General features: G+C 63.7%; 40 protein-coding genes. 24 read left to right on the top strand and 16 right to left on the bottom strand.

The annotated features are described in order from the left end of the window. Window positions 1-216, top strand: a 216-nt coding sequence (locus ACZYOF_RS22435) for a transposase (RefSeq protein ID WP_463717133.1), incomplete at its 5' end; no start/stop codon positions are given. A gap of 72 nt (window positions 217-288) precedes the next feature. On the opposite strand, the gene ACZYOF_RS22430 is transcribed toward ACZYOF_RS22435, so the two are convergent. From ACZYOF_RS22430 to ccmA, 5 genes are all read right to left on the bottom strand, one after another. Next, window positions 289-882, bottom strand: coding sequence for a DsbE family thiol:disulfide interchange protein (locus ACZYOF_RS22430; protein WP_130579833.1), 594 nt, complete (start codon window positions 880-882; stop codon window positions 289-291). Window positions 883-980: 98 nt separating this feature from the next. Continuing rightward, window positions 981-1,163, bottom strand: a complete 183-nt coding sequence (gene ccmD / locus ACZYOF_RS22425; protein ID WP_463717132.1) for a heme exporter protein CcmD — start codon at window positions 1,161-1,163, stop codon at window positions 981-983. Next, the gene (locus ACZYOF_RS22420) at window positions 1,163-1,894 is read right to left on the bottom strand and encodes a heme ABC transporter permease (protein WP_282528774.1); all 732 of its coding nucleotides are present in this window, start codon (window positions 1,892-1,894) and stop codon (window positions 1,163-1,165) included. The genes ccmD and ACZYOF_RS22420 overlap by 1 nt, the downstream gene beginning before the upstream one ends. 72 nt (window positions 1,895-1,966) lie before the next feature. Then, on the bottom strand, window positions 1,967-2,635 hold the full coding sequence (ccmB, locus tag ACZYOF_RS22415) for a heme exporter protein CcmB (RefSeq protein ID WP_394566450.1): 669 nt from the start codon (window positions 2,633-2,635) through the stop codon (window positions 1,967-1,969). Further along, window positions 2,632-3,234, bottom strand: a complete 603-nt coding sequence (gene ccmA / locus ACZYOF_RS22410) for a heme ABC exporter ATP-binding protein CcmA (RefSeq protein WP_282528776.1) — start codon at window positions 3,232-3,234, stop codon at window positions 2,632-2,634. The genes ccmB and ccmA overlap by 4 nt, the downstream gene beginning before the upstream one ends. A gap of 311 nt (window positions 3,235-3,545) precedes the next feature. Here ccmA and acnA point away from each other — a divergent pair, with 311 nt between their 5' ends. From acnA to ACZYOF_RS22395, 3 genes are all read left to right on the top strand, one after another. Next, entirely contained in the window at window positions 3,546-6,266 is a 2,721-nt protein-coding gene (gene acnA / locus ACZYOF_RS22405; protein WP_463717131.1) for an aconitate hydratase AcnA, read from the top strand. A 164-nt stretch (window positions 6,267-6,430) separates the two neighbouring features. Then, window positions 6,431-7,189, top strand: coding sequence for a DUF1223 domain-containing protein (locus ACZYOF_RS22400; protein ID WP_463717130.1), 759 nt, complete (start codon window positions 6,431-6,433; stop codon window positions 7,187-7,189). A gap of 447 nt (window positions 7,190-7,636) precedes the next feature. Beyond that, the gene (locus tag ACZYOF_RS22395; protein WP_463717129.1) at window positions 7,637-8,008 is read left to right on the top strand and encodes a DUF2794 domain-containing protein; all 372 of its coding nucleotides are present in this window, start codon (window positions 7,637-7,639) and stop codon (window positions 8,006-8,008) included. 121 nt (window positions 8,009-8,129) lie between these two features. Here the strand turns inward: ACZYOF_RS22395 and ACZYOF_RS22390 are convergent, their stop codons facing one another. From ACZYOF_RS22390 to ACZYOF_RS22375, 4 genes are all read right to left on the bottom strand, one after another. After that, on the bottom strand, window positions 8,130-8,675 hold the full coding sequence (locus ACZYOF_RS22390) for a GNAT family N-acetyltransferase (RefSeq protein WP_130579839.1): 546 nt from the start codon (window positions 8,673-8,675) through the stop codon (window positions 8,130-8,132). Between the two features lie 207 nt (window positions 8,676-8,882). Further along, complete coding sequence (locus ACZYOF_RS22385; protein ID WP_130579827.1) at window positions 8,883-9,674, bottom strand: Bax inhibitor-1/YccA family protein; 792 nt, start codon at window positions 9,672-9,674, stop codon at window positions 8,883-8,885. 239 nt (window positions 9,675-9,913) lie between these two features. Next, a complete protein-coding gene (locus ACZYOF_RS22380) occupies window positions 9,914-12,484 on the bottom strand; it encodes an ABC transporter permease (protein ID WP_463717128.1) in 2,571 nt (856 codons plus the stop codon). Beyond that, entirely contained in the window at window positions 12,481-13,200 is a 720-nt protein-coding gene (locus ACZYOF_RS22375) for an ABC transporter ATP-binding protein (protein ID WP_463717127.1), read from the bottom strand. The genes ACZYOF_RS22380 and ACZYOF_RS22375 overlap by 4 nt, the downstream gene beginning before the upstream one ends. 55 nt (window positions 13,201-13,255) lie before the next feature. Between ACZYOF_RS22375 and ACZYOF_RS22370 the strand changes: the two genes are divergently transcribed. From ACZYOF_RS22370 to ACZYOF_RS22315, 12 genes are all read left to right on the top strand, one after another. Beyond that, window positions 13,256-13,903 (top strand): arylesterase, encoded by a 648-nt coding sequence (locus ACZYOF_RS22370; protein ID WP_130579838.1) that lies wholly within the window; start codon window positions 13,256-13,258, stop codon window positions 13,901-13,903. 174 nt (window positions 13,904-14,077) lie between these two features. Further along, window positions 14,078-14,614 (top strand): RNA 2',3'-cyclic phosphodiesterase, encoded by a 537-nt coding sequence (gene thpR, locus ACZYOF_RS22365; RefSeq protein ID WP_130579824.1) that lies wholly within the window; start codon window positions 14,078-14,080, stop codon window positions 14,612-14,614. 148 nt (window positions 14,615-14,762) lie between these two features. After that, a complete protein-coding gene (gene zapE, locus ACZYOF_RS22360) occupies window positions 14,763-15,950 on the top strand; it encodes a cell division protein ZapE (protein ID WP_130579823.1) in 1,188 nt (395 codons plus the stop codon). 250 nt (window positions 15,951-16,200) lie between these two features. Further along, entirely contained in the window at window positions 16,201-17,169 is a 969-nt protein-coding gene (mdh, locus tag ACZYOF_RS22355; RefSeq protein WP_282528781.1) for a malate dehydrogenase, read from the top strand. 128 nt (window positions 17,170-17,297) lie between these two features. Then, window positions 17,298-18,494, top strand: coding sequence for an ADP-forming succinate--CoA ligase subunit beta (gene sucC / locus ACZYOF_RS22350; RefSeq protein WP_463717126.1), 1,197 nt, complete (start codon window positions 17,298-17,300; stop codon window positions 18,492-18,494). A gap of 2 nt (window positions 18,495-18,496) precedes the next feature. Further along, window positions 18,497-18,982, top strand: a complete 486-nt coding sequence (locus ACZYOF_RS22345) for a DUF1579 family protein (RefSeq protein WP_463717125.1) — start codon at window positions 18,497-18,499, stop codon at window positions 18,980-18,982. A 54-nt stretch (window positions 18,983-19,036) separates the two neighbouring features. Continuing rightward, complete coding sequence (sucD, locus tag ACZYOF_RS22340; protein WP_282528782.1) at window positions 19,037-19,921, top strand: succinate--CoA ligase subunit alpha; 885 nt, start codon at window positions 19,037-19,039, stop codon at window positions 19,919-19,921. Window positions 19,922-20,057: 136 nt separating this feature from the next. Beyond that, entirely contained in the window at window positions 20,058-23,015 is a 2,958-nt protein-coding gene (locus ACZYOF_RS22335) for a 2-oxoglutarate dehydrogenase E1 component (RefSeq protein WP_130579818.1), read from the top strand. Between the two features lie 174 nt (window positions 23,016-23,189). Further along, window positions 23,190-24,452: a 2-oxoglutarate dehydrogenase complex dihydrolipoyllysine-residue succinyltransferase gene (gene odhB / locus ACZYOF_RS22330; protein WP_282528784.1), complete on the top strand. Its 1,263-nt coding sequence runs from the start codon at window positions 23,190-23,192 to the stop codon at window positions 24,450-24,452. 71 nt (window positions 24,453-24,523) lie between these two features. Next, the gene (locus tag ACZYOF_RS22325) at window positions 24,524-25,270 is read left to right on the top strand and encodes an SDR family oxidoreductase (protein WP_463717134.1); all 747 of its coding nucleotides are present in this window, start codon (window positions 24,524-24,526) and stop codon (window positions 25,268-25,270) included. 35 nt (window positions 25,271-25,305) lie between these two features. Then, window positions 25,306-26,706: a dihydrolipoyl dehydrogenase gene (gene lpdA / locus ACZYOF_RS22320; RefSeq protein ID WP_394566455.1), complete on the top strand. Its 1,401-nt coding sequence runs from the start codon at window positions 25,306-25,308 to the stop codon at window positions 26,704-26,706. 74 nt (window positions 26,707-26,780) lie between these two features. After that, window positions 26,781-27,311 (top strand): hypothetical protein, encoded by a 531-nt coding sequence (locus tag ACZYOF_RS22315; RefSeq protein ID WP_130579671.1) that lies wholly within the window; start codon window positions 26,781-26,783, stop codon window positions 27,309-27,311. A 93-nt stretch (window positions 27,312-27,404) separates the two neighbouring features. On the opposite strand, the gene ACZYOF_RS22310 is transcribed toward ACZYOF_RS22315, so the two are convergent. Together ACZYOF_RS22310 and ACZYOF_RS22305 are read right to left on the bottom strand one after the other, a co-directional pair. Further along, complete coding sequence (locus ACZYOF_RS22310) at window positions 27,405-27,995, bottom strand: DUF4337 domain-containing protein (protein ID WP_130579672.1); 591 nt, start codon at window positions 27,993-27,995, stop codon at window positions 27,405-27,407. A 145-nt stretch (window positions 27,996-28,140) separates the two neighbouring features. Further along, on the bottom strand, window positions 28,141-29,112 hold the full coding sequence (locus ACZYOF_RS22305) for a tyrosine recombinase XerC (RefSeq protein WP_282528785.1): 972 nt from the start codon (window positions 29,110-29,112) through the stop codon (window positions 28,141-28,143). A 146-nt stretch (window positions 29,113-29,258) separates the two neighbouring features. Here ACZYOF_RS22305 and ACZYOF_RS22300 point away from each other — a divergent pair, with 146 nt between their 5' ends. Beyond that, entirely contained in the window at window positions 29,259-31,466 is a 2,208-nt protein-coding gene (locus ACZYOF_RS22300; RefSeq protein WP_463717124.1) for a primosomal protein N', read from the top strand. 235 nt (window positions 31,467-31,701) lie between these two features. Here the strand turns inward: ACZYOF_RS22300 and ACZYOF_RS22295 are convergent, their stop codons facing one another. Further along, window positions 31,702-32,211 (bottom strand): septal ring lytic transglycosylase RlpA family protein, encoded by a 510-nt coding sequence (locus tag ACZYOF_RS22295; protein ID WP_463717123.1) that lies wholly within the window; start codon window positions 32,209-32,211, stop codon window positions 31,702-31,704. Between the two features lie 620 nt (window positions 32,212-32,831). Between ACZYOF_RS22295 and ACZYOF_RS22290 the strand changes: the two genes are divergently transcribed. The 6 genes from ACZYOF_RS22290 (at window position 32,832) to ACZYOF_RS22265 (ending at window position 38,335) form a co-directional block, all read left to right on the top strand. Further along, the gene (locus tag ACZYOF_RS22290) at window positions 32,832-33,392 is read left to right on the top strand and encodes a F0F1 ATP synthase subunit delta (RefSeq protein ID WP_282528788.1); all 561 of its coding nucleotides are present in this window, start codon (window positions 32,832-32,834) and stop codon (window positions 33,390-33,392) included. Beyond that, a complete protein-coding gene (atpA, locus tag ACZYOF_RS22285; RefSeq protein ID WP_130579676.1) occupies window positions 33,392-34,921 on the top strand; it encodes a F0F1 ATP synthase subunit alpha in 1,530 nt (509 codons plus the stop codon). Before ACZYOF_RS22290 ends, atpA begins: the two co-directional genes overlap by 1 nt. Window positions 34,922-35,072: 151 nt before the next feature. Next, the gene (locus tag ACZYOF_RS22280; protein WP_282528789.1) at window positions 35,073-35,951 is read left to right on the top strand and encodes a F0F1 ATP synthase subunit gamma; all 879 of its coding nucleotides are present in this window, start codon (window positions 35,073-35,075) and stop codon (window positions 35,949-35,951) included. Between the two features lie 15 nt (window positions 35,952-35,966). Further along, a complete protein-coding gene (locus tag ACZYOF_RS22275; RefSeq protein ID WP_130579677.1) occupies window positions 35,967-36,368 on the top strand; it encodes an organic hydroperoxide resistance protein in 402 nt (133 codons plus the stop codon). Between the two features lie 26 nt (window positions 36,369-36,394). Further along, on the top strand, window positions 36,395-37,837 hold the full coding sequence (atpD, locus tag ACZYOF_RS22270; RefSeq protein WP_282528790.1) for a F0F1 ATP synthase subunit beta: 1,443 nt from the start codon (window positions 36,395-36,397) through the stop codon (window positions 37,835-37,837). A gap of 90 nt (window positions 37,838-37,927) precedes the next feature. Next, complete coding sequence (locus ACZYOF_RS22265) at window positions 37,928-38,335, top strand: F0F1 ATP synthase subunit epsilon (RefSeq protein ID WP_130579679.1); 408 nt, start codon at window positions 37,928-37,930, stop codon at window positions 38,333-38,335. A 194-nt stretch (window positions 38,336-38,529) separates the two neighbouring features. On the opposite strand, the gene groL is transcribed toward ACZYOF_RS22265, so the two are convergent. Beyond that, window positions 38,530-40,152 carry a chaperonin GroEL gene (gene groL, locus ACZYOF_RS22260; protein ID WP_463717122.1) on the bottom strand — a complete coding sequence of 541 codons (1,623 nt, stop codon included), beginning with the start codon at window positions 40,150-40,152 and terminating at the stop codon, window positions 38,530-38,532. A gap of 304 nt (window positions 40,153-40,456) precedes the next feature. Here groL and glgX point away from each other — a divergent pair, with 304 nt between their 5' ends. After that, a complete protein-coding gene (gene glgX, locus ACZYOF_RS22255; protein ID WP_463717121.1) occupies window positions 40,457-42,691 on the top strand; it encodes a glycogen debranching protein GlgX in 2,235 nt (744 codons plus the stop codon). Between the two features lie 39 nt (window positions 42,692-42,730). On the opposite strand, the gene ACZYOF_RS22250 is transcribed toward glgX, so the two are convergent. From ACZYOF_RS22250 to ACZYOF_RS22240, 3 genes are all read right to left on the bottom strand, one after another. After that, window positions 42,731-43,234 carry an RNA pyrophosphohydrolase gene (locus tag ACZYOF_RS22250; RefSeq protein ID WP_130579682.1) on the bottom strand — a complete coding sequence of 168 codons (504 nt, stop codon included), beginning with the start codon at window positions 43,232-43,234 and terminating at the stop codon, window positions 42,731-42,733. Between the two features lie 2 nt (window positions 43,235-43,236). Continuing rightward, complete coding sequence (locus ACZYOF_RS22245) at window positions 43,237-43,743, bottom strand: RNA pyrophosphohydrolase (protein WP_282528795.1); 507 nt, start codon at window positions 43,741-43,743, stop codon at window positions 43,237-43,239. 161 nt (window positions 43,744-43,904) lie between these two features. Beyond that, a complete protein-coding gene (locus ACZYOF_RS22240; protein WP_463717120.1) occupies window positions 43,905-45,101 on the bottom strand; it encodes a divergent polysaccharide deacetylase family protein in 1,197 nt (398 codons plus the stop codon). Window positions 45,102-45,361: the final 260 nt, after the last annotated feature.

Genomic DNA, 45,361 nt, shown 5'->3' with positions numbered 1-45,361 from the left:
ATCGCCGCAAAAGGCGCTCAAGCCGTCATTCCGAACAACCCCTCACGGGCAATCAAATATCCGCTCAACAAACCCCTCTATGCCGAGCGTCATCTAATCGAATGCTGCTTCTCGAAACTGAAGCGTTTCAGGCGCGTTGCTACGCGCTACGAAAAAACCGCACGAAATTACTTCGCTGTCGTCGCTATCGCCGCAACTCTGCTCTGGCTAAGATAACTGTCCACGCGACCTAGCGGGCCAATGGATTCCGGGCTCGTGCTCCGCACGCCCCGGAATGACGGAGGGAAACTACGTCCCGGCCTTGAGCGCCTTCTCGATCTCGACCTTGAGCACGCTGTCGAAATTCTGCGGCGTCACCGGTCCGACCATCTTATAGACGATGGTGCCTTCGCGGCCGACGATGAAGGTCTCGGGCACGCCGTAGACGCCCCATTCGATCGAGGCGCGGCCGTTGGCGTCGACGCCGACGATGCTGAAGGGATTGCCGTAGCGGCCGAGGAAGCGGCGGGCGTTGTCGGGTGCATCTTTGTAGTTGATGCCGACGAGCTGCAGTCGGTTGTCCTTGGCGAGCTCGGTCAGGAGCGGCGCTTCGTCATGACATGGCACGCACCAGGACGCCCAGACGTTGACGAGGCTGACCTTGCCCTTGAAGGCGGCGGGATCGAGCCCGGGCACCTGCGTGCCATCCCTGACCAATCCCTCGAGCGCGGGCAGCGCGGTCTGCGGCGCCGGCCGGCCGATCAGCGCCGATGGAATCCTCGAGGGATCGCCGCCATAGAGCCGGAGCAAGAACAGCGCCGCAAGGGCGGCAAAGACCACCAGCGGCAGCGCCACCAGCCAGCGCCGGCTCCGCGGCGCGGTTTCGGCAAGGGGCTCGCTCATGAGATCATGATCCGATTGGATGGAATCGGATTCATGATCCCATCTCTTTGCTTGAGCATCTGTTCGGAAAACCGGTTTCCACTTTTCCGGATCATGCTCTAGATCTCCGCTGCGCCGCGCCCGGAGCGCCTGACGATGCCGCTGGCCTCGAGTTCGCGCAGCCGCGCCGTCTGCTGGCGATAGTCGAGCGTGATCCAGACGATCAGCAGCACCATCACGGCCGCCACCAGCCCGTAGGATGTCGCGATGAAGGAGGCGTAGGGGCCGAGCGCTGCCATCATCACGCTGCCTTTTGATTGGCCTGCATCATCTGCAGGCTGCGCACCCTGCGGCGCAGGATTTCGTTCCGCATCGCCGCTAAGTGCAGCGTGATGAACAGCAGCGAGAATGCGATCGCCATCACCAGCAGCGGAATCAGGAAGGCATTGTCCAGCGTCGGCCCTCCCATCCGGATCACGGATGCCGGCTGGTGCAGCGTGTTCCACCAGTCGACGGAGAATTTGATGATCGGGATGTTGATCGCGCCGACCAGCGTGAGCACGGCGGCGGCGCGCGCCGCGCGCGAGGGATCCTCCACCGCGCGCCACAGCGCGATCAGGCCGAGATACATCAGGAACAGGATCAGCACGGAGGTAAGCCGCGCGTCCCATTCCCAATAGGTGCCCCACATCGGCCGGCCCCATAGCGAGCCGGTGACGAGGGCGAGGAAGGTGAAGGCGGCGCCGATCGGGGCCGCGGCCTTGGCCGCGACGTCGGCGAGCGGATGTCGCCATACCAGCGTGCCGAGCGAGGCGATGCTCATGATGCCCCAGACGAACATCGACAGCCACGCGTTCGGCACGTGGATGAACATGATCTTGACTGTCGCGCCCTGCTGGTAGTCGTCCGGCGCCATCGCGGACTGGTAGAGCCCGATCAGGAGCAGGATCACGGTTGCGCCGGCAAGCCACGGCAGCACCCGCGCGGTCAGCGCGAGGAATTTCGTGGGGTTGGCGAGGTCGATCAGGCTCATGGCTCTCTCTGATAGTCGCGGCCGGCGTCGCAGGCAATTGGCCCAAAACCTCTCGTGAAGAGTTGATTGACCTCAATCCAGCCCATGCCGCAGGCTGGCGGCTGCGGCAAAAGGCCCGACCACGAAACTCACCAGCGACAGCGCGCAGAGGATCGAGAACGGGGTTCCGAACGACATCGGGCCCGTTATCGCGGCTTGCGAGGCTGCGACACCGAAAATCAGCACGGGAATCGATAATGGCAGCACCAGCACGGCCAAGAGCAGCCCGCCGCGGTGCAACGTGACGGCGAGCGCCGCCCCGATCATGCCGGTAAAGGTGAGCGCGGGGGTTCCCGCCAGCAGCGTCAGCGCCACCGCCAACGTCGCGGTGCCATCGAGATTGAGCAACAGCCCGAGCACGGGCGTCGCTACGATCAGCGGCAGTCCGGCGGCAAGCCAATGCGCCAGCGCCTTTGCCGCGCAGGCTAGTTCGAGCGGCGTCCGGCTCATGACAATGAGATCGAGCGAGCCGTCCTCGTGGTCGGCCGTGAACAGCCGATCGAGGGTCAAAAGGCTCGCGAGCAGCGCGCCGAGCCAGAGGATCGCGGGCCCCAGCCGCGAAAGCAGCGCCAGGTCCGGCCCGACCGCGAACGGCATCAGCACGGTGACGGTGAGGAAGAACAACACGCCGATCAGCGCGCCACCACCGACGCGGAGCGCAATCCGGATGTCGCGCCGAATCAGTGCCCGGAGCGCGGTCATGACTTGGCCCCCATGCGCAATTCCCTGACGTCGATGCCGAGCGGGGTATGGGTCGCGGCGATCAAGATGCCGCCGCCTGCCAGATGATCGCGCATCAAATTGACGAAGAGGTCCTGGCCTTTGGTGTCGAGCGCGGAGGTCGGTTCGTCCAGCAGCCAGACCGGCCGACGTGCGACCAGTAGCCGCGCGATCGACAGCCGGCGGCGCTGGCCGGCGGAGAGATAGGCGGCGGGCAGATGCGTGGCATGATCGAGGCCGACGGAGGCGAGGCATCGGCCGGCGTCATCAGATTCGCCGCCGAGAAAATCCCGCCAGAAGGAAAGATTTTCGAGCACGCTCAGCGCCGGCTTCAGCGCGTCGCGATGGCCGAGATAGTGGGCCTGCTCGGCCACCGTCAGTTCAGCCTCGCCGCCGTCGAACGTGATCGCGCCGTCCGACGGCATCAAGAGGCCGGCGATCACGCGCAACAGCGAGGTCTTGCCCGAGCCGTTAGGGCCGGTGATGGCGAGTGCTTCGCCCGATGACGCCGCAAAGCCTAATCCCGAAAACACTTCGCGGCCGCCCCGCACGCATCGCAAATTGTGTCCCGAGAGCCGCATCATCCCCTCGCAGCCCTCTAGATCTGGCCGAGCATAATCTGCGCGCAAACGCTTCGCGTTTGTCGCGGGGAAAACCGGTCCCCACTTTTTCGGATCATGCTCAAAGAAATCTTTCGCTAGCCGTTGAGAATTTTTGGGTGGCACAAGGCTGTGGCGCGCTCGTCGGTGTGGCGGCGCTTCTAGAAAGATTCTATAAGCCCCGGAACTTGATGCAGCACACCATCGGCCTCCGCAAGCGGGAAGCCGACCTCGCCGCTGCCGGTATAAAAATACCCTTGCCGGGTATAACGGAATAAGTGGGATTTCCTCGCATGACATCGCTCGACAGCTTCAAATGCCGCAAGACCCTGAAGGTCGGTGGCAAGACCTACGTCTATTACAGCCTGCCTACGGCAGAGAAGAACGGTCTGAAGGGCATTTCGAAGCTGCCATACTCGATGAAGGTGCTGCTTGAAAACCTTCTGCGCAACGAGGACGGCCGCACCGTCAAGAAGGAAGACATTGTCGCGGTCAGCAAATGGCTGAGGAAGCGCAAGCTCGAGCATGAAATTGCGTTCCGCCCCGCGCGCGTGCTGATGCAGGATTTCACGGGCGTTCCCGCCGTGGTCGATCTCGCGGCGATGCGCAATGCGATGCAGAATCTCGGCGGCGATGCGGAGAAGATCAACCCGCTGGTGCCGGTCGACCTCGTCATCGACCACTCCGTGATCGTCAACTTCTTCGGCGACAACAAGGCTTTCGCCAAGAACGTGGTCGAGGAATACAAGCAGAATCAGGAGCGCTACGAGTTCCTGAAATGGGGCCAGAAGGCGTTCTCGAACTTCTCGGTGGTGCCGCCCGGCACCGGCATCTGCCACCAGGTCAATCTCGAATATCTGGCCCAGACGGTCTGGACCAAGAAGGAGAAGATGACGGTCGGCAAGAAGACCGGCACCTTCGAAGTCGCCTATCCTGATTCGCTGGTCGGAACTGATTCGCACACCACCATGGTCAACGGCCTTGCCGTGCTCGGCTGGGGCGTCGGCGGCATCGAGGCGGAAGCCTGCATGCTCGGCCAGCCCTTGTCGATGCTGCTGCCCGAAGTGGTCGGCTTCAAGCTCAAGGGCCAGCTCAAGGAGGGTGTCACCGCGACCGACCTGGTGCTGACCGTGACGCAGATGCTGCGCAAGCAGGGCGTGGTCGGCAAGTTCGTCGAGTTCTTCGGCCCCGGCCTCGACTACCTCTCGGTCGCGGACAAGGCGACGATCGGCAACATGGCGCCGGAATATGGCGCGACCTGCGGCTTCTTCCCGGTGGACGCCGCGACCATCGATTATCTGAAGACCTCCGGCCGCAAGGCGGACCGCGTCGCGCTGGTCTCAACCTACGCCAAGGCGCAGGGACTGTTCCGCACGGCGAAATCGACTGATCCGAAGTTCACGGAAACCTTGACGCTCGATCTCAAGGACGTCGTGCCGTCGATGGCCGGCCCGAAGCGTCCCGAGGGCCGCATCGCCCTGCCGACGGTTGCCTCCGGTTTCGCGACCGCACTCGCCAGCGAATACAAGAAGGCCGATGATGCGGCGAAGCGCTACCCGGTCGAAGATCGCAAATTCGATCTCGGCCATGGCGACGTCGTGATCGCCGCGATCACCTCCTGCACCAACACCTCCAATCCCAGCGTCCTGATCGGCGCCGGCCTGCTGGCGCGCAATGCGGTCGCCAAGGGCCTGAAGGCGAAGCCCTGGGTGAAAACCTCGCTCGCCCCGGGCAGCCAGGTTGTGGCGGAATATCTCGCCAATTCCGGCCTGCAGGCCGATCTCGACAAGGTCGGCTTCAACCTGGTCGGCTTCGGCTGCACCACCTGCATCGGCAATTCCGGCCCGCTGCCGGAAGAGATTTCGAAGTCGATCAACGACAATGGCATCGTTGCTGCTGCCGTGTTGTCGGGCAACCGCAACTTCGAGGGCCGCGTCAGCCCCGACGTGCAGGCGAATTATCTCGCCTCGCCGCCGCTGGTCGTGGCGCACGCGCTGGCTGGCACCGTGACCAAGGATCTCGCGGTCGAGCCGATCGGCGAGGGCAAGGACGGCAAGCCGGTCTACCTGAAGGACATTTGGCCGACCGCGAAGGAAATCAACGCCTTCATGAAGAAGTTCGTCACCGCGTCGATCTTCAAGAAGAAATACGCCGACGTGTTCAAGGGCGACACCAACTGGCGCAAGATCAAGACGGTCGAGAGCGAGACCTATCGCTGGAACATGAGCTCGACCTATGTGCAAAACCCGCCTTATTTCGAGGGCATGAAGAAGGAGCCCGAGCCGATCACCGACATCGTCGAGGCGCGGATCCTCGCCATGTTCGGCGACAAGATCACGACCGACCACATCTCGCCGGCCGGTTCGATCAAGCTGACTTCGCCCGCCGGTAAATTCTTGAGCGAGCATCAGGTGCGGCCCGCCGACTTCAACCAGTACGGCACGCGGCGCGGCAACCATGAGGTCATGATGCGCGGCACCTTTGCCAATATCCGCATCAAGAACTTCATGCTCAAGGGCGCCGACGGCAACATTCCGGAAGGCGGAAATACCAAGCACTGGCCCGACGGCGAGCAGATGTCGATCTACGATGCCGCGATGAAGTACCAGGCGGAAGGCGTGCCGCTCGTTGTGTTCGCCGGCGCCGAGTACGGCAACGGCTCCTCGCGCGACTGGGCTGCCAAGGGCACCCGCCTGCTCGGTGTTCGCGCAGTGATCTGCCAGAGCTTTGAGCGCATCCATCGCTCCAACCTGGTCGGCATGGGTGTGCTGCCACTCACCTTCGAGCCGGGCACGTCGTGGCAGTCGCTGGGCATCAAGGGCGACGAGAAGGTCACGATTCGTGGCTTGCAGGGCGATTTGAAGCCGCGTCAGATGCTGACGGCGGACGTCACCTCCAGCGATGGCTCGGTGCAGCATGTCCCGCTGCTTTGTCGCATCGATACGCTCGATGAGCTCGATTACTATCGCAACGGCGGCATCCTGCACTATGTGCTGCGCAAGCTCGCGGCCTAACGCGGATTTGTGATCGGTGCCTCACTGCTACGTGAATGGCTAGGAAAATGCGGGCGGCCTATGAAAAAGGCCGCTTTCGCACGTCAGGGGCATACACACTCTTCAGGGTCGTCTCTCATGCCCCGTACAAGTACGGATGGAAATCATCACGATCGGTTCTCACTATGACAGCGATGATGGCCTATAATCGTCTTTCGCTTTGGTCCGGTGCGCTCAGTGTTTGCGCCATTATCGCGATCATCCGACCTGCTCACGCCGATCCGCGTGCGGTCGTCGAGCTCTTCACCTCGCAAGGTTGTTCGTCCTGTCCGCCCGCCGACAAGATCATCGGCGAACTCGCCAAGGACCCTGATGTCATCGCGCTCAGCATGCCGATCGACTACTGGGATTATCTAGGGTGGAAGGACACGCTGGCCGATTCGCGCTTCAGTGCGCGCCAGAAAGCCTATTCGCATGTGCGCGGCGACCGCGACGTCTACACGCCGCAAGTTATCGTTAACGGCTCAGCGAAGGTGATTGGCAGCGATCGCGTCGGCATCGAGACTGCGATCAAGGATACCGCGACTGAGGGCGTGATGTCGGTGCCGGTGACGATGTCGCTGTCCGGCAAGCAGATCAATGTCTCGGTGGCTGCGAGCAACGGGCCGCGCGTCAAGCATGGCGAAGTCTGGATCTGCTCGATCTCCAAGGCGGTGCCGATCTCGATCGGGCGCGGCGAGAATCGCGGCCAAGAGATCACCTACCACAACGTGGTGCGTAATCTCCTGAAGGTCGGCGACTGGAACGGCAGCGCGGGAAGCTGGACCGTGCCGATCGAGAACATCACGCGTGAAGGTGTGGATGCCGCCGTTGTCTATGTCCAGGACGGCAATCGCGACAAGCCCGGCCCGATGCTCGGCGCGGCCATGACGCTGCTGCGGTAAGGCCTAGGATCAAACCCACCACACTTTGTCATTCCGGCGCGCGCATCGCGCGAACCCGGAATCTCGCGCATCACTTCCAGATTCCAGGTTCACGCTGGCGCGCGCCCCGGAATGACGTATCGCGAGGGAACCCCAAAAAAGAAAAGGACCAACTCTCGTTGGCCCAGTCAAAAGGGAGTTAACTCCCCTGCGAACAGGCCCGGCTCCGACGGCCCCGGGGGGCTGGGGGCTGAGGAATCCGGAACCGAAAGAACCGGGCCAACGCAGGATTTCCTTGTCGCAGGGTAGCGGGGCGGGCGATGGGCGGAAGTGGGGCAGCAATATGATTCTTTCTAACGATACTGTGACCCCTGGAAAATTTTCCCATATGTCGCGCGGCCGGCTGCGAACCCTTGCGGCGCTGGCCGGTTAGCGCAATCATGTCAGCCGGATGACAGGAGGCGCTTGATGATATTGATATCGGAGGACACCGATCCAAGCGGGCTTCGCGCGGCGGCGCGGCCCGCCGCCACCAGCCCGCTACAGAACCGCGTCACGTTCAATCGTCTCGAACTCAATCGGATCCTCAATCTCTATGGCCGCATGGTCGCCGATGGCGAGTGGCGCGATTACGCCATCGACTTCCTCAAGGAGCGCGCCGTATTCTCGGTGTTCCGCCGCTCCTCCGAAGTCCCGATCTATCGAATCGAGAAGGACCCGCGGCTCGCCCGCAAGCAGGGCATGTACAGCGTGATCTCGGCGACCGGCCTGATCCTGCGCCGCGGCCATGAGCTGGAGCGCGTGCTGCTCGTGATCGACCGCAGGCTGGCGGTCGTTTAAGGCCGGCGCGTCCGTCATTCCGGGGCGCGAAGCGAACCCGGAATCTCGTGCGGCAAATTGAGCTCTCACCAACCTCTGGATTCCGGGTTCGCGCTTACGCGCGCCCCGGAATGACGGAGAGCTAACGCCGTCCCGGATCCTCTGAGGGCACCGTGGTCGCGCCGGCGCCGAGCGCGCGCTGCATCATCACCGTGTCGAGCCAGCGGCCGAACTTCAAGCCGACGCTCGGGTGGGTTCCGATCAGCGTGAAGCCGGTCTTGAGGTGAACGCCGATCGAGCCGGCGTTGGCGGAGTCCCCGATCACCGCGATCATCTGCCGGTAGCCGCGCGCCTCGCATTCGCTGATCAGCCGCTGCAGCAGTTGCAGGCCGACGCCGCGGCGGTGGATCGAGGGATCCAGATAAATCGAATTCTCCACCGTGAAGCGATAGGCCGGACGCGGGCGGTAGGCGGCGGCATAGGCATAGCCGACCACGCGTCCGTCAAGGACGGCGATGAAATAGGGAAAGCCGCCATCTGTCAGCGCCCTGAAGCGGCGCGTCATCTCCGAAAGGTCCGGCGGGACCAGCTCGAACGTCGCGGTGCCGAAGCGCACGGCGTGCTCGTAAATCGCAGTGACGGAGGGAAGGTCGGCCTCAGTGGCGGGCCTGATCTCGGCGGCGGACATGGCGGCAAGATAGCAGCAGGTTTCCGGGGAGCAACGCTCTCGTTATCCGTCATGGCCGGGCTTGACCGGGCCATCCACGCCTTTCTCGCCCATGGTCACAAAGGACGTGGATGCCCGGGAACGAGCCCCGGCATGGCGGACTGAGCGCGCAAACGAAAAGCCCCGGCGGTGAGGCCGGGGCTTCGATCGTTGGCTATCCGGAGGCGCTTAGTCGCGCTGTCCGAGGAGCTGCAGAAGCAGCGTGAACAGGTTGATGAAGTTCAGGTAGAGCGAGAGTGCGCCGGTGATCGCCGCACGCTCGGCAATCGCGCCACCCTGCGAGGCGTAGCCGTAGATGTAGTCGTTCTTCAGCCGCTGCGTATCCCAGGCGGTGAGGCCCGCGAACACCAGCACGCCGACCACCGAAACGATGAACTGCAGCGCCGAGCTCGCCAGGAACAGGTTGACCAGGCTGGCGATGATGATGCCGATCAGGCCCATGAACAGGAACGAGCCCATACCGCTCATGTCACGCTTGGTGGTGTAGCCGTAGAGGCTGAGCGCACCGAAGGTCGCCGCGGTGATGAAGAACACCCGTACGATCGAGGTGTGCGTATACACCAGGAAGATCGACGACAGCGAGAGGCCCATCAGCGCCGAGAACACCCAGAACAGGAGCTGGGCAGTCGCGGGCTGCAGCCTGTTGATGCCGGCCGAGATCACGAACACCATCACCAGCGGCGCGAGGATGAACAGCCACTTCAGCGGGCTGACGAACATCGCGTAGCCGAACTGCGTCAGGTAGGCGCTGCCGAACTTCGCCACGGCTGCGGACGGATCCGCCGTCACCGCCGCCATATAGACGCCGAGCGCGGCGAGGCCCGTGATCGCGAGGCCGATGGACATGTAGTTGTAGATGCGCAGCATGTAGGCGCGCAGACCGGCGTCGACCGTCGCAGTGTCAATGCGACCGGCGGCCCGGCCGAAGGGAGAAGCATAGTTACGGTCTAGGTCCGACATGGTCGAATTCCCGTGGTTGTTCCGGTCGCAAGGGATTTGCGGCGCCGGCGGTAAATTTATCTCAGATAGCGCGGCCTGCGGACATTAAAATCCGTGTCATCAAACCGTCCATCCGACCCGAGCTGTATGTGGGAAACTAACACAACCGCCGCAAGCTTCCACGCGCGGCTGAATGTCGCTCTGGCCCTTATTTCAAGGCAAAACCGGTATTAACCGAGCTCGTTCCCCGCTTCAAATTGTCACAAATTCCGCAACACAGCGGCTGGCTTCTGGTTCAAGGCCAACAGCGTGCCGGCCAGCCCGAGCCCGACCGTGACGATCAGGGCCGCGACCACCACCGCCGCGGCGCTGCCGGCCTCCCAGACGAAACTCAGCGTCATCAGCCGGGTGACGATCAGCCAGGCGGCGATCGAGCCGGCGAACACGCCGAACAGCGCGGTGGCGAAGCCGATCATCAGATACTCGAGCGCATAGGCGCCCAGCAGGCGGGCGCGGGTGGCGCCGAGCGTCTTCAGGATCACCGCGTCATAGACGCGGTGGCGGTGGCCGGCGGCGAGCGCGCCGCCCAGCACCAGGATGGCCGAGATCAGCGTCACCGCGCTGGCGCCGCGGATCGCCAGCACCAGATTGGTGACGACGCTGCCGATGGTCTCCAGCGCCTCGCGGACCCGGACGCTCGTCACCATCGGGAAAGCGTCGGCGACCCGCTTGATGATACGGGCGTCGTCGGAGGGGGACGGATGCGCCTCCGTCAAGGTCGCGACATGGCTGTGCGGGGCGCCCTTGAAGGCGTTCGGCGAAAACACCAGCACGAAATTGATGCCGAGCCCCTGCCAGTCGATGTTGCGGAGATTGGCGATCTTCGCCGAAATGTCGCGGCCGAGCACGTTGACGACGATCTCGTCGCCGATCTTGAGCCTCAGCCCGTCGGCGATCTTCTTCTCCATCGAGACCAGCGGCGGGCCGTGATAGTCGGCGCCCCACCATTCGCCCTCGACGATCTTCGAGCCTTTGGGAACCTCCCCGGTGTAGGTCAGGCCGCGGTCGCTCTGCAGCACCCATTCGGCGTCGACCGATGGCTTCAGCTCGTCCGCCTTGACGCCGCGGGCGGCAACGATGCGCCCGCGCAGCATCGGCACATCCTCCACCGTGCCGTCCGGCGTGGTCTGCTTCAGAAAAGCGCTGAACCGGTCGGCCTCGGTGGAAGGAATATCAATGAAAAAGAACGAAGGGGCGCGGTCGGGCAGGGCGGCGAGGAACTGGCGCCGCAGATTACCGTCGATCTGGGTGATGGTGACGAGCACCGCGAGCCCCAGGCCGAGCGAAAGCACCACCGATGGCGTCAGCGCGCCGGGCCGGTGGATGTTGGCGACCGCCAGCCGCACCATGGTGATGCGGCTACGCGGCAGCCGCCGCGCCAGCGCCATCAGGCCGGCAGCGATCAAACGGAGCAGCACGAAGACTGCGATGGAGGAGGCGACGAACACCGCGGCGATGCGCTTGTCGTAGGAAAGTCCGATCGCAACCGCGATCAGCAGCGCGATCACTGCGCCCATCAGTGCGAGATAGCTCCAGCGCGGCCGGTGCCATTCGCTCGCGACCGTATCGCGGAACAGCGCCGCCACCGGCACGTCGTGCACCCGGCCGAGCGGCCACAGCCCGAACGCCAGCGCGGTCAGGAGGCCGTAGACGAACGACAATGCGAGTTCATCGGGATGCAGCGCCGGGATCACCGGCAGCGGCAGCAGCTTCCCGAACACGCCGACGATGACGAAGGGCAGGGCTGCGCCAAGCGCAAGCCCGATCACCGAGCCGATGGTGGCGAGCACGATCACCTGCGTCAGATAGATCGTGAAGACGTCGCGGCCCGTGGCGCCGAGCGCCTTGAAGGACGCGATGACGTCGCGCCGGCGATCGATATGACTTTTGACGGCGTTGGCGACGCCGACGCCGCCGACCAGCAGCGCGGCGAGGCCAACCAGGGTCAGGAACTGGGTGAAGCGATGGATGTTGCGTTCGAGCTGCGGCGAGGCGTTGTCGCGGCTGCGGATCTCCCAACCGGCTTCGGGCAGCGCATTGCGCGCGCTATCGATGAATGTGCCGGTCGCGCGCTCGTCATTGGCATTGGCCGGCAGCTTCACGCGGTAGACCCAACGCACCAGGCTGCCGGGCTGCAGCAACCCGGTTGCACGCAGTCCCGTCTCGCTGACGAGGAAGCGGGGCCCAAGGCCCACGCCGCCGACGAGCTTGTCCGGCTCGGCCTCGATCACGCTGCGGATCTGGAACGTCGCGCCACCGATGGTGACGTCGTCACCGAGCTTCAGGTCAAGCCGCGCCAGCAAGGTCGAATCGACGCCGGCGCCGAACACGCCATTGCGTTCGGCGAAGAGGTCGGGGACCAGCATCTTCGGATTGAGCGTCAGGTCGCCGAGCAGCGGATAAGACCCGTCGACGGCCTTGAGCTCGACCAGCGCCAGCGTGCCCGCCGGATTGCGCGCCATCGCGCGCAGCGTTGCCCCGACTGAGACGTCGCCATGTGTGCGCAGGAACGCGATTTCGGCCGGCTTGGCCTCGCGCTGCATCAGGGAAAAGCTGACGTCGCCGCCAAGCAGCGTCCGGCCCTCGCGCGTAAGCCCTTCGCTCAGGCTTGCCGCCACCGAGCCGACGCCGGCGATGGCCATCACGCCGAGCGCGATGCAGGCGATGAAGACATAGAAGCCGCGCAGGCCGCCGCGCAACTCGCGCAGCGCATAGCGGAGCGCTAGCGACGGGGCGCGGCTCGTCGTGGCAGCCTCGACAGCAATGCTCATGTTGCCGACTGTCCGTCGATTCGTCCCGAGCGCAGCCGCACCACGCGGTCGCAGCGCTGTGCCAGCGAAGAGTCATGGGTGACGAGCACCAGCGTCATGCCGCGCTCGGCATGTTTGGTGAACAGGAGGTCGACAATCTGCTTGCCCGTTGCCTCATCGAGATTGCCGGTCGGCTCGTCCGCGACCAGGATCGCAGGATCGGGCGCCAGCGCACGCGCGAGAGCGACGCGCTGCTGCTCGCCGCCGGAGAGCTGCGTCGGATAGTGGTGCAGCCGGTGGCCGAGGCCGACCGATGTCAGTTCCGCGGCGGCGCGTTCGGCGGCGTCGGGATTGCCGGCAAGTTCGAGCGGCACCGCGACATTTTCCAGCGCCGTCATGGTGGGGATCAGGTGGAACGATTGAAAGACGATGCCGACCTGGCGCCCGCGGAAACGCGCCAGCGCGTCCTCGTCCAGCGTATTGAACGGCGTGCCGCTGACCACTACCTGGCCGCTGTCAGGACGTTCCAATCCCGCCATCACCATCAACAGCGTCGACTTGCCCGAGCCTGACGGCCCGATCAGTCCGATCGCTTCACCCGATGCCACACGAAGGCTGATATCTTTCAGGATATGAACCCGGGCCGCACCGGTGCCGAGCGAGAGGTTGACGTTGGAAATGGAAATGGTGTCCGGCGCGACGCCGGAGAGCGAAGAGGATTCTATGAGACTGTCCATGGCTCGGTCATATGGCACTTCCGCTGCGCGGGTCGAGGGCCGGATTGCGACCCTCGTGCACATACTTGTGTTGATTGTGACCTTGATGACGGTGGCTACGGCAACTGCACAGGGACAATCGGCCGGGGCGGCCAAAGCGGTCAAGATGGTCGTGCTGGGCGATTCCTTGAGCGCCGGCCTCGGTCTTCCCGCCAATGCCGCGTTCCCCGCGAAGCTGCAAAAAGCCTTGGAAGCCAAGGGGATAAAGGTTGATATGACCAACGCCGGGGTGTCCGGCGACACCGCCTCCGGCGGCCGCGAGCGGCTCGATTGGTCGGTGCCCGAGGGAACCGACGCCGTTATCCTCGAACTCGGCGCCAACGACGGGCTGCGCGGCACCGATCCCGCGGTGACCCGTGCCGCTCTCTCCGACATTCTGTCGCGGCTGAAGGCGCGCGGAGTAGCGGTGCTTATCTGCGGCATGGTTGCGCCGCCCAACTACGGAAGCGACTATGCGGCGCGCTTCAATGCGATCTATCCGGAGCTTTCGAAATCCTTCGGCGTGCCGCTTTACCCGTTCTTTCTTGAGGGTGTCGCGGCCGACGCCAAGCTCAACCAGGCCGACGGCATGCATCCCACCGCCGATGGCATCGACATCATCGTAAAAAATATGCTGCCCACGGTGGAGGCATTTGTTGGCACGATCTCTGGGCAGCGGAGTTGAAAAGCAGGCAGTGGACAAGCCCGGCTTGCGGTTTTTCCGTAGGTTTACGAGCTGTTAATGTCGCATGCTTCGCAGAGTCATATAAGTCGGCTAGAAATAATCACCGGTGATTCGCTGCCGGGCTATTCTCAGCGAGGGCTCTTCGAGCTCACGCTCTGCATCGAGGATCTTGCGATGCCGCGTCTGTTCACTGGACTGGAAATCCCGGCCGAGATTGGCCAGACCCTTTCCGGCTTGCGTGGCGGCCTTCCCGGCGCACGCTGGATCGATCCCGAAAATTACCACGTCACCTTGCGCTTCATCGGCGATATCGACGGCGTCTCCGCCAACGAGATCGCCTCGATGCTGCTGCGGATCAACCGCAAGCCGTTCGAGGTCAAGCTCAAGGGGCTATCGAGCTTCGGCGGACGCAAGCCGCGTGCGGTGGTTGCCTCCGTCGAGCCGAGCAAGCCGTTGATCGACCTGCAGGCCGAGCTTGAGCGGTTGATGCAGCGGATCGGGCTCGATCCGGAAGGGCGCAAATTTACGCCGCATGTCACGCTGGCGCGGCTGCATGACGCTTCGAGCCAGGACGTCGCCGACTATCTCTCGGTGCGCGGCTATTTCCCGAGCCGCACCTTCCTGGCTTCGCGCTTCGTGCTGTTCTCCTCGCGCGCCTCCACCGGCGGCGGACCCTATGTGGTCGAGGATTCCTACGCGCTGAGCGCGTGAACGCCTCCCGCTTGAGGTCGGGGCGGCAATGGCGACGTGGGAATGCCCCGGGGGCCAATCACCGGGGCATGACCGCCGTTAGAATTTGTCATAGCCCCGGCCCCATTCGCGGCTTGCAATTTTTCGTCCCATAGGGCCGAAAGGAGGCATGCTCTCCACCTCGCCGAGTTCCTTCCGCGCGCATTATCAGGCTCTCATTGACTCCGGGGCGATTGAAGCCGATCCGGAGCAGGCTCGCGTCGCCGACGCCTTCGGTGCGCTCGAGGACCGCTTGGCAAGCTACAAGCCCTCGCGCAAGCAGGGCCTGTTCGGCCGGCTGTTCGGCGGCGACAAGAACGAGCCGCCGCGCGGGCTGTACGTCCATGGCGAGGTCGGCCGCGGCAAGACCATGCTGATGGACCTGTTCTTCCAGCAGTGTCCGATCGAGCACAAGCGCCGCGCCCATTTTCACGAGTTCATGGCCGAAGCGCATGAGCGGATCTACGGTTATCGGCAGCAGATCGCGCGCGGCGAGATCGCCGATGCCGACGTGATCGCGCTCACCGCGCAGTCGATCTTCGATGAAGCCTGGCTGCTCTGCTTCGACGAATTCCACGTCACCGACATCGCTGATGCGATGATCCTCGGGCGGCTGTTCGCGAAACTGTTCGAGCTCGGCACCGTCGTGGTCGCGACCTCCAACGTTGCGCCGGAAGATCTCTACAAAGGCGGCCTCAATCGCGCGCTGTTCCTGCCCTTCATCGCGCAGATCTCCGAGCACATGGACGTGCTGCGGCTCGATGCGCGCACCGATTTCCGTCTGGAAAAACTTGCCGGCGGGAAGATGTGGCTGGTGCCGGCCGACGAGGAGGCGGAGGCCGCGCTGAATACGGCCTGGGTCCGGATGACCGGCAATGCGCCCTGCAAGCCGCGCGATATTCCGATCAAGGGGCGCATCCTGCAGGTGCCCTGCTCGTCGCATGGCGTGGCGCGTTTCAGTTTTGCCGAGATTTGCCAAAAGCCGCTGGCGGCCTCCGACTATCTGAGGCTCGCGCACGATTATCACACCATTCTGATCGACCGGATCCCGGTGATGGATCTGACCGATCGGAATGCCGCCAAGCGCTTCATCTCACTGATTGATACGCTCTATGACAATGCCGTGAAACTGATGGCCTCTGCCCAGGCGAACCCGGTGTCGCTTTACCTCGCGACCGAAGGTGTTGAGGCCAACGAATTCAAGCGCACGTCCTCGCGCCTGATCGAAATGAGCTCGGCCTCCTATCTGGCGCTTCCGCACGGGAAGCGAAAGGATTCCACGGCCAGCGGCTCGAGCACGGGGCTGGTGGAGACTTAAGTGCCACACGCAGTCATTCCGGGGCGCGCGCCAGCGCGAACCCGGAATCTGGAGATCGTGGTGCGAGATTCCGGGTTCATCGCTGCGCGATGCCCCGGAATGACGGACGTGCTGGTATGCCTCTGATCAGGATGTGCAGCCGGCCCGACAATTGGGCATGGCCGCGACTTGAATGGATCATTCGAAAGGGATAACCAGCGATCCAGTCTGCTATCCATCCTCCTCTTTGTGCTCAAAGGACAGATTTCCCATGGCGCGCGACAAGATTGCTTTGATTGGCTCCGGCCAGATCGGCGGAACGCTGGCTCACATGATCGGCCTGAAAGAGCTTGGCGACGTCGTGCTGTTCGACATCGCCGAGGGCGTGCCGCAGGGCAAGGCGCTTGATATCGCGCAGTCCTCGCCGGTCGACGGCTTCGATTCCAATCTGGTCGGCGCCAATTCCTACGAGGCGCTCGATGGCGCCAAGGTCTGCATCGTCACCGCCGGCGTGCCGCGCAAGCCTGGCATGAGCCGCGATGATCTCCTGAGCATCAACCTGAAAGTGATGGAGCAGGTCGGCGCGGGCATCAAGAAGTATGCCCCCGATGCCTTCGTCATTTGCATCACCAACCCGCTCGACGCCATGGTCTGGGCGCTGCAGAAGGCCTCGGGCATGCCGAGCAAGAAGGTTGTCGGCATGGCGGGCGTGCTCGACTCCGCACGCTTCCGCTATTTCCTCGCGGACGAATTCAACGTCTCGGTCGAGGACGTCACCGCCTTCGTGCTTGGCGGCCATGGCGACACCATGGTGCCGCTGGTGCGCTATTCCACCGTCGCGGGCATCCCGCTGCCCGATCTGGTCAAGATGGGCTGGACCTCGCAGGCGCGCATCGACGAGATCGTCGACCGCACCCGCAATGGCGGCGCCGAGATCGTCAACCTCCTGAAGACCGGCTCGGCCTTCTACGCGCCGGCGGCGTCCGCGATCGCGATGGCCGAGAGCTATCTGAAGGACAAGAAGCGCGTGATGCCCTGCGCCGCCTATCTCAACGGGGAATACGGCGTGAAGGACATGTATGTCGGCGTGCCCGTGGTGATCGGCTCCAAGGGCGTCGAGCGCGTGGTCGAGATCGAGCTGGCCGGCAAGGACCGCGAGGCGTTCGACAAATCGGTCGGCGCGGTGCAGGGTCTCGTCGACGCCTGCAAGAAGATCGCGCCCGATCTGCTCGGTCATTGATTTCGTTTAGTTTTCGGTCCCGATCGGGGCCGAAAGCGTTTCTGGGTTGCAGTTCTTTTGGTATGTGGTATGCCAACTACCAAGGTGAACTGTAGAACTCGCCGTAGAGGGTTTTGGGGAGCGTCCCGATGAATATCCATGAGTATCAGGCCAAGGCAATGCTGCACGAATTCGGCGTGCCGATCTCACGCGGCGTGCCCGTGCTGAAGCCTGAAGATGCCGAGGTAGCGGCCAAGACGCTTCCCGGCCCGATCTGGGTGGTGAAGAGCCAGATCCACGCCGGCGGTCGCGGCAAGGGCAAGTTCAAGGAGGCCTCCGCCGGCGACAAGGGTGGCGTTCGCATCGCCAAGTCGGTGGCCGAGGTTGCCGCGTTCGCCAAGCAGATGCTCGGCGCGACGCTTGTGACGGTGCAGACCGGGGCGCATGGCAAGCAGGTCAATCGCCTCTACATCGAGGAAGGCTCCGAGATCGACAAGGAGTTCTATCTCTCGATCCTGGTCAACCGCGAGACCAGCGAAGTCTCGTTCGTGGTCTCGACCGAAGGCGGCGTCAACATCGAGGACGTCGCGCACTCGACCGCGGAGAAGATCATCACCTTCTCGGTCGATCCGGCCACCGGCATCATGCCGCACCACGGCCGCACCGTCGCGAAGGCGCTGAACCTTTCCGGCGATCTCGCCAAGCAGGCGGAAAAGCTCGTGAGCCAGCTTTACGCCGCGTTCACCGCCAAGGACATGGCGATGCTGGAGATCAATCCGCTCGTCGTCACCAAGCAGGGACAACTGCGCGTGCTCGATGCCAAGGTGGCGTTCGACGACAACGCCATGTTCCGCCATCCCGAGGTCGCGGCCCTGCGCGACGAGACCGAGGAGGACGCCAAGGAGATCGAGGCCTCGAAATACGACCTCAATTATGTGGCGCTCGACGGCACCATCGGCTGCATGGTCAACGGCGCCGGGCTTGCCATGGCGACCATGGACATCATCAAGCTCTACGGCATGGAGCCCGCGAACTTCCTCGACGTCGGCGGCGGTGCTAGTGTCGACAAGGTGGCCGCGGCGTTCAAGATCATCACCGCGGATCCGAACGTGAAGGGCATCCTGGTCAACATCTTCGGCGGCATCATGAAGTGCGACGTGATCGCCGAGGGTGTCGTCGCTGCGGTCAAGCAGGTTGGCCTGAAGGTGCCGCTGGTGGTGCGGCTCGAAGGCACCAATGTCGAGCAGGGCAAGAAGATCATCAACAATAGCGGTCTCAATGTCCTGCCCGCTGATAATCTCGATGACGCCGCGCAGAAAATCGTGAATGCCGTCAAGGGAGGCTAGCAATGGCTCAGGACCATCTCGCCGCACCGTTACCGCTTCCGGAGCACAAGAAGCTCGGGGTATTTGCGGGTGAATGGGCCGGCGAGGAGGTGGTCTATCCGTCGCGCTGGAACGCGGGCGGTCCCGCCACCTCGCATGTGGTGGCACGCATCGATCTCAACGGCTTTTATCTGATCCAGGACACGCGCCAGACGCGCGACGGCCTGGAGATATTCGCCACCCACGCCCTGTTCACCTATGACCGCGACGACCGGCTCTACAAATTGTTCTGGCACGATTCGCTCGGCTACTACCCGCCGTCGCCGGCGTCCGGGAGCTGGGTCGGCAAGACGCTGACCCTCGTGCGCGGCTCGCTGCGCGGCAACGCGCGTCACCTCTACGAGGTCGTCGACGACAACAGCTACACCATGAAGATCCAGTTCTCGCCCGACGCGGAAGGATGGGCAGACGTGCTCACCGGCGTGTATCGGCGTGTCCACCAAGCCTGATCCGGCTCAAACAAGTAAACCTGTCACCGGCGTTTCGCGAAAGCATCTGAAGACATGTCCATCCTGATCGACAACAACACCAAGGTCATCTGCCAGGGTTTCACCGGCAAGAACGGCACCTTCCATTCGGAAGCGGCGATCGCTTACGGGACCAAGATGGTCGGCGGCACTTCGCCCGGCAAAGGCGGCTCGACCCATCTCGGCCTGCCGGTGTTCGACACGGTGCGCGAGGCGCGCGAGAAGACCGGCGCCGATGCGTCGGTGATCTATGTGCCACCGCCGGGCGCGGCGGACGCGATCTGCGAGGCGATCGATGCGGAGATCCCGCTGATCGTCTGCATCACCGAAGGCATCCCGGTGCTCGACATGGTGCGCGTCAAGCGCTCGCTGTCAGGCTCGAAGTCGCGATTGATCGGGCCGAACTGCCCGGGCGTCATGACCGCCGGCGAATGCAAGATCGGTATCATGCCGGCCAACATCTTCCGGCCCGGCAGCGTCGGGATCGTTTCCCGCTCGGGCACGTTGACCTACGAGGCCGTGTTCCAGACCTCGCAGGAGGGGCTCGGCCAGACCACGGCCGTCGGCATCGGCGGCGACCCGGTCAAGGGCACCGAGTTCATCGATGTACTGGAAATGTTCCTGAAGGACGAGGCTACCAAGTCGATCATCATGATCGGCGAGATCGGCGGCTCGGCCGAGGAGGACGCCGCCCAGTTCATCAAGGACGAAGCCAAGCGCGGCCGCAAGAAGCCGATGGTCGGCTTCATCGCCGGCGTCACCGCCCCTCCCGGCCGCCGCATGGGTCATGCGGGCGCGATCATCTCCGGTGGCAAGGGCGACGCCGGTTCCAAGACCGCGGCCATGGAAGCGGCCGGAATCACCGTTTCTCCGTCGCCCGCACGGCTCGGACATACCCTTGCCGAGAAATTGAAGTCCTGATTCAGTCCTTGGTTCTTTTCGGCGCGAAGTTTAGGATTAAATAGGGTAAACCATCCTATCTCAGCCAGCCGGCCCTTCCAGGCCGGCTGCTTGCGCCGTCACTTGCGCGCGAACCGAAAATCACCAGGACGCTATCATGTCTCGCCAGGACGCGAACGCCGCTTTTGCCCTTTCCTCCTTTTTGCAGGGTACCAACGCCACCTACATCGACGATCTCTACGCCCGCTACGAGCAGGACCCGGCATCGGTCGACACGGACTGGCAGGATTTCTTCAAGAGCCTGAAGGACACCCCCGCGGACGTCCAGAAGAACGCGGAAGGCCCGTCCTGGAGCCGTCCCAACTGGCCGGCGACGCCGCGCGACGACCTGACCTCGGCGCTGGACGGCAACTGGGCACAGGTCGAGAAGGCCGTCGGCAATAAGATCGCCGCCAAGGCGCAGGCCAAGGGCGCCGAGCTCTCGGCCGCCGACGTCAACCAGGCGACGCGCGATTCGGTGCGGGCATTGATGCTGATCCGCGCCTACCGCATGCGCGGCCATTTCCACGCCAAGCTCGATCCGCTCGGCATCGAGGCGCCGCGCGACCGCGAAGAGCTCGATCCGCGCACCTACGGGTTCACGGAAGCCGATTTCGACCGCAAGATCTTCCTCGATCACGTGCTCGGGCTCGAATACGGCAACTTGCGCGAGATCGTCGCGATCTGCGAGCGCACCTACTGCCAGACGCTCGGCGTCGAGTTCATGCATATCTCCAATGCTGCGCAGAAGGCATGGATTCAGGAGCGCATCGAGGGTCCGGACAAGGAGATCAGCTTCACCCCTGAGGGGCGCCGTGCGATCCTGAACAAGCTGATCGAGACCGAAGGCTTCGAGAAGTTCTGCGATGTCAAATTCACCGGCACCAAGCGCTTCGGCCTCGATGGCGGCGAGTCGCTGATCCCGGCGCTGGAGCAGATCATCAAGCGCGGCGGCAATCTCGGCGTGAAGGAGATCGTGGTCGGCATGCCGCATCGCGGCCGCCTCAACGTGCTGACCCAGGTGATGGGCAAGCCGCACCGCGCGCTGTTCCACGAATTCAAGGGCGGTTCGGCCAATCCGGACGCGGTCGAAGGCTCCGGTGACGTCAAGTATCATCTGGGCGCATCGTCCGACCGCGAGTTCGACGGCAACAGCATCCATCTGTCGCTGACCGCAAACCCCTCGCATCTCGAGATCGTCGACCCCGTGGTGCTCGGCAAGGTGCGCGCCAAGCAGGACCAGCATGGCGATCCGCCGGACATGCGCATTTCGGTGCTGCCGCTCTTGATGCATGGCGACGCGGCGTTCGCCGGACAGGGCGTGGTGGCGGAATGCTTCAGCCTGTCCGACCTGAAGGGGTATCGCACCGGCGGCTCGCTGCACTTCATCGTCAACAACCAGATCGGCTTCACCACCTATCCGCGCTACTCGCGCTCCTCGCCCTATCCGTCCGACGTGGCGAAGATGATCGACGCGCCGATCTTCCATGTGAACGGCGACGATCCGGAAGCGGTGGTGTTCGCGGCCAAGGTCGCGATCGAGTTCCGCCAGAAGTTCCACAAGCCCGTGGTCATCGACATGTTCTGCTACCGCAGGCATGGCCACAACGAGGGCGACGAGCCGGCTTTCACCCAGCCGGTGATGTACAAGAAGATCGCTTCGCATCCGTCTACGCTGGAAATCTATGCCAAGCGGCTGATCGCCGAAGGCGTCGTCACCGAGGGCGAGGTCGAGAAGGCCAAGGCCGACTGGCGCGCCCGGCTCGATGCCGAGTTCGAGGCCGGCGCCAGCTATAAGCCGAACAAGGCCGACTGGCTCGACGGCAAATGGGCCGGCTTCAAGATCGCGGACCAGGAAGAGGATGCGCGCCGCGGCGTCACCGGCGTCGACGTCGCCGTGCTCAAGGACATCGGCCGCAAGATCACCAAGGTGCCGGATGGTTTCCGCGTCCACCGGACCATCCAGCGCTTCCTCGATAACCGTGCGAAAGCAATCGACAGCGGTGTCGGCATCGACTGGGCGACCGGCGAGGCGCTGGCGTTCTGCTCGCTGCTGGAGGAAGGCCATCACGTTCGCCTGTCCGGCCAGGATTCGGAGCGCGGCACCTTCTCGCAGCGCCACTCGGTCTTGATCGACCAGGAGGATGAGAGCCGCTACACGCCGTTCAACCATCTCGGCGTCGACCAGGGCCACTACGAGGTCATCAACTCGCTGTTGTCGGAAGAAGCGGTGCTCGGCTTCGAATACGGCTATTCGCTCGCCGAGCCGAATGCGCTGGCGGTCTGGGAAGCGCAGTTCGGCGATTTCGCCAACGGCGCCCAGGTGGTGTTCGACCAGTTCATCTCGTCGGGTGAGCGCAAATGGCTGCGCATGTCCGGCCTCGTCTGTATGCTGCCGCATGGTTATGAAGGCCAGGGACCGGAACATTCCTCGGCCCGTCTCGAGCGCTATCTGCAGATGTGCGCCGAGGACAACATGCAGGTGGTCTACCCGACCACGCCGGCCAACCATTTCCATGTGCTGCGGCGGCAGCTGCATCGCGAGATCCGCAAGCCGCTGATCATGATGACGCCTAAGTCGCTGCTGCGGCACAAGCGCGCCGTCTCGCGGCTCGAGGAGCTGGCCAAGGGTACGACCTTCCACCGCATCCTCTACGACGACGCCCAGATGCAGGCTGACGAGAAGATCAAGCTGCAGCCGGATGCCAAGATCCGCCGCGTCATCCTGTGCTCGGGCAAGGTCTATTACGACCTCTACGAAGAGCGCGAGAAGCGTGGCATCGACGACATCTATCTGCTGCGGATCGAGCAGCTCTATCCGGTGCCGCTGAAGGCGCTGGTGCAGGAGCTCAGCCGCTTCAAGGGCGCCGAGGTGGTGTGGTGCCAGGAAGAGCCGCGCAACATGGGTGCCTGGCACTTCATCGAGCCTTATCTCGAGTGGGTGCTGAACCAGATCCACGCGCCGAACAGGCGTCCGCGCTACGCCGGCCGCGCGGCCGCTGCGGCGACCGCCACGGGCTTGATGTCGAAGCATCTTGCGCAGCTCAAGGCGTTCCTGGACGAGGCGCTGAACTAACATTCAATCCGTCGTGCCCCGCGAAAGCGGGGCATCCAGTAACCCGCGCCGCCGCTGCTTGATTGCAGCCGCCGCGGGCTACCGGCTCCTCCGCCCCGGTGCGCCATGGCGCACAAGGCGGAGGATGACAGCTAGAGTTTATGACCGCACAGGTTGTTTTAAGGAAACGAGACCATGACTGAAATCCGCGTTCCGACGCTAGGCGAATCCGTGACCGAGGCCACCATCGGCCGCTGGTTCAAGAAGGCCGGCGATGCCGTTGCCGTCGATGAACCCTTGGTCGAGCTCGAGACCGACAAGGTCACGATCGAGGTGCCGGCGCCTTCCGCCGGCACGCTCGGCGAGATCATCGCCAAGGACGGCGAGACCGTCGCGGTCGGCGCGCTGCTCGGCCAGATCAATGATGGCGCCGCAGGTGCTGTCGCCAAGCCGGCCGCTGCACCGGCGCCGGCCAAGCCAGCGGCTGCACCGCCGCCTCCCCCGGCTGCCGCCGCACCTGCTCCTGCGCCATCAGCACCGAAGGCACTGCCTGCCGATACGCCGCTGGCGCCGTCGGTGCGCAAGCTCTCGGTTGAAAGCGGGATCGATGCCTCCACCGTGCCGGGCTCCGGCAAGGATGGCCGCGTGACCAAGGGCGACATGCTGGCGGCGATCGAGCGGGCGGCTTCCGCGCCGACGCCGGTCTTTCAGCCGGCGGCTTCCGTGCAGGTGCGTGCGCCGTCACCGGCGGATGATGCCGCGCGCGAAGAGCGCGTGAAGATGACGCGGCTGCGCCAGACCATCGCGCGGCGGCTGAAGGATGTGCAGAACACGGCGGCGATGCTGACGACCTTCAACGAGGTCGACATGAGCCACGTCATGGCAATGCGCGCTCAGTATAAGGACGCGTTCGAGAAGAAGCACGGCGTCAAGCTTGGTTTCATGGGCTTCTTCACCAAAGCCTGCGTCCAGGGCTTGAAGGAGATCCCGGCGGCGAACGCCGAGATCGATGGCACCGACCTGATCTACAAGAACTACTACCACGTCGGCATCGCCGTCGGCACCGACAAGGGCCTGGTGGTGCCCGTGGTGCGTGACTGCGACACCAAGTCGATCGCGGAGATCGAGAAATCGATCGCCGATTACGGCCGCAGGGCCCGCGATGGTCAGCTCAAGATCGAGGAGATGCAGGGCGGCACCTTCACCATCACTAATGGCGGCATCTATGGCTCGCTGATGTCGACACCGATCCTGAATGCGCCGCAGTCCGGCATCCTCGGCATGCACAAGATCCAGGAGCGCCCGGTGGTGGTCGGCGGCAAGATCGAGATCCGCCCGATGATGTATCTGGCGCTGTCCTACGATCACCGCGTCATCGACGGCAAGGAAGCGGTGACCTTTCTGGTGCGCGTCAAGGAAAGCCTGGAAGACCCGGCGCGGCTGGTGCTGGATCTCTGATCTTGCTTTCGCACGGCGGCTGAACTCGTTCGGCCGCCGAGACAGTGTTGCGTGAACGTTTAGGGGCGAATGTGACGGATAATGTCGTTGTCATCACCGGCGGCAGCCGCGGCATCGGCCGGGCCGCCGCCATCGCCGCGGCGGCCCGGGGCTTTCGCGTGGTTGTGGGCTATGCCAGCAACCAAGCGTCTGCCAACGAAGTCGTCTCCGCGATCGAGGCCAGCAACGGCAAGGCGATCGCGGTGAAATGCGATGTCGGCAGCGAAGCGGACATCCTTGCGCTGTTCAAGGCGGCCGATGAATTCGGCACGCTGGGCGCGCTGGTTAATAATGCCGGCATCGTCGGGCCCTCGATGCGGGTCGAGAATATGTCGGCTGAGCGCATCCAGCGCATGATGGCAGTCAACGTCACCGGCAGCATTCTGTGCGCGCGCGAGGCGGTGAAGCGGATGTCGACGCGCAACGGCGGCAAGGGCGGCGTCATCGTCAACCTGTCGTCGGTCGCGGCTAAGCTCGGCTCGCCCAACACCTATGTCGACTATGCTGCGTCGAAAGGCGCGGTGGATTCCTTCACCATCGGCCTTGGCTATGAAGTCGCGGCAGAAGGCATTCGCGTCGCGGCGATCCGGCCGGGCTTGATCGACACTGACATCCACGCCTCCGGCGGTGAACCCGATCGCGCCCATCGCCTCGCTCACATGGTGCCGATGAAGCGCGTCGGCACCGCAGAGGAAATCGCCAACGCCATCGTCTGGCTGATGTCGGACGAGGCTTCATATGTGACAAGCGCCATCCTTGATGTCTCAGGCGGCCGCTAATACCTGTCACGAACTTCAGCAGCAGGATCTTTGATATGGCCTCTTATGATCTCGTCGTCATCGGCACCGGCCCCGGTGGATATGTCTGCGCGGTGCGCGCGGCGCAACTTGGCATGAAGGTCGCAGTCGTCGAGAAGAACGCGACGCTCGGTGGCACCTGTCTCAATGTCGGCTGCATGCCGTCGAAAGCGCTGTTGCACGCGTCCGAGATGTTCGAGGAAGCCGCGCATTCCTTCGCCAAGATGGGCGTCAGCGTATCGGCGCCGAAACTCGACCTGCCCTCGATGATGAACTTCAAGCAGCAGGGCATCGATGGCAATGTCAGGGGCGTCGACTTCCTGATGAAGAAGAACAAGATCGACGTGCTGAAGGGGAGCGGGAAAATCCTCGGCGCGGGCAAGGTCGAGGTTTCCGCTGATGGCAAGGCGCAGACGGTCGAGACCAAGAACATCGTCATTGCCACCGGTTCCGATATCGCGCGGCTGAAGGGCATCGAGATCGACGAGAAGCGCATCGTGTCGTCGACCGGTGCGCTGTCGCTGGAGAAAGTGCCGGAGCGGCTCTTGATCATCGGCGCCGGCGTGATCGGGCTCGAACTCGGCTCGGTGTGGAAGCGCCTCGGCGCGGAGGTAATGGTGGTCGAATTCCTCGACCGCATCCTGCCCGGTATGGATGGCGAGATCGCCAAGCAGTTCCAGCGCATCCTCGAGAAGCAGGGCTTTGCGTTCAAGCTCGGCACCAAGGTGACCGCCGTGGATACCTCAGGCAAGACGCTGTTGGCCAAGGTCGAGCCCGCCGCGGGCGGGCCTTCGGAAACGATCGAAGCCGACGTGGTGCTGGTCTCGATCGGCCGCGTGCCTTACACCGAAGGCCTCGGCCTGAAGGAAGCGGGCGTTGCGCTCGACAATCGCGGGCGCGTCCAGATCGACCCGCATTTCGCGACCACCGTGAAAGGCATCTATGCGATCGGCGACGTCGTTGCCGGGCCGATGCTGGCCCACAAGGCGGAAGATGAAGGCGTGGCGGTTGCCGAGATCATCGCGGGCCAGGCCGGCCATGTGAATCACGACGTTATCCCAGCCGTCGTGTATACCACGCCGGAAGTCTCTTCGGTCGGCAAGGCCGAGGAAGAGCTCAAGCAGGCCGGCATTGCCTATACCGTCGGCAAATTCCCGTTCACCGCCAACGGCCGCTCCAAGGTCAACCAGACCACGGAGGGATTCGTCAAGATTCTCGCAGATGCGAAGACCGATCGGGTGCTTGGCGTGCACATCATCGGCCGCGAAGCCGGCGAAATGATCCATGAAGCCGCGGTTCTCATGGAATTCGGCGGCTCCGCCGAGGATCTGGCGCGCACCTGCCACGCCCATCCGACCCGCTCCGAGGCGATCAAGGAAGCCGCGCTTGCGGTCGGCAAGCGGGCCATCCATATGTGATCGACGCCGGGCCTGGGCAGGATCCGTATAGGATTATGCTCAAAGGTAAAATCTGGCCGGGGTCGAGACAACAGATGCTGCGCCGCCTGCTTCAGCCTTTCTGGGTCCTGCTCGCGATCATCTTCCTGATCGAGGCGTGGCTTTGGGACCATCTCGAGCCGATCGTCGCGCGCGTGGTGGCGATGATCCCGCTGCGCGCGTTCAAGCAGTGGCTTGCCGATCGGGTCGATTCGCTGTCGCCGGCGATGACGCTGATCGTGTTCATCGTGCCGGTGATCCCGCTGTTTCCGCTGAAGCTGGTCGGCCTTTGGCTGCTCGCCCATGAGCACTGGATGAGCGCTATCGGCACCATCCTGTTCGCAAAGTTTCTCGGCGTCGGCGTCACCGCTTTCATCTTCGACGTGACCCGGCCGAAGCTTCTGGAGATGCCCTGGTTCGAGGCGCTCTATGATTTCGTGCTGAGGATGCGGGCGAAAGCGGCCGCGCTGGTCGATCCGATCAAGCAGCGTATCCTTGAGATCCTGCGCGGCGACGGCAACGGCTGGTCGGCGCGAACGTTCCGGCTGATCGCGCGCTTTCGCAGGAGCGTGCACCAAGCGCGGTGATTCTCTGTGCCGTCATCGCCGCGGCTTACTGGATGCCCCGCCTTCGCAGGGCATGACAATCCTATGGACCCGCGTATCGACGCATTGATCGACTCAGTGCAGATGCAGCAGATGCGGCGAATACAAGCCCAGCGCGGTGATGACGATTCCCGCGAGCGTCAGCAGGCCTGAAATCCAGGCCAGCGCGAGGATGCCGGTGATGATGGTCGCCGATGCCAGCACGATCGCGATCTGGAAGGCGGCGGAGGCGATCTCGAAGTGGTGGTATTTTGCCGTCGCCTCGTCGCGCTGATGCTCAGCATGTTTGGCGCGCTCGGCGAGCTGTTCGGTGCCTTCGCCGGTCTCGGGCTCGGAGCGGTAGCGCGCCGCCGTCTTCTGCCAGTCCTCGATCTGCTTCTGAATGGTCGCCCTGACGGCATCGTCTGTTGTGGTGGCAAGAGTGAGCTTGGCCTGCTCGGCGGCCGCCTGCACTGCGGTGCGGCGGATGCTCTTGGCCTGGAAGAACGCCCACAGGTTCGACGCCTCGACGTTCTTGCTGATCGATTCGGTCTGCGCCCCCTTGCCCAGCGTCTCCGAGAGCGCCAGGAACAGCGCGATCACGGCAATCAACAGCGCGATCTTCTTGTTCTCGCCGGAAGCATGCTCGGCGTGCTCGGCATGCTCCATACTCTCGTGTGCGCTCATGATTCCCCTCTCCGATATGACCCGCCGTCACGATTGCCGAAATGACATCGCTTACGCAAGTGCCAAGCGGATGTGACGCGAGCGTGTCAGGATGAACCCGGCATCGCCCCTCGCATGAGGAAAACGCGTCAAGACAGAAGCGGAATTAGCCCCGCGGATGCGCGGAGCGATAGACCTCCAGCAGCCGCTCCGAATCGATGCCGGTATAGATTTGCGTCGTCGAGAGCGAGGCGTGGCCGAGCAATTCCTGGATCGCCCGCAAATCGCCGCCGCGGCTGAGCAGGTGGGTCGCGAACGAATGCCGTAGCGCGTGCGGAGTGGCGCTGTCGGGCAGGCCGAGCGCGCCGCGCAGCCGCTCCATGGCGAGCTGGATGATGCGCGGGCTCAAGGGGCCGCCGCGGGCGCCGACGAACATCGGGCCGGTGGGCGGCAGCGGATGCGGGCAGATCGCCGCGTAGTCGGCAATGAGCTGCAACACGTTTTGCAGCACCGGCACCATGCGGGTCTTGTTGCCCTTGCCGGTCACGACCAGCACGTCGCCTTCGCCGGGCTTCGGCACGTCGCGACGTTTCAAGCCGAGCGCCTCGGAGATGCGCAGGCCCGAGCCATAGAGCAGCGCCATCACGGCGGCGTCGCGCACCAGCACCCAGGTCTCCCGGGCCTCGCCGGCGCGCTCGTCGGCATCGGCAAAGCGTTTTGCCGCTGCCACGTGGATGGGCTTCGGCAGGCTCTTTGCAACCTTGGGTGCGCGAATCGCGGAGAGGGCGCCGACCTTGCCTTTGCCTTCGCGCTCGAGGAACCGGCCGAACGAGCGCAGGCCCGCCAAGGCCCGCATCAGCGAACGCCCCGCGATATCGTCGGCGCGGCGCATCGCCATGAACGCCCTGATGTCGGTGGCTTCCAGCGCCGCAAAACCCTGCAGCGTCACCTGCGTGCCCCAGTGCTGGGCGAGAAAGGCGAGGCATTGGCGGACATCGCGAGCATAGGCCTCCAGTGTTTTCGGCGACAATCGCCGTTCGGCACGCAGATGCGATAGCCAGTGCGCCATCTCTTGCGTGACGGTTTCGTCGGCGCAGTCGAGTTCGATCAAGGGAACGGCGGGAAGCGCTTTGGCCATGGACCTGTCTTATGGACCTGTCTTGGAGGCGATGGTTTAAGCCATTATATCGCATCGCTTTCGTTTACCGTTCGCTAACTTGCGCCGGCCGCTCTAACCTCCAAGTCTACCTCCAAGTCGAGCAATCGGAACTCTTGATTCCCTGAATGGATACTGCGCGCAGCCACGCTTCCTCTGTCACGCCGACCTCCATGGTCGATGTGCTGGTCCCGGTCGCGCTGGACCAGACCTATTCCTATCGCGTGCCGCGCGGCATGGATCTGAAGGCCGGCGATGTCGTCGCCGTGCCGCTCGGTGCGCGCGAGGTGATGGCGGTAGTGTGGGCGGAAAACGCAAAGCCCGATCCGCGGCTGCACAACCGGCTAAAGGATGTCAGCGAGAAGCTCGACCTGCCGCCGCTGAAACCGGAGCTGCGCGCGCTCGTCGATTGGGTTGCCAATTACACGCTGTCCGCGCGCGGCATGGTGCTGCGGATGACGCTGCGCATGGGCGAAAATCTCGGCCCTGAGCGGATGCGTCTGGGCGTGCGGCTGGTCGGAGAGCCACCGCGGCGAATGACGCCGGCACGGCGGCGGGTGATCGACGTGCTCGCGGACCGCCTGCTGCATGGCAAGTCGGAGGCGGCGAGGGAAGCCGGCGTGAGCAGTGGCGTCATCGATGGCCTCGTCGATGAGGGCACCTTGACGGTCGAGCCGATGCCGCCGCCACCAGCGCCGCCCATGCCCGATCCGGATTACGCGCAGCCGGACTTCTCACACCAGCAACGCGCCGCCGCCGACGCGATGCGGACGCTGGCGGCGAGCGGCAGTTTTCATGTGGCCCTGCTCGATGGCGTCACTGGATCGGGCAAGACCGAGGTCTATTTCGAGGCGATCGCCGAAAACATCCGCCGTAACAGGCAGTCGCTGATCCTGATGCCGGAGATCGCGCTGACCGGCCAGTTCCTCGATCGCTTCGTGCAGCGCTTTGGCGTGCGTCCGCTGGAATGGCATTCCGAGCTCTCGCCGCGCACCCGCGCCCGCAATTGGGCAGCGATCTCGGGCGGTGAGGCGCCGGTGGTGGTCGGTGCGCGCTCGGCGCTGTTCCTGCCCTATGCCGATCTCGGGCTCATCATCGTCGATGAGGAGCACGACCAGGCCTACAAGCAGGACGACGGCGCGCATTACCATGCCCGCGACATGGCCGTGGTGCGCGCGCATATCGCCAAGATCCCGATCGTGCTCGCCTCCGCCACGCCATCGATCGAGAGCGAGGTCAATGCGCGCAAGGGGCGCTATCAGCGCATCGCGCTGCCCTCGCGCTTCGGCGGCCAGCACATGCCGACGATCGAGGCCATCGACCTGCGCCGCGAGCCGCCCTCGCGTGGCCGCTTCATCTCGCCGCGGCTCGCCGAGCAGATCCGTTACGCGGTGGAACGGCGCGAGCAGGCGCTTTTATTCCTCAATCGCCGCGGCTATGCGCCGCTGACGCTGTGCCGCGCCTGCGGACACCGCTTTGCCTGCACCATCTGCGACGCCTGGCTGGTCGATCACCGTTTCCGCCAGCGCCTGGTCTGCCACCATTGCGGCTTCTCGATGCCGCGCCCGAACATCTGCCCGCATTGCGCGGCGGAGGAATCGCTGGTGGCGGTCGGTCCGGGGGTCGAGCGGCTGCAGGAAGAGGCCGCGGCGCTGTTTCCCGGCGCGCGCACCATGGTGCTCTCCAGCGACCTCATCACCTCGATTGAGACCATGCGCAGCGAGCTCAACGAGATTGCGGAGGGCCGGGTCGACATCATCATCGGCACCCAGCTTGTGGCGAAAGGCCACAATTTCCCGCGCCTCAACCTGGTCGGCGTCGTCGATGCCGATCTGGGCCTCGGCAATGGCGATCCGCGCGCGGCCGAGCGCACGTTCCAGCTCCTCAACCAGGTGATCGGGCGCGCCGGCCGCGACCAGGGCCGCGGCGTCGGGTATCTGCAGACCCATCAGCCCGAACATCCCGTGATGAAGGCGCTGGTCGCCAATGACCGCGAGGCGTTCTATGCGAGCGAGATCGATTCGCGCGAACGCACCGGCTATCCGCCGTTCGGGCGATTGGCGAGCCTGATCATCTCGGCGGGCGACCGGCCCACGGCGGAAGGCTTTGGGCGCAAGCTGGCCTCGGTCGCGCCGCTCGACGAGCGCATCCAGGTGCTCGGCCCGGCGGAGGCGCCGCTTGCGGTGATCAAGGGCCGCTATCGCTTCCGCCTGCTGGTGAAGTCGCTGCGCTCGGTCGATCTGTCGCAGTACTTGCGCGAATGGCTGGCGGCCGGGCCGAAGACCACGGGGAACCTCAAGCTCGAGGTCGACGTCGATCCGCAGAGCTTCTTGTAAAGCTTGTTCCGGAGCCTCAGCCGTCATTGCGAGACGCGAAGCGGCGAAGCAATCCATGTCTCCACAAGCGGCGAGATGGATTGCTTCGCTTCGCTCGCAATGACGGGGGAGGGCGCGTGAAAAAGCCTGCCGTCACTTCTGACGGCAGGCTTTCATCGGTGTGCGGAAAGTTCCGCGACCGTACTCTACGCAACGCTTACCGAAACTGGTCGGAAACGGCGCCTGAAGGACGCCTTTAAGAGACGACCTCGGCGGTGACACGGCCGACGCCGGAACCAGTCAGGCCGATGGCACGGGCGGCGCCCGTGGAGAGATCGAGCACGCGGCCGCGGATGAACGGGCCACGATCATTGATGGTGACGATCACGCTGCGGCCGCCATGGGTCACGCGCAGCTTGGTGCCGAACGGCAGGCTGCGATGGGCTGCGGTCATGGCGTTCTGGTTGAAGCGCTGACCGGAGGCGGTGCGGCTGCCGGATTCGTTGCCGTAGAAGGACGCTACGCCCGAGAAGCTGCGGCCGCCGGTGCTGGGCGTGAACGCCGCATTGGCATCGCGCGAGGACGCACCGTCGGTTGCGGCACGGGCCTGGTGATGATGGTGGTGATGGCGATGATGGTGGTGCCGGGATTTAGCCGACGCTTCGGTGATGCTGCCACCAACCAGGAAAGTTGCGGCGACGACAGCCAGCGCCGCGCGCGACGACCGGGTTGCGTTGCCCCGAGCCGACTTCTTGTATTTCAGCATTCAAGACCCTCAAGCAGTATTGCCACGGACGCGGCAAATGGAACCCCCGTCCCTTCGTTGACGAAAGCCGTGTGATTTCGCAATGAGGCATGAATTGGGCAGTAAATTCGGAATGTATCAGGCTGAAATATCTTGTTACTGCCGGGGCCCCGCCCGACAGCTTCCGCTAGTCTTCGGCCTTAACCAATTTTTAACCTAAAGAATACTTGCGAATACTGTTGATTTACGTTTAGGAAAGGTTTCCGCAAGTAATCACGAAATGGAGAGCATCCGGCCGCTTTGTTCCGTCGCAGGAACTCGGAGTAGGCATGCGATCGCCAATGGAACGATCGGCGACCTTCCTGCCTGCCGGTCAAAATTCCTGCGCGCAGAATTTCGCTCCACGAGGTTCGTGCCGCGCTTCGTTGCGGCCGTGCGACAAGGCATCACCTAGATGTGACGTCGTGTTGCACCTGCGCGCCTGCCATGCTAGCAAAGCCGCGATTTTAACGATCCCGGCACTCCGCGTGTCGGTCGAAAATCGAAGTCCCGCTTGAATTCCAAGGGCTTGGATCGCTAGGCGCCGCTGCAGCGGCGACGGTTTTTCCCTTGCGAATTTGACAGCAAAAAAGAGCGCGTCTGTGGCTGCTGAAGATCCGTCCGTTTCGGGAGTTGCCGGTCGTTACGCAACGGCCCTGTTTGATCTGGCTCGCGACGAAAAGTCCGTCGATGCCGTGAAGTCCGATCTCGATAAATTCAATGCCCTTCTGAATGAGAGCGCCGATCTAAAGCGCCTCGTCCGCAGCCCGGTGTTTTCCGCCGAAGCGCAATTGAAGGCGCTCTCCGCGGTGCTCGACAAGGCCGGCATTTCCGGCATCACCGCCAAGTTCCTGAAAGTGCTCACCTCCAATCGCCGCTTGTTTGCGGTCGCGGACGTGATCCGCGCCTACAACGCGCTGGTGGCGAACTTCAAGGGCGAGGCGACCGCCGAGGTCACCGTCGCGGAAGCGCTCAATGACAAGAATCTCGACGCGCTGAAGACCGCACTGAAGTCGGTGACGGGCAAGGACGTCGCGCTCAACGTGAAGATCGATCCCTCCATCATCGGCGGCCTTGTGGTCAAGGTCGGTAGCCGCATGGTGGATAGTTCGCTTCGCACCAAACTCAATTCGATCAAGCACGCGATGAAAGAGGCAGGCTGATGGACATCCGCGCCGCGGAAATTTCCGCGATCCTCAAGGACCAGATCAAGAATTTCGGCCAGGAGGCCGAGGTCACCGAAGTCGGCCAGGTGCTGTCGGTCGGTGACGGTATCGCCCGCGTCTACGGGCTGGACAACGTCCAGGCCGGTGAAATGGTCGAGTTCGAGAACGGCACCCGCGGCATGGCGCTCAACCTCGAAAACGACAACGTCGGCATCGTGATCTTCGGCGCCGACCGCGAGATCAAGGAAGGCCAGACCGTCAAGCGCACCCGCGCCATCGTCGACACGCCGGTCGGCAAGGGCCTGCTCGGCCGCGTCGTCGATGCGCTCGGCAACCCGATCGACGGCAAGGGTCCGATCCAGGCTGACAAGCGCATGCGCGTCGACGTGAAGGCGCCGGGCATCATTCCGCGCAAGTCGGTGAACGAGCCGATGGCGACCGGTCTGAAGGCGATCGATGCGCTGATCCCGATCGGCCGCGGCCAGCGTGAGCTGATCATCGGCGACCGCCAGACCGGCAAGACCGCGATCGCGCTCGATACCATCCTCAATCAGAAGCCGCTCAACGCCCAGCCGGACGAGAGCATCAAGCTGTATTGCGTCTACGTCGCGGTCGGCCAGAAGCGTTCCACCGTCGCGCAGTTCGTGAAGGTGCTCGAAGAGCAGGGCGCGCTGGAATACTCCATTGTGGTTGCCGCCACCGCATCGGACCCGGCGCCGATGCAGTACATCGCGCCGTTCACCGGCTGCACGATGGGCGAATATTTCCGCGACAACGGCATGCACGCGGTCATCATCTATGACGATCTGTCGAAGCAGGCCGTCGCTTATCGCCAGATGTCGCTGCTGCTGCGCCGCCCGCCGGGCCGCGAAGCCTATCCGGGCGACGTGTTCTATCTGCACTCCCGCCTGCTCGAGCGCGCCGCCAAGCTTAACAAGGAGCACGGTTTGGGCTCGCTGACCGCCCTGCCGGTGATCGAAACCCAGGCCAACGACGTGTCGGCCTACATCCCGACCAACGTGATCTCGATTACCGACGGCCAGATCTTCCTGGAAACCGACCTGTTCTTCCAGGGCATCCGCCCCGCGGTGAACGTCGGTCTGTCGGTGTCGCGCGTCGGATCGTCGGCGCAGACCAAGGCGATGAAGAAGGTCGCCGGCAAGATCAAGGGCGAGCTCGCGCAGTACCGTGAAATGGCGGCGTTCGCGCAGTTCGGCTCCGACCTCGACGCCTCGACCCAGCGCCTGCTCAACCGCGGCTCGCGCCTGACCGAACTGTTGAAGCAGCCGCAGTTCTCGCCACTGAAGATGGAAGAGCAGGTCTGCGTGATCTGGGCCGGCACCAACGGCTATCTCGATCCGCTGCCGCTCAACAAGGTGCGCGCCTTCGAGGATGGCCTGCTGTCGCTGCTGCGCGGCAAGAATGCCGACATCCTCGACGCGATCCGCGATAGCCGCGACCTCAATGACGACGTTGCCGCCAAGCTGAAGAACGTGGTCGAAGGTTTCGCCAAGACGTTTGCCTAAACGTCGTCGCGGCCGGACAAGGTGCGAAGCTGGTCTTCGCGCCTGTGGCTCCCGGCTGACGAGAAGCGGATGCCCGGCGCAGGCGCCGGGCAGAACAATGGGATAGGCTAGCGGTCGGATCGCCCGATCGGATCGCCGGGGTGGACGAAGAATGGCGTCACTGAAAGACATGCGGGTCCGCATCGCCTCGACCAAGGCGACGCAGAAGATCACCAAGGCCATGCAGATGGTGGCGGCGTCAAAGCTGCGCCGCGCGCAGACCGCTGCCGAGGCCGCTCGGCCCTATGCAGACAAGATGGGCGCCGTGATCGGCAATATCGCGAGCGCCGCCGCGGGCTCACCCGGCGCGCCGGCGCTGCTCGCCGGGACGGGCAGGGACCAGGTGCATCTGCTCCTGGTTTGCACCGGCGAACGTGGCCTTTGCGGCGCGTTCAACTCCGCGATCGTGCGGTTGGCGCGCGAGCACGCGCTGTCGCTGCTCGGTCAGGGCAAGGAAGTCAAATTCTTCTGCGTCGGCCGCAAGGGCTATGAGCAGCTTCGCCGCCTGTTCGAACGGCAGATCGTCGAGCATATCGACCTGCGCGCGGTGCGGCAGCTCGGCTTCGTCAATGCCGAGGACATCGCCAAGAAAGTACTGGCGCGCTTCGATGCCAGCGAATTCGACGTCTGCACGCTGTTCTATTCGCAGTTCAAGTCGGTGATCGCGCAAGTCCCGACCGCGCAGCAGGTCATTCCGCTGGTGGTGGAAACGCCGGCCGGAAACGGCGGCGCTGCGACCGCTTACGAATACGAGCCGGAAGAGGACGAGATCCTCGCCAACCTGTTGCCGCGCAACCTCGCGGTGCAGGTCTTCCGCGCACTCCTGGAAAACAACGCCTCGTTCTACGGCGCGCAGATGAGCGCGATGGACAACGCGACCCGCAACGCCGGTGAAATGATCCGCAAGCAGACGCTGGTCTACAACCGAACCCGTCAGGCGATGATCACCAAGGAACTGATCGAAATCATTTCCGGCGCCGAGGCGGTCTAACCAAGGGAGCGCGAAATGGCTTACGTCACATCGGCTACCACCAAGGGCGGACGCAACGGCCGCTCCATGCTCGACAATGGCGGGCTGGCGCTCGCAATGGCACTGCCGAAGGAATTGGGCGGCGCCGGCGACGGCCACAATCCCGAGCAGCTTTTTGCGCTGGGCTATTCGGCCTGCTTTGGCCAGGCCATCCTCGTGGTCGCCAAGAACCATGGCGTCGACGGCCAGGCGGCAAAGGTCACCGCCGACGTGACGCTCAAGACCGATGGCGGCTTTTCGCTCGCCGTCGAACTCAAGGTTTCAATCCCAGGCGCGGACAAGGCCAAGGTCCAGGCGCTGGTCGAGGAAGCTCACACGGTGTGCCCGTATTCGAAGGCCACCAAAGGTAATATCCCGGTCAAGCTGACCGTGGTCTGAAATTCGGATCGAAGGAGACAGAGTAAATGGCTACAGCAGCCAACCAGATCGGTCGCGTCACCCAGGTTATGGGCGCCGTCGTCGACGTCCAGTTCGAGGGCCACCTGCCGGCGATTCTCAACTCGCTGGAAACCAAGAACGGCGGCAGCCGTCTCGTGCTCGAGGTGGCGCAGCATCTCGGCGAATCCACCGTGCGGACGATCGCGATGGATACGACCGAAGGTCTGGTGCGCGGCCAGGAAGTGACCGATACCGGCGAGCCGATCAGGGTGCCGGTCGGCGTCGGCACGCTCGGCCGCATCATCAACGTCATCGGCGAGCCGATCGACGAAGCCGGCCCGATCAAGGCCGAAGACGTGCGTGCGATCCACCAGGAGGCGCCGAGCTATACCGACCAGTCGACCGAGGCGGAAATTCTCGTCACCGGCATCAAGGTCGTCGATTTGCTCGCGCCTTACGCCAAGGGCGGCAAGATCGGCCTGTTCGGCGGCGCCGGCGTCGGCAAGACCGTGCTGATCCAGGAGCTGATCAATAACGTCGCGAAAGCCCACGGCGGTTACTCGGTGTTCGCCGGCGTCGGCGAGCGCACCCGCGAAGGCAACGACCTCTATCACGAGTTCATCGAGTCCAAGGTCAACGCGGACCCGCGCAATCCCGATCCGAGCGTGCAGTCGAAATGCGCGCTGGTGTTCGGCCAGATGAATGAACCGCCGGGCGCACGCGCGCGCGTCGGCCTCACCGGCCTCACGGTGGCCGAGCATTTCCGCGACCAGGGTCAGGACGTGCTGTTCTTCGTCGACAACATCTTCCGCTTCACGCAGGCCGGCTCCGAAGTGTCGGCGCTGCTCGGCCGCATCCCGTCGGCGGTGGGTTACCAGCCGACGCTTGCGACCGACATGGGTGCGCTGCAGGAGCGTATCACCACCACCCAGAAGGGCTCGATCACTTCGGTGCAGGCGATCTACGTGCCGGCCGACGACTTGACCGACCCGGCGCCGGCGACCTCCTTCGCCCATTTGGACGCCACCACCGTGCTGTCGCGCGCGATCTCGGAGAAGGGCATCTACCCGGCGGTGGATCCGCTCGACTCGACCTCGCGCATGCTGTCGCCGCTGGTCGTCGGCGAGGAGCATTACAACACCGCGCGCATGGTGCAGCAGGTGCTCCAGCGCTATAAGTCGCTGCAGGACATCATCGCCATCCTCGGCATGGACGAACTTTCGGAAGAGGACAAGCTGACGGTGGCCCGCGCCCGCAAGATCGAGCGCTTCCTGTCGCAGCCCTTCCATGTTGCCGAAGTCTTCACCGGCTCGCCGGGCAAGTTCGTCGAGCTCGCCGACACCATCAAGGGCTTCCGCGGCCTGTGCGAAGGCAAGTACGACCACCTGCCGGAGGCCGCCTTCTACATGGTCGGCACCATCGAAGAGGCGGTCGAGAAGGGCAAGAAGCTGGCTGCCGAAGCAGCTTAAGGGGCGAATGGCGAATAGGGAGTGGCGAGTTAGCGCTGGCTCCCTGACTTCGCCACTCACCATTCGCTATTCGCTATTCGCAGGTACACCATGGCCACCTTCCACTTCGATCTCGTCTCCCCCGAAGCGCTCGCTTTCTCCGGCGAGGTCGATCAGGTCGACGTTCCCGGCGCGGAAGGTGATTTCGGCGTGCTCGCCGGTCACGCACCGGTCGTGGCGGCAGTCCGTCCGGGCATCCTGACCATCACGACCGGCGGCACGCATCAGAAGATGGTGGTGCTCGGCGGTCTGGCCGAAGTCTCCGACAATCGCCTGACCGTGCTCGCCGATGTCGCGACCTCGATCCAGGAGGTCGATCGCGCCCAGTTCAGGGAAACCATCGCTGAGATGGAAGAAAATCTGAAAGAGAAGCACGGCTCGGAGCTCGACCGCGAAATCGAGCGGCTCGACCATTTCAAGAGTATCGAGCACATCCTCAACGCAACCGCTATGCACTAGGCCCCGGTGCACTGCGCCGGGGCCGAACAAAAATCTTGAACGACCCGGCGTCCGTCACATCGTGGCGGGCGAAAGTTTCCGAGCCGCCGAATTTCAGCATTGCGCTCGCCTAGCGGCGCTTCGCCCTGCTTGAGACCGCGGCGTTGGCATCCACCGCCGGCGCCAAGCGACTCGCGGAACGCTCTTGTCATCGATCAGAAGTCCATCGGCGGCATTGTAGGCGTCTGCTCGGACTTCTTCGGCTTGTCGGCGACCAATGCTTCCGTCGTGATCAGGAGCGAGGCAACCGATGCCGCGTCCTGCAATGCGGTGCGAACCACCTTCGCCGGATCGATCACGCCGGCGCGTACCAGGTCCTCGTACTCGCCAGTCGCGGCATTGAAGCCCCAATTATAGTCGGCGCGCTCCAGGAGCTTGCCGACCACCAGCGAACCGTCCTCGCCGGCATTCTCGACGATCTGGCGCGCCGGTATCTGTAAGGCGCGACGCACGATTTCGACACCGGCCTTCTGATCGGCATTGGTGATCTTGATCCTCTCCAGCGCCTTCGAGGCGCGCAGCAGCGCCACGCCGCCGCCGGGAAGGATGCCTTCCTCGACTGCCGCGCGGGTGGCGTGCAGCGCGTCCTCGACCCGGTCCTTGCGCTCCTTCACCTCTATTTCGGTCGCGCCGCCGACCCGGATCACGGCGACGCCGCCGGCGAGCTTGGCAAGCCGCTCCTCCAACTTCTCGCGATCATAGTCGGAGGTGGTTTCTTCGATCTGCGTCCTGATCTGGGTGGCTCGTGCCTCGATGTCCTTCTTGGCACCGGAGCCATCGACGATGGTCGTACTCTCCTTTTCGATCACGACCTTCTTGGCACGGCCGAGCATGTTCAGCGTGACACTCTCGAGCTTGATGCCGAGATCCTCCGAGATCGCGGTGCCGCCGGTAAGGATGGCGATATCCTCGAGCATCGCTTTGCGGCGATCGCCGAAACCCGGCGCCTTCACCGCGGCGACCTTCAAGCCGCCGCGCAGCTTGTTGACGACGAGCGTCGCCAGCGCCTCGCCCTCGATGTCCTCAGCGACGATGAGCACCGGCTTGCCGGACTGCACCACCGCTTCCAGCAGCGGCAACATCGATTGCAGCGTGACCAGCTTCTTCTCGTGAGTGAGGACATAGGGCTCTTCGAGCTCGACCTTCATCTTCTCGGCATTGGTGACGAAATAGGGCGAGATGTAGCCGCGGTCGAACTGCATGCCCTCGACCACTTCCAGCTCGGTGTTGAGGCTCTTTGCCTCCTCGACCGTGATCACGCCTTCATTGCCGACCTTCTGCATCGCATCGGCAAGGAAGCGGCCGATCTCGGCATCTCCGTTGGCGGAGATGGTGCCGACCTGGGCGATCTCATCATTGGAGATGATCTTCCTGGCATGGGCTTTGAGGTCGGCGACGATCGCGTCGACCGCGAGGTCGATGCCGCGCTTCAGATCCATTGGATTCATGCCGGCGGCGACCGACTTGGCGCCCTCCCTGACGATCGCCTGTGCGAGCACAGTTGCGGTGGTGGTGCCGTCACCCGCGATGTCGCTGGTCTTGGACGCGACTTCCCGCACCATCTGTGCGCCCATGTTCTCGAACTTGTCCTCGAGCTCGATCTCCTTGGCGACGGTGACGCCATCCTTGGTGATGCGCGGTGCTCCAAAGGATTTTTCCAGCACGACGTTGCGGCCCTTCGGTCCGAGCGTCACCCTGACCGCATTCGCCAGCAGATCTACGCCACGCAGCATGCGCTCGCGGGCTTCGGTTGAGAACTTCACGTCTTTCGCGGCCATGACGTTTTCTCCTCTCCCCTTGATGGATCAACTGCGTTCTATCGTCCTTGCTTGAGCATCGTCGTTTTCGGGAAAGCGGTATCCACTTTTTCCGGATCGTACTCTAAGCGGCCTTCCGCGCGGCCTCGGTCGTCCGGCCTGGGCCGAGAGGATTGCTCTCCTCCATGATGTCACAGGACCGGGAAGCCGGGAACCCGTCCCGGGGGCGGAGGTCGGGTAGAGCCGGCCCAGAGGCGCAGCGGCCCGACCAGAGGAACGATGGTGAGGTGCAGGCGTTCATCTAACCAAAGGGCGGGCGTTTCCTATGGATAGATCAGCCGCAGGTAGTGAACTCGCGCAGGCAGCGCAGTTGCTGCGTCGCTCCGCCGTTCGCGAAGGCAGGCCATTTCCCCTAGGCGCCAGCTGGGATGGCCTTGGTGTCAACTTCGCGCTGTTTTCAGCGCACGCCACCAAGGTGGAGCTGTGCCTGTTCGATGACACAGGCCAAACCGAGGTCGAGCGGCTCGAGCTTCCCGAATATACCGACGAAGTCTGGCACGGCTATCTGCCGACCGCGCGTCCAGGATTGGTCTATGCCTATCGCGTCCATGGTCCCTATGAACCGGACGCCGGCCATCGCTTCAATCCCAACAAGCTGGTGATCGACCCCTACGCCCGGCAATTGGTCGGGCAGTTGCAATGGGGTCCCGAACTGTTCGGCTACAAGATCGGCGATCCCGACAAGGACAAATCGTTCGATGACCGCGACAATGTCCATCTCGTGCAGAAGTGCCGGGTGATCGATCCCGCTTTCACCTGGGGGCGTGACCGCAAGCCCGCGACACCGTGGGAGCGCACCATCATCTACGAGATGCATGTGAAAGGCTTCACCAAGCTGCATCCATTGGTGCCGGAGGCCGATCGCGGCACGTTCGCCGGCCTCGCCTGCCCAAACGTATCAGCGTATCTGCGCTCGCTCGGCGTCACCAGCGCCGAGCTGCTGCCGATGCATGCTTTCGTCGACGACAGCTATCTGGTCGACAAGGGCCTGCGCAATTATTGGGGCTACAACTCGCTCGCTTTCTTCGCGCCGGATCCGCGCTATCTGCGCACGCTCTGGGCGACCGAGTTCAAGGAGATGGTCAACCAATTCCATGCCCACGGCATCGAGGTGATCCTCGACGTGGTCTATAACCACACTGCCGAAGGCAACGAGCTCGGACCGACGCTGTCCTTCAAGGGCATCGATAACGCGAGCTATTATCGGCTGCTGCCCGATCAGAAGCGCTACTACGTCAACGATACCGGTACCGGAAACACCGTCAATCTATCGCACCAGCGCGTGCTGCAGATGGTCGCCGACTCCTTGCGTTATTGGGCAACGGAGATGCGCGTCGATGGCTTCCGTTTCGATCTTGCCACCATTCTCGCACGCGAACCCTACGGCTTCGACGAGGGCGGCAGCTTCCTTGATGCCTGTCGGCAGGACCCGGTGCTCTCCAGCGTCAAGCTGATCGCGGAGCCATGGGACATCGGCCCCGGCGGCTACCAGGTCGGCCAGTTCGCGCCGGGCTGGGCGGAATGGAACGACAAATTCCGCGACACCGTGCGAAGCTTCTGGAAGGGGGATGCCGGACAGGTCGCCGATTTTGTCAAGCGCATCACCGGGTCGGGAGACCTGTTCAACAAGCGCGGCCGCAAGCCGTGGGCGAGTGTCAACTTCGTCACCGCCCATGATGGCTTCACCCTCAACGATCTGGTCTCGTACAACGACAAGCACAACGAGGCCAATGGGGAGAACAACCAGGACGGCCATTCCAACAATTACTCGTGGAATCACGGCGTCGAAGGTTCAACACAGGATGCGGAGATTGTCGCGCTGCGCGAGCGGCAGAAGCGCAACTTCCTTGCCACGATGATCTTGTCGCACGGCACGCCGATGCTGCTCGCGGGCGACGAATTCGGTCACAGCCAGAAGGGCAACAACAACGCCTATGCGCAGGACAACGAGACCACCTGGCTCGATTGGATGAAGATATCGCCTGAAGGGCGCGCCTTGCGCGAATTCACGCGAAAACTGATCGCGATGCGCAAGGCGTTTCCGATCCTTTATCGGAGCCGTTTTCTGATCGGCACTCACAATGAGGAGCTTGATGTCAAGGACGTGACCTGGCTCGCCCCGTCGGGCGAGGAAATGACCGTCGAGCAGTGGCAGGACGGCAATGTGCGCTGCTTTGGATTGCTGCTTGATGGTCGCGCCCAGGAGACCGGCATCAAACGTCGCGGATCGGATGCGACCCTGCTGTTGATCTACAACGCCCATTTCGACGTCGTGAACTTTACGTTGCCGAAGGTCCCGGAAGGACAGCACTGGCAGGGGCTGATCGACACCAACCAGCCGGAGGGGCAACTGCCGAGCTTTCCGTTCGGCCACGTCTATGCCGTGACCGGACGCTCGATGCTGGCGTTCGGTCTCGCGAGCGAAGACAGCGCCATGCGCCGCTTGCGGCATGGCATCGGCACCATCCTTGATGTCGCCGAGCTCCCGCTATCCGAGTAATGGGTCCACCTGGACGAGGTGAGGTTCCGCAATCCGGTCTCAGCGCGCTTGCGCAAAGGCGGCGAAGCTGCGGGCGACATGCCGGTACACTTCGCGGCGGAACGGCACGACGAGGTCGGGGACGCGGTCGAGCTGCTCCCAGCGCCAGGCGTCGAATTCGGCCGGCTGTCCGTTGCGCGGTGTCAGCGGGTCGATCTCCGCGTCGCGCCCGGTGAAGCGCAGCGCGAACCATTTTTGCCGCTGTCCGTGGAATTTGCCGAGACGATGCGGCGGTCCGTTGTAAGGCGGGAATTCGTAAGTGACCCAGTCGGTCTCGCCGAGATAGTCGGCGGAGACCGCACCCGTCTCCTCCCAGAGTTCACGCATGACCGTTTGGCGCGGTTCTTCGCCAGCATCGATGCCGCCCTGCGGCATCTGCCATTCGAGCCCGGGAAGGATGATTTCCGGACCATCGTCCCGGAAGCGATGGCCGATCAGCACGCGGCCGGACGTGTTGAACAGCGCGATCCCGACATTGGGGCGGTATAGCTTTTCCTCGGACATTCCTATCGGCCCGCGAGCCTGGAAAACTCTTGCACCACGCGCTCGTAGACCGGCCGCTTGAACGGCACAATCAATTCGGGGAGATTCTTCATCGGCTCCCAGCGCCAGTTCGAGAACTCGGCCTTGTGGCCTCCGCCGCCGGGACGTTCCACGTCGATCTCATTGTCCTTCCCAGTGAAGCGCACCGCGAACCATTTCTGGCGCTGGCCGCGATAACGGCCCTTCCAGGCGCGCCCTGCGACCGTGCGCGGAATATCGTAGATCAGCCAGTCGTCGACTTCGCCGAGCCTCTCGACCGAGCGGACGCTGGTCTCCTCGTAGAGCTCGCGCTTGGCGGCTTCCCAGACGTCTTCACCGGGATCCACGCCGCCTTGCGGCATCTGCCAGATGTGGGTGTCGTCGACATGCTCGATGCCGCCGGCGCGGCGTCCGATAAAGACCAGCCCGTCTCGGTTGAGCAGCATCACGCCGACGCAGGTCCGGTAAGGCAGCTCTTCGTAACGCGTCATTCGATCAGGACTCCCAGAGGGTGATCGGGAACCAGTGGGAATTGGTTTTCCAAAACGATCACGCTCCAACAAAAAGACGAGACCATGACCCGATATCATCCTCGCGGATCATGATCTGCAAGACGGGCGGGGTCCGGAAGTCGCGCCATCAGGTTGATGCTCTAGCCCGATTTTGATTTCAGCATCGCGGTTGTCAATGGCACAAGCAGGATGCCGCGCGCCTCGAGCGTCTTGGTCCAGGCCGCGAGGCGCTCGATCGAAATCGGCAGCGCCGAGGCCACGCCGACCGCGACCCCGCGTTCCCTGGCGAGCGTCTCGAGCTTGGCCAGCACGCGGTCGATCTCCACCGACGTCGGAACCGCATCGATGGTGAAATCGGCTTTGGCAAAGGGCAGCGCCTGGCCGGCGGCGAGCGAGGCTGCGACGCTGCGTGGCGTGGCGCCGTCGTCGAAATAGCTCAAACCGCGCTTGGCCGCTTCGCGCATGATCGGCTGCATCACCGGATCGGTCGCCACGAAACGGGCGCCCATGAAATTGGCGATGCCGGCATAGCCCTGGATGCGGCTGAAGTGCCAATAGAGCCGGTCGAGATTCTGCTCCGCGTTCAGGGTCGTGAGCAGGGTCTGGGGGCCGGGGTCATTGTCCGGGTAATCGAACGGCTCCATCGGGACCTGCAGCAGGATCTCGTGGCGCTGCGCACGCGCCCGTTCGGCAAGCTTTGTCGGATCGGCGCCATAAGGCGTGAAGGCCAGCGTCACCGCCGGCGGCAGTTTCATGATGGCGTCGGTGGTTTTGGCGGCGCCGACGCCGAGCCCCCCGACCACGATCGCCACCACGGGCGTTTTTGCCGCCTTGGCGCGGTCGGCATCGCCCGCATAGACCGTAAACGGCCTCAAGCCGTCGGCGACCATCGGGATCATGCCATAGCGCGATTTTTCCAGAAGGCGCTGGTCAATGCCGGCCATCGGCCCTGGCGCGGCGTCGGACTCGGCCTTGTCGGTGGCATCGCCGCCGATCACGACGTCATGCCGCGCGCCGCTTGAGCCGTCGATGATGGTGACCGTCTTGCTCTCGCCGGAAGCCTGCCTGGGCGTCGATTTCGCTGCAGGCTCGGCGGGAGGGCCGGCCGCTGCGGGTTTTTCCTCTGCCACCGGCGCCTTGCGCAAGGCGATATGGGCGATCGGCTCGCCGCCGAGCGGATCGTCGTTGAACAAGGCGATACCGGCGAAGGTGACCAGGATCAGGCCGAGCATAACCGCCAGCGCCTGCGTGGCCGTGAACGGCACCTGGAACCGGCGTTTTTTGGCCACGGTTTCCTGTCCGAGCGGTGCGCTCAGTTCGTCGGCCGCCTCTGCCATGAACCCCCCGAATCAGATCCCCCGACGATAGCACGTGGCAGCCGGTTGCAGAGAAGGTCGGCCCTGTAGCCCGGGTGAAGCGCAGCGTAACCCGGGGGCGCTCTTAGACGCGGATACAGCGGTCCCGGGTTAAGCTGCGCTTCCCCCCGGCAACGGGCCAGTCCAAAAAAAAATGGCGGGCGGAAAGGCCGCCCGTGGGCTGAATTAGCCGGGGCCGAACAGTTGGCGGGCATGCAGCCCCCCGGGGTTTCGACCGCCGC

The sequence above is a fragment of the Bradyrhizobium sp. LeoA1Lang genome (assembly GCF_055413685.1).
This window is presented reverse-complemented; position numbering and strand designations above follow the sequence as displayed.

Bases quoted from the DNA above. Each gene is read 5' to 3' on its own strand.
- sucC (WP_463717126.1), top strand. From the start codon at position 17,298: ATGAATATCCATGAGTATCAGGCCAAGGCAATGCTGCACGAATTCGGC.
- sucD (WP_282528782.1), top strand. From the start codon at position 19,037: ATGTCCATCCTGATCGACAACAACACCAAGGTCATCTGCCAGGGTTTC.
- ACZYOF_RS22280 (WP_282528789.1), top strand. From the start codon at position 35,073: ATGGCGTCACTGAAAGACATGCGGGTCCGCATCGCCTCGACCAAGGCG.
- groL (WP_463717122.1), bottom strand. From the start codon at position 40,152: ATGGCCGCGAAAGACGTGAAGTTCTCAACCGAAGCCCGCGAGCGCATG.
- mdh (WP_282528781.1), top strand. From the start codon at position 16,201: ATGGCGCGCGACAAGATTGCTTTGATTGGCTCCGGCCAGATCGGCGGA.
- ACZYOF_RS22430 (WP_130579833.1), bottom strand. From the start codon at position 882: ATGAGCGAGCCCCTTGCCGAAACCGCGCCGCGGAGCCGGCGCTGGCTG.
- ACZYOF_RS22250 (WP_130579682.1), bottom strand. From the start codon at position 43,234: ATGTCCGAGGAAAAGCTATACCGCCCCAATGTCGGGATCGCGCTGTTC.
- glgX (WP_463717121.1), top strand. From the start codon at position 40,457: ATGGATAGATCAGCCGCAGGTAGTGAACTCGCGCAGGCAGCGCAGTTG.
- lpdA (WP_394566455.1), top strand. From the start codon at position 25,306: ATGGCCTCTTATGATCTCGTCGTCATCGGCACCGGCCCCGGTGGATAT.
- ccmA (WP_282528776.1), bottom strand. From the start codon at position 3,234: ATGCGGCTCTCGGGACACAATTTGCGATGCGTGCGGGGCGGCCGCGAA.
- ACZYOF_RS22315 (WP_130579671.1), top strand. From the start codon at position 26,781: ATGCTGCGCCGCCTGCTTCAGCCTTTCTGGGTCCTGCTCGCGATCATC.
- odhB (WP_282528784.1), top strand. From the start codon at position 23,190: ATGACTGAAATCCGCGTTCCGACGCTAGGCGAATCCGTGACCGAGGCC.
- ACZYOF_RS22400 (WP_463717130.1), top strand. From the start codon at position 6,431: ATGACAGCGATGATGGCCTATAATCGTCTTTCGCTTTGGTCCGGTGCG.
- ACZYOF_RS22240 (WP_463717120.1), bottom strand. From the start codon at position 45,101: ATGGCAGAGGCGGCCGACGAACTGAGCGCACCGCTCGGACAGGAAACC.
- ACZYOF_RS22300 (WP_463717124.1), top strand. From the start codon at position 29,259: ATGGATACTGCGCGCAGCCACGCTTCCTCTGTCACGCCGACCTCCATG.
- ACZYOF_RS22295 (WP_463717123.1), bottom strand. From the start codon at position 32,211: ATGCTGAAATACAAGAAGTCGGCTCGGGGCAACGCAACCCGGTCGTCG.
- ACZYOF_RS22265 (WP_130579679.1), top strand. From the start codon at position 37,928: ATGGCCACCTTCCACTTCGATCTCGTCTCCCCCGAAGCGCTCGCTTTC.
- ACZYOF_RS22380 (WP_463717128.1), bottom strand. From the start codon at position 12,484: ATGAGCATTGCTGTCGAGGCTGCCACGACGAGCCGCGCCCCGTCGCTA.
- acnA (WP_463717131.1), top strand. From the start codon at position 3,546: ATGACATCGCTCGACAGCTTCAAATGCCGCAAGACCCTGAAGGTCGGT.
- thpR (WP_130579824.1), top strand. From the start codon at position 14,078: ATGCCGCGTCTGTTCACTGGACTGGAAATCCCGGCCGAGATTGGCCAG.
- ACZYOF_RS22310 (WP_130579672.1), bottom strand. From the start codon at position 27,995: ATGAGCGCACACGAGAGTATGGAGCATGCCGAGCACGCCGAGCATGCT.
- ACZYOF_RS22345 (WP_463717125.1), top strand. From the start codon at position 18,497: ATGGCTCAGGACCATCTCGCCGCACCGTTACCGCTTCCGGAGCACAAG.
- ACZYOF_RS22390 (WP_130579839.1), bottom strand. From the start codon at position 8,675: ATGTCCGCCGCCGAGATCAGGCCCGCCACTGAGGCCGACCTTCCCTCC.
- ACZYOF_RS22420 (WP_282528774.1), bottom strand. From the start codon at position 1,894: ATGAGCCTGATCGACCTCGCCAACCCCACGAAATTCCTCGCGCTGACC.
- ACZYOF_RS22385 (WP_130579827.1), bottom strand. From the start codon at position 9,674: ATGTCGGACCTAGACCGTAACTATGCTTCTCCCTTCGGCCGGGCCGCC.
- ACZYOF_RS22275 (WP_130579677.1), top strand. From the start codon at position 35,967: ATGGCTTACGTCACATCGGCTACCACCAAGGGCGGACGCAACGGCCGC.
- atpA (WP_130579676.1), top strand. From the start codon at position 33,392: ATGGACATCCGCGCCGCGGAAATTTCCGCGATCCTCAAGGACCAGATC.
- ACZYOF_RS22305 (WP_282528785.1), bottom strand. From the start codon at position 29,112: ATGGCCAAAGCGCTTCCCGCCGTTCCCTTGATCGAACTCGACTGCGCC.
- zapE (WP_130579823.1), top strand. From the start codon at position 14,763: ATGCTCTCCACCTCGCCGAGTTCCTTCCGCGCGCATTATCAGGCTCTC.
- atpD (WP_282528790.1), top strand. From the start codon at position 36,395: ATGGCTACAGCAGCCAACCAGATCGGTCGCGTCACCCAGGTTATGGGC.
- ACZYOF_RS22245 (WP_282528795.1), bottom strand. From the start codon at position 43,743: ATGACGCGTTACGAAGAGCTGCCTTACCGGACCTGCGTCGGCGTGATG.
- ACZYOF_RS22395 (WP_463717129.1), top strand. From the start codon at position 7,637: ATGATATTGATATCGGAGGACACCGATCCAAGCGGGCTTCGCGCGGCG.
- ACZYOF_RS22335 (WP_130579818.1), top strand. From the start codon at position 20,058: ATGTCTCGCCAGGACGCGAACGCCGCTTTTGCCCTTTCCTCCTTTTTG.
- ACZYOF_RS22375 (WP_463717127.1), bottom strand. From the start codon at position 13,200: ATGGACAGTCTCATAGAATCCTCTTCGCTCTCCGGCGTCGCGCCGGAC.
- ccmB (WP_394566450.1), bottom strand. From the start codon at position 2,635: ATGACCGCGCTCCGGGCACTGATTCGGCGCGACATCCGGATTGCGCTC.
- ccmD (WP_463717132.1), bottom strand. From the start codon at position 1,163: ATGATGGCAGCGCTCGGCCCCTACGCCTCCTTCATCGCGACATCCTAC.